Origin of the sequence: Pseudomonas sp. AP19 (assembly GCF_001728855.1) — a bacterium.
GTDB lineage: Bacteria > Pseudomonadota > Gammaproteobacteria > Pseudomonadales > Pseudomonadaceae > Aquipseudomonas > Aquipseudomonas fluorescens.
On sequence record NZ_LXJP01000008.1, the window covers coordinates 57672 to 115342 of the forward strand.

The following is a 57671-nucleotide window of genomic DNA, read 5'->3' on the forward strand; positions in this document are numbered from 1 at the left end:
TAACGGGCGGCACTTTAGCAGTTTAAGGCGGCAATTGCCCGACTCTCTGGGACAGGCGGCTATACAACGGTTAAAAAAACGCCGATTACCCGCTATGGTTGCGCTACAAGCGGCTCCAGGTTGGGGCATAATGCCGACAATTTCGTGACCAATGAGGGATTTTCTTCCATACCCCTCGCCTTTTTCACCCTTCTCTGCCGTAGGGTTGTATTCCTTATGATCAAATCTTTTCGTTGCCATTCTTTACGCTCAATGCTGTTTGCCGGTTTTTTGCTGCCACTGGCCTTTTCCGTTACCGCCGCACCGATCAACAACACCCTGCCGCCAAATGTTCAACAGGCGCTGCAAAAAGCCAAAATACCGAATACTTCGCTGTCCCTGGTCATGCTGCCGCTGACCGGCCCCGGCACGCCGACCGTGTTCAACGCCGATGTTTCGGTAAACCCGGCGTCCACCATGAAGCTGGTCACCACTTACGCGGCCCTGGAAATGCTCGGCCCCAACCACCAGTGGAAGACCGAGTTCTACACTGACGGCACCCTCAGCGGTGGCGTGTTGCGCGGCAACCTCTACCTCAAGGGCGGTGGCGACCCCAAGCTGAACATGGAAAAACTCTGGTTGCTGATGCGCGACCTGCGCGCCAACGGCGTGCAACAAGTGACCGGCGACCTGGTGCTGGACCGCAGCTTTTTCAACCAACCGCAATTGCCCGAATTCAATGACGACGGTAACGACGAGAACAAGCCGTTCCTGGTCAAGCCCGATGCCTTGTTGGTCAACCTCAAGGCCCTGCGCTTCGTGACCCGCAATGATTCGGGCCGGGTGATCGTGTCGGTCGAACCACCGATTGCCAGCATTCGTATCGACAATCAGGTCAAGGTGTCCAACGCCAAGCAATGCACCGGCGACGTGCGCTACAGCCCCGTAACCGCCGCCGATGGCAGCGTAACCGTGACCGTCAGTGGTCAATTGGGCGACGGTTGCAGCTCGCAGACTTACCTGTCGCTGCTCGACCATGCCACTTACACCGCCGGCGCCGTGCGCGCGATCTGGCAGGAGTTGGGCGGCACCATCCAGGGCCGTGATATCCAGGCGCCGGTGCCCAAGGACGCCAAGGTGCTGGCCCGCGCATTTTCGCCGGACCTGGCGGAAATCATTCGCGACATCAATAAATACAGCAACAACACCATGGCCCAGCAGTTATTCCTGAGCCTCGGTGCGCAGTTCCGAAACGATGCCGATGGCGACGACGCCAAGGCCGCACAACGTGTCGTGCGTCAGTGGCTGGCGAAGAAAGGCATCACCGCGCCGCACCTGGTGATGGAGAACGGTTCGGGTCTGTCCCGCGCCGAACGGGTCAGCGCCCGCGAGATGGCAGCCATGCTGCAAGCCGCCTGGAAAGGCCCGTATTCAGCGGAATACATCAGCTCGCTGCCGATTGCCGGCACCGACGGCACCATGCGTAAACGCCTGAAAACCACCGCCCTGCGCGGCGAAGCCCACGTCAAGACCGGCACCCTGAACACGGTGCGCGCCATCGCTGGCTTCAGCCGCGACAACAACGGCAATAGCTGGGTGGTGGTGGCGATCCTCAACGACTCGAAGCCGTGGGGCGCTTCGTCGGTGCTGGATCAGGTGCTACTGGATCTGTATCGCCAGCCTAAGCTGACGGCATCGGCACCGGTACTCTAAACGGCAACACAAAACCCTGTGGGGGCGGGCTTGCCCGCGAAAGCGGTGGATCAGTCGATATCGTTGTTGACTGGCACACCGCTTCGCGAGCAATCCGGCGCGCCCACTCAAGCCCGTAATCGTTCCGCCTCCACCCTGTCCCTGCCCGCCTGCTTGGCCACATACACCGCCGAATCCGCGCGCAGCAACAGCTCATCTACGCCTTCATCGACCCGCCAACTGGCCACCCCGAAACTGGCGGTCACAACCCCCACGGGTTCCATCGACGTATTGCGCAGCGACTGCCACAACTCCATCGCTAGGCTGTAAGCCTGATCACCATTGGTGTGCGGGCACAGCACCACGAACTCTTCGCCACCCAGGCGACAGAACACGTCCGTGCGACGCAGACGCTGGCTGATGCGCTTGCACACTTCCTGCAGGGCACCATCCCCCACCGCATGCCCGTACTGGTCGTTGATGCGCTTGAAGTGATCAATGTCGAACATGATCAACGACAGCGCCCCAGCCGTGCGGTTGAGCCGGTGCATCTCGGCCTTCAGGCGATCCTGAAAATAGCGTCGGTTATGAATACCCGTCAGCGAGTCGGTGATGGATAACGCGCGCAGCTCCTCCTCGACCCGCTTGAGATCGGAAATATCCGAAACGTAGCCGTGCCACAACGTGCCGCCGCCGGGTAACTCCTCCGGCGTCGCTTCGCCGCGAATCCAGCGCAGCCCGCGTTGCGGCAATACCACGCGATACTCTTCGCGCCAATGGCTCAACTGCAGCGCCGACAGCCGTATCGACAGCCGTACCCGCTCGACGTCCAGAGGGTGGATACGCTCAAAAACCTTGTTCGCGTCGTGCTGCAAGACCCCGGTTTCGATTTCATAAATATCGCGCATGCCATCGCTGGCGTAGATGAAACGCCCGGTTCCCTGAGGGTCCAGGGTGAACTGGAAGATTCCCCCGGGCACGTGGGCACTGAGTTTTTTCAGCAAGCGGTCACGCGCAGCCAGCGCTTCGTAGGCGCGTTTCTGCTCGGTGACATCCAGGTAGATCGCCAAGTGCCCGATCCACAGGCCATAGTCATCCAGTAACACCGTGGTCAGCATATTCACCGTCAAATGGCTGCCATCCTCACGCAACAGTGTCCATTCCTGCGCCTCGTGCAGGTTGTCCGGACTTTCCACCAGCATCGCCTGACTCGGCGCAATACGCTTGCCCAACGCCACACTCAAACTGGCAGCGCGTGATTCGAGTTCCAGGGCCAGGTGCAGGCTCTCCAGCGTCAGCCGCCCCACTACCGCCTCGGACTTGAACCCAAGCATCTGCTCGGCACCGGCATTGAACGTGTTAATCACGCCCCTGAGGTCAGTGGCAATGATTGCAACCTGGGTGGCCGCATTCAGCACGCTGCGCAATTGCCCATGGGCCCCACGCAGCTCCAGCTCACGCAGACGCAACAGCTCTGTGCGTTGCTCCACCAGCGCAAGCGCGCGCTGGCGCTGGCTGACCAACACATACAACAAAGCGCTGAGCAGCAGGCTGAGGAGCATGCCCATGGTCAGGATCGTGCTCATCGAAGAATGGTTGGCCTGGTCGAAGATCTGGCTGGCACGCATACTCAGGGCATACACATGGTCGCCAAGGGTCAGACGGCGCGCGGCAATGAGGTCACTGCTGCCGACCGAATTGCTGGACGCGTACAGCACGCGCTGCTGAGCGTCGGAGGTGTCGACGATCTGCATCACCAAGTTGTCCCGCTTCGGCTTGGGCAACCCATCGGCGACCAGCTGGCGCATGCTGATCACCGCCATCACGAAACCGATAGGCTCTTCGCCAACCGGCTTGCTGACGGGCGCCACCAGCAACACACCGGCAGCATACGCCGGCTCCACGCCCACCAGTTGCATGGGTTGAGACACCGCCAGCTTGCCGCTTTTCAGCGCGCGCTCAAGCACCGAGCGACGCAACGGCTGGGCCAACAGGTCAAACCCCAAGGGTGAACCCAGCAGGCTTTGAGTCTGGCTGTACAGCACCGGCACGTATTCATCGCGCTCCGCGGCAGGCGCCAACTCACCCGACGCATTCAATTCACGGATCGCGAAGGGTACGCCTCGCTGGCGGGAAATTTCCTGCTCAAATGAGCTGCGTTGATCGCGCCATATGCGTGGCGCCCAGGCATAGGCGCGGGCGCGCAACAGCAAGGGTTGGGCGAAACCATCAAATTCGGCGCGGGAGACATCACTGGAATTGGTGAAAAAACGTTGCAGGCTTGCCAGGCGTTGCTCCTGGTCTTCAAAACGTTCTTGAAGGCGGGCGTAGCGCTCGTTGACCAGCAACTGGAAACGCTGGTGAACCTGTTGCTGATAAACGTCGGCGGCGGCCCAGGCCACGATGATCGTCAGCGTGCAACCTGCCAGTAATACCACCAATGCCACCAGCCAAGCCGACGCCTGTTCACTGATAAAGCCTAGGATTTTCGGGCGAACAGCTTGCAACGTCATAGGCAACACTCACAACGCCAGCGTGCGGGGGTGTCACTTTGGCTAGGCGTTAAGTTATAGCCATGAGGCCGGTATTTGACCAGCGTAAAAAAGCCGCAAGCCCGGAATAATCCGGGCTTGCGGCTTTTTGGTGCAGCGTGATGCGCGGTGCTGCTGCGATCAGCGCGCGGTGATTTTCCATGCACGGTGGATCTTCGCGTTACGCGCGAAATCCGGGTCGAGGGTTTTGTCGCTGATTTCCTCTACGGCATAGCGTTCACTGAGGTTGTCCTCAAGCACAAACTTGCGGAAGTTGTTCGAGAAGTACAACACGCCACCCGGTGCCAGGCGCGCCATCGCCAGGTCGAGCAACTGCACGTGGTCGCGCTGCACGTCGAAGATGCCTTCCATGCGCTTGGAGTTGGAGAAGGTCGGCGGGTCGATGAAGATCAGGTCGAACTCATCGCGGCTGGCTTCCAGCCACGCCATCACATCACCCTGCTCCAGACGGTTCTTGTCGGAAAAACCGTTGAGCGAGAAGTTGCGACGCGCCCAGTCCAAGTAGGTTTTGGACAAGTCCACACTGGTAGTGCTGCGCGCGCCGCCCTTGGCTGCGTGCACACTCGCGGTCGCGGTGTAGCAATACAGGTTGAGGAAACGCTTGCCGGCCGCTTCTTTCTGGATGCGCATGCGCATCGGGCGGTGGTCGAGGAACAGACCGGTGTCCAGGTAATCGGTGAGGTTGACCAGCAGCTTCACGCCACCCTCGCTGACCTCGGTGAACTTACCCTGGGCGCTCTGGCGCTCGTACTGCTTGGTGCCGCTTTGACGCTCACGCCGTTTGACCACGACGCGGCTCTTGTCGACGTTCAACGCCTGAGGAATCGCCGCCAGTGCATCGAACATGCGTGCCGAGGCTTTCTCCGGGTCGATGGACTTCGGTGCCGCGTACTCCTGGACGTGAACCCAGTCGTGGTACAGGTCGATGGCCATCGAGTATTCGGGCATGTCGGCATCGTACACACGGTAGCAATCCACCCCTTCACGCTTGGCCCACTTGCCCAGCAGTTTGAGGTTCTTCTGCAAGCGGTTGGCGAACATCTGCCCGCCTTCGCTCAGACGCGCTTGCTCGACCACTGGAGCCGGTGCTGGCTTGATCGGGTTACCGTTCTTGTTGTACTGGCGCTCTTGCGGCTCGGTCGGGGCTTGATCGTAAGCGGCTTGCTCGCGTTCAGCCTGACGCTGCTCCGGGGTACGACGCTCGCCAGTGACGAACTGGTCCGGGTTGACCTTGATCAACAGCAATTTGCACGGCAACGCGCCGTTCCAGAACGAATACTGTTTGTGGCTGCGAATGCCCATGCGCTTGCCCAGGTCCGGCGCGCCGGTAAACACCGCCGCTTCCCAGCCCATGCACGCCTGGCGCAGACGCTCGCCGAGGTTCTGGTAGAGGTATAACAGGCTGGCCTCGTCACCCAGGCGCTCGCCGTAGGGTGGGTTGCAGATCACCAGGCCTTTCTGGTTCTGGTCGGGGCGCGGCTCGAAAGTGCCGACTTCGCCCTGATACACCTTGATCCAGTGGCTCAAGCCTGCGCGTTCGATGTTGTTGCGGGCGGGCTGGATCAGGCGCGGGTCAGCTTCGTAACCACGCACCCACAGCGGCGGCTTGTTCATGCCGATGGCGGCACGCTCACTGGCTTCGGCGTGCAGCTTCTTCCACAACGCCGGGACGTGACCCAGCCAGGTGGTGAAACCCCACAGTTCGCGGTTGAGGTTGGGCGCCATGTCGGCGGCGATCATTGCGCCTTCCACCAGGAAGGTACCCACGCCGCACATCGGGTCCGTCAGCGCGCCGCCTTCGGCAGCGATGCGCGGCCAGCCGGCGCGAATCAAAATCGCAGCGGCCAGGTTTTCCTTCAACGGCGCCGCGCCCTGCTGCAGGCGGTAACCGCGCTGGTGCAGGCTGTGGCCGGAGAGGTCGAGGGAGAGAATCGCTTCGCCACGGTCCAGGCGCAGGTGGATACGCAGGTCCGGGTTGATCTTGTCGATAGACGGGCGTTCGCCGGTCGGGGTGCGCAGCTTGTCGACAATCGCATCCTTGACCTTCAGCGCGCCGAAGTGGGTGTTGTCGATGCCCGAGCCATGACCGCTGAATTCCACGGCCAAGGTGCCGTCCGGGACCATGTGGTCAGCCCATTCGATATCCAGCACGCCGTGGTACAGGTCTTCGGCGTCCTTCATCGGGAAGCGCTTGAGCACCAGCAGCACGCGGTTGGCCAAGCGCGACCAGAGGCACAGGCGGTAAGCCGTTTCCATGTCGGCCATGCCGCGCACGGCCGAGGTGTGCTCGCGGGCTTCCTCAAGGCCAAGCCCGACGGCTTCCTCGATCAGCAGGCCTTCGAGGCCCTTGGGGCAAGTGAGGAAGAGTTCAAAACGGTCCGACATGGGCATTCCAGGCTTTTCAGCAATAAATGAACGGGCGACGCATCGCCGGCTCGGTTTTCAATCAAGCACTTTTCTTGAAGAGTGCTCGCGTGACACGAATGTGCCGTTCCACCCCGGCTGCCGGGCCTTTCGACCGAAATTTCCGGGGCAGATAAACAATTGTTTGCAACAAGAGGAAATATTCCGACCCTTCGTCGAATAATAACCGACTGCAACGGGCGGACATTCTCACTAAAGGATTAAACCCATCCTCTTTGCAAGGCACATCATAGCTGGCTTTGCCCAATAAATGGGGCGAAAAGCCATCCCAGCTTATGGCTATAGCATCGTTATCGTTACGTGCTTATGACAAAACGATCATTGAATCCATGTGACCTATTGGTTAGAACTCAACACAGGTTGGCGCCGTAACGACGCCGACACATTGGCTCGCCACGCCGGCAGCGAGCCCACCAACGGCAGAAAAACTCTGCCCGGCCTCACACGAGGCCGAAGGATATCTACACAGTCAACAAGTGAGGGAAACACCCTATGAGAAGACTTAAGCGTGATCCGTTGGAAAGAGCATTTTTACGCGGATATCAGTATGGCGTTCATGGCAAATCCCGTGAGCTTTGCCCATTTACTCTACCGTCGGTACGCCAAGCCTGGATTAACGGCTGGCGAGAAGGACGCGGCGACAATTGGGACGGTATGACCGGCACTGCGGGGATCCACAGACTCAACGAACTTCACGCCGTCGGCTAACACAGGGCACTTAATCCGACAAACCACTTAGTAGATTATGTAACGACTTAACCACGCACGTCCTATCCGGGCGGCGGGCTTCGGCCCAGGGGGCTCCTAATGGAGCCCTTTTTAATGGCCGATAGGTTCAGGCCTTCGGCAACGCGGCAATCGCATCCACCGACTCGCGAATCAACGCCGGGCCCTTATAGATAAAGCCGGAGTACAACTGCACCAGGCTCGCGCCCGCCGCAATCTTCTCGGCGGCGTGCTTGCCTTCGGTGATGCCGCCCACGGCGATGATCGGCAAACGCCCCGCCAGTTCAGCGGCCAGCACCTTAACGATATGGGTGCTCTTGTCACGCACCGGCGCACCCGACAGGCCGCCCGCTTCATCACCATGCGCCAACCCTTCAACGCCGACACGGCTGAGGGTGGTGTTGGTAGCAATCACCGCGTCCATACCCGAATCGACCAAGGCCTGGGCAACCAGAGCAGTTTCTTCATCACTCATGTCTGGAGCAATCTTGATGGCCAACGGCACGCGCTTGCCATGGCGCACCGTCAGGTCTTCCTGACGCTGACGCAAGGCTTCAAGCAATTGCTTGAGGGAATCACCAAACTGCAGGCTGCGCAGGCCGGGGGTGTTGGGTGAACTGACGTTGACCGTGACATAGCTGGCGTGGGCGTAAACCTTGTCCAGGCAGATCAGGTAATCATCGACGGCGCGCTCTACCGGGGTATCGAAGTTCTTGCCGATATTGATACCGAGAATGCCCTTGTACTTCGCTGCCTGAACCCGCGACAGCAGGTGATCAACGCCCAGGTTGTTGAAGCCCATGCGGTTGATGATCGCCTCGGCTTCCGGCAAACGAAAGATGCGCGGCTTAGGGTTGCCCGGTTGCGGCCGTGGCGTCACGGTGCCGATTTCGACAAAACCGAAACCCAGTTGCGCGAAGCCGTCGATGGCCGCGCCATTCTTGTCCAGGCCGGCAGCCAGCCCGACCGGGTTGGGGAAATCGAGCCCCATCACCGTCACCGGCATTTTTGCCGGTGCCTTGCATACCAGGCCATTGAGCCCCAGGCGACCACCGGCACCGATCAAGTCCAGGGACAGATCGTGAGAGGTTTCCGGGGAGAGTTTGAACAACAACTGGCGGGCCAGGGTATACATGGGCGGGCTAGACTCGGATGGCGGCGAAAGGTGGCGCCGATTATAGCCGGGGTGGCACGCCAGGTGCGAGGCGTGCCGTCCAATCGTCAATGGCGTTGCGCGACCAGCACTTCATAACGAGCCCAGATCTTTCGTGCATAACGTAAGCGCAGTGCCTCACGCTCAGGTGCAGCGCCCGCGTTGTATGAGCCAATCGCTGTCCAGTTGTATCCGAAGCGCTGGATAAACTCGGCGAGGATCGAGGCGCCCACTTCAATCGACAAACAAGGCTCACTCAGCAGCCGCTCCTGGGTAATCCCCTGCTTGAGCAGGCGAGGCAAGTGCATGCTGTTGATTTGCATCAAACCGATATCTCGCGAGCCATCGCTGTTGCCGGTGTTCAAGGCTTGCGCCTGGTACCCCGACTCTACAGCAGCAATAGCCTGCAACAGCTCCGGTTCGATGTCGTAGCGACGGGCTACGTCATCCCAGCAACTTGCCCAGGCGGGAAGACTGCCTATCAACAGGCTCAACAGTAAGCTTTTGCACAGGCGCTTAATCATGGTTCACCTGGCCACAGGCCGAACAGATGCGCTGCGTACGTCCCAGCCCTGCCTGTCGAGGTTCGTGTTGCTGGACGTTCACGGCACAGGTAAAGCGGTAGCCCCTGCCATAAATCGTCTTGATAAACCTTTTGTCCATCTTCAAGTGTTTGCGCAACGCATAGATGCAGCGGGTGAGCGACTCTTCTGCAACCTCTCCACGCGGCCAGACCCACTCAAGCAAACGATCCTTAGTGATCAGCGCCCCCTCGGACGCCAGCAGCAGCCGCAGCACATGCCACTCCTTGGGTGGCAGCTGAATGTCCACACCTTCGCCGGTCAACCGTCCATCGCCATGCAAGGTCCACCCGGCAAACACCGACGAGGCCGTCGGCCCTTCATTCGTGAGGGTCATACACACCTCTGCATCCACCTACTGACATTGAATTCCTTGTTTCCAGAAACGGCGAAACGCCAACCCCGCGACTATAAAAACCTGAACCTGGGACAGCGTTAGGAAAAGACCCATGCATTCGAGGCTTTCGGCGGGTAACGCGTAGGACTTTTCGCCGGCACGCTCAACAAGCGCGCTTAAACGGCTTTTTCATTCAGAGACTTCATGGTTTTGGCGTACAAACGCACGTTGCACGCGCTGATATTGGGCCTGCGTGAGCGGCGGCGGCCCCACAGCGCCGGCCAACATCCTGGGCTCACTGCCAACCGCACGCGCCTGGATTACGAATAACCGTACCTCGGCGCGGCGCCCGCGCCCCGCCCCCTCCTCATCGCGTCGAAAACCGCCGACCCACAGGCGTTTACCCTGGGTCACACGCACCACAGTGCTGACGCCCACTCGCCCTGCGGCCCCTGCGGCGCCAGGCGCGGGTTTACCTGCCACCTGGCGGCCATCTTCGAGGTTCAGCAGCATCTCGATCTGATTCGCTTGGGCAAAGCGCGGCAGCACACTGGCTTCAGTGCCATAGCGTACGGGCTGCCATTCGCCTTTATTGTCCCCGGGGTTGGGCAGGTAGAACGTGTGCTGATCCTGGAACACCGCCGGCACATTTTCCTGGGTGAGTATCACCGGATACGCCGTGATCCTGGCTTTGCGGCGACGCTCCAGCGCACCGAGCTGCACCATCAAGCGGTTATCGTCCAAGGGCTCCATGACACGCGTCACGGAAGCCACGCCGTCGGTTTCCCGGGCCCAGGCCGCGTCGAGCTTCTCGAGTTCGTCACGGTCCACGTCGACCTGCCACAGAGATACTTCAATCGCACGTTTGGGCTTGTCCAGCTCCGCCACCAGGTCCTCAATCACCTTCACCTGGGCAGGCTTGCCCTTGATCAACAAACTGTTGGAGTCCGGATAGGCAATCACTAACACGCTCTTGTCGGCCAGCGCGCTCGGGGGGCGCTGCGTGGCAGCCTGCTGCTCGATAGCCAGCAGGTTTTCGATGATCGAGGCCATGCCCGGCACATTGACCTTGTCGTTGCCCATGGCGTACTGCCGATCCGCCACATGGGTATTGAATACCTGCACCACGCCGAAGATCTGCTTACCCAGGCGCACCTCGGTGCGCTGCCTGTCCATCTGCTGGGCCAGGTTCAGCACCTGATCCACATAATTGGGTGGCCCAGCCACGTAGAACGTACGCCCGTCGGTCTCCCTGAGGGGATACCGTGATTCATCAAGCCCCGAGCGGCGCATGAACCCTCGCAACTTGTCGACAGAGATATGCCGCAGCGCCACCGCCGAGCTTTTTGCTTCACCCGCGTCATACAGATAGAGCACCTGCCCGTCGCTGTACCAGATCAGACCCTGTTGCGCGGCGACCGCCTCCAGGGTCTGCTGAGCCACTGCCAAATCGAATACCCCGGAAATACGCTTGCGCGCCACATCGCGGCTGACGACAACGGGCAAGCCCAGAGGCACCGATAAGGCGGTAAAGAAGGTGTGCAGGCTTTCATCCCGCGCCTGGTAGCTTTCCCCCCAGGCGGGCGCGTTTGCCAGCAACAACGTAAGGCACAACAGCCAGGGGCACAGCCGGTGGAAACTCATCATCGCCGAGGGTTGGATATACACGCAGGGGTTCCTGGCAGTCTGGCGCAAAGAAGCGGCCATACTGAAAGGCCATCGACTTTCAATCTTGATGGAAAGCTGACGGCGGGCCACTTCTGTCTGCCCGTGGCATGTGCCTTGCTATGGACTCTGCATCAGAGCGCGCGCCAACGTCGGAGCGTGCCTACAGACAAAGGCGTCGTTACCCCGCAATGGCCTGCGCTGGCCTCACCGCGCTGCCATCCAAGGAAACGACGCTTTTTTTTGAGAGAAAAGGTAGGTGTTGATGAACGATTCGGTCGGCAACAGCCCGGTGAACAAGGCGCTGGCCTGGGTAAACGGTAGCGACGCCCCGGAAAAGAGCAGCCTTGACCTGGGCTTCATGGCGCTGACCGATTGCGCCTCGCTGGTGGTCGCCGCCACCCAGGGCTTCGCCCAGCCCTACGGGCTGACGCTGAACCTCAAACGCCAATCGTCCTGGGCCAACCTGCGCGACAAACTGGTCAGCGGTGAGCTGGATGCCGCCCACAGCCTGTACGGACTGGTCTATGCCGTGCACCTGGGCATTGGCGGCGTAGCCTCTACCGATATGGCTGTGTTGATGGGGCTCAACCAAAACGGTCAGAGCATCAACCTCTCCCACGATTTGCAACAGCAGGCCGTGGTCACTCCTGATGCACTGGATCGTCACGTGCACCAAAGCCGAACAAAGCTGACCTTCGCACAGACCTTTCCCACAGGCACCCACGCCATGTGGTTGTATTACTGGCTGGCCAGCCAGGGCATTCATCCATTGCAAGATGTGAACAGCGTGGTGGTGCCACCGCTGCAGATGCTCGCGCACCTGCAAGCCGGGCGGATCGACGGCTTTTGCGTCGGCGAGCCTTGGTGCGCCAGCGCCGTCAAGCAAAACCAGGGGTTCACGCTGGCGACCACGCAAGCGATCTGGCCGAACCATCCGGAAAAAGTACTCGGCTGCACCCAGGCGTTCGTCGATCAATACCCGAACACTGCCCGCCTGCTGGTAATGGCGATCCTCGAAGCCAGCCGTTTTATCGAAGAAAGCCAGGAAAACCGCCGCTCTACAGCGCAATTACTCAGCGCCCGCGACTACCTCGATACGCCACTCGACTGCATCGAACCGCGCCTGCTGGGCGCTTATGACGATGGCCTCGGCAACCAGTGGCAAGACCCACATGCCCTGAGGTTTTTTGCCGATGGCGAGGTGAACCTGCCGTACCTGTGCGACGGCATGTGGTTCATGACCCAGTTCCGACGCTGGGGCCTGCTGCGCGAAGATCCGGACTACCTGGGCGTTGCTCGCCAAGTGCAGCAACTGGACCTGTATCGCCAAGCCGCCGCTGCCGTCGGCGTCGCGGCAAACGCTCAGGACATGCGGAGCAGTCAACTGATCGACGGCAAAATCTGGGACGGTTCCAACCCCGCCGCGTACGCCCGCAGCTTCCGCCTGCACGCCATGGCCGAGCCTTCCAACCGCCACGCCCAGCGCTGACAGGAGGAACCACGATGTTGCGCATCCTGTTGATCAACGATACCCCGCGCAAAGTCGGACGCCTGAAGGCTGCGCTGACCGAAGCAGGCTTCGAGGTGATCGATGAGTCCGGCCTGACCATTGACCTGCCTGCGCGCGTCGAAACGGTGCGCCCCGACGTGATCCTGATCGATACCGAGTCACCCGGCCGCGACGTGATGGAGCAAGTGGTGCTGGTCAGCCGCGACCAACCTCGGCCGATCGTGATGTTTACCGACGAGCACGATCCGAACGTGATGCGCCAGGCGATCAAATCCGGGGTCAGCGCTTACATCGTTGAAGGCATCCAGGTCCAACGCCTGCAGCCCATCCTGGACGTGGCCATGGCTCGTTTTGAAAGCGACCAGGCCCTGCGCGCGCAGCTCCAGGCCCGCGATCAGCAGTTGGCCGAGCGTAAACGCATCGAGCTGGCCAAAGGCATGCTGATGAAAATGAAGCACTGCAATGAGGAAGAGGCCTACACCCTGATGCGCCGCCAGGCCATGAGCCGCCAACAGAAACTGATCCAGGTGGCGGAGCAGATTATTGCGATGAGCGAGTTGCTCGGCTGAACTGGCGCAGCTCTTGCTAAAGAATCCTCACCGGTAACCAACGGCGGTTGCCCCTTCTACGACAAAGACGTCGCCCACTCGGTTTGCTCGCGCAAACCCGGTGGCGGCGTTTTTTCGTTTTGGTCCCAGCGTATGGGGCCGATGGGGCGGCCCTAAACGGCTGTTCCATCACCCGGCCTTCTTACAAGACTCCCAACCGTTGAGGTGCGTGATGAAATCAAGCTTCTGGAAATCCGGGCACACCCCGACCCTGTTTGCCGCGTTCCTGTATTTCGACCTGAGCTTCATGGTCTGGTACCTGTTGGGCCCGCTGGCGGTGCAAATCGCCGCCGACCTGCACCTGACCACCCAGCAACGTGGCCTGGTGGTGGCGACGCCCATCCTGGCCGGCGCGGTGCTGCGCTTTTTAATGGGCATGCTGGCCGACAAACTGTCGCCCAAGACCGCCGGCCTGATCGGTCAGGTGATTGTCATCGCGGCATTGTTCGGGGCCTGGAAACTCGGCATCCACAGCTACGAGCAAGCCCTGCTGCTCGGTGCGTTTCTGGGCATGGCCGGAGCGTCCTTTGCGGTTGCGCTGCCCCTGGCGTCCCAGTGGTACCCCGCTGAACACCAAGGCAAGGCCATGGGCATCGCTGGCGCGGGTAACTCCGGCACCGTGTTTGCCGCACTGCTGGCACCGGTGCTGGCCGCTGCGTACGGCTGGAGCAATGTGTTCGGCTTCGCGCTGATTCCGCTGGTACTTACCCTGGTGGTCTTCGCCTGGCTCGCGCGCAATGCGCCTGAACGTCCGAAAGCCAAATCCATGGCTGACTATTTCAAAGCCCTGGGCGACCGCGACAGCTGGTGGTTCATGTTCTTCTACAGCGTGACGTTCGGCGGCTTTATCGGCCTGGCCAGCGCCCTGCCCGGCTACTTCAACGACCAATACGGCCTGAGCCCGGTGACCGCAGGCTACTACACTGCCGCCTGCGTATTTGGTGGCAGCCTGATGCGTCCGTTGGGCGGCGCCCTGGCTGACCGTTTCGGCGGGATCCGTACCCTGCTCGGCATGTACAGCGTGGCGGCCATCTGCATCGCAGCGGTCGGGTTCAACCTGCCAAGTTCCTACGCTGCATTGGCGCTTTTCGTCTGCACCATGCTCGGCCTCGGTGCAGGTAATGGCGCGGTGTTCCAGCTGGTCCCCCAACGCTTTCGCCGTGAGATCGGCGTGATGACCGGCCTGATCGGCATGGCGGGCGGTATCGGCGGTTTCGCCCTCGCTGCGGGTATGGGTGCAATCAAACAAAGCACTGGCAGTTACCAGATGGCCCTGTGGTTGTTCGCCAGCCTCGGCGTGCTGGCCTGGTTTGGCCTGCACGGCGTCAAACGTCGCTGGAGAACCACCTGGGGCTCGGCCGCCGTGACCGCCGCACGCGTCTGATGAGCCTGCAACTGAGCATCGCCCACGCCAGCGCAATCGGCCCTCGAACCGAGAACCAGGATGCCCTGCGCGTGGTCACGCCTGTGGCGGAACTGGCCGCAAGCAAGGGTTACCTGTGCGCCATGGCCGACGGCGTCAGCCAATGTGCCGACGGTGGCCTGGCCGCGCGCTCGACCTTACAGGCGCTGGCCCTGGACTATTACGCCACGCCGCAAACCTGGGGCGTGGCTCAAGCGCTCGAACGTTTGTTGCTGGCGCAGAATCGCTGGCTTCAGGCCAACGGTGGCGGTCAGCCGCTGCTGACCACCCTCAGCGCCCTGGTGTTTCGTGGCCAACGCTTCACGCTCGCGCATGTCGGCGATTGCCGGGTCTATCGCTGGCTGGACGGCGAGTTGCAGCGCATCAGCGAAGATCACGTGTGGGAGCAACCGGGCATGCACCATGTGCTCAAGCGCGCCCTCGGCCTGGATCAACACCTGGTGCTGGATTTTCTCGACGGTGAATTGCGTGAGGGTGAATGTTTCCTGCTGCTCAGCGATGGCGTGTGGGCCACCTTGGGCGATCACAGCATCAGGGCGATTCTGCGTGAGCAAACCGACCTGGATCTGGCGGTCAACACCCTGGTCAACGCTGCACACCTGGCCGCCAGCCAGGACAATGCCAGCGCGCTGCTGGTGCGTATCGACAAACTGGGGGCCGCCACCCTTGGCGATGCGCTGGTGCAGTTGCAGCAATGGCCGTTGCCACAAGTCCTGAAAGCCGGGCAACACTTTGAGGGCTGGCAGGTTGAAAGCGTGCTGGCGCACAGCCGCCAATCCTTGCTGTACCGCGTACGCGATGCGCAGCAGCAGCCTTGGTTGCTGAAAACCTTGCCGCTTAACCGTGAGGATGACAACGGTGCGGGTCAAGCGCTGCTCTCGGAAGAATGGTTTCTGCGCCGCGTTGCCGGGCGCGCGTTTCCTGAAGTGCATGCGGCCAGTGGGCGTCAGCATTTGTACTACGTAATGCGTGAATATCCGGGGCACACCCTGGCAGCACTGTTCCAGCATCAGGGCCCACTGCCCCTGGCGCAGTGGCAGTCCATCGCCGAACGATTGTTGCGGGCGGTGGGCATGCTGCATCGACGGCAGATCCTGCACCGGGACATCAAGCCGGAAAACCTGTTATTGGGTGACGACGGCGAACTGCGCGTCTTGGATTTCGGCCTGGCCTATTGCCCGGGGCTCTCTGAAGACCGCGCCCACGAACTGCCCGGCACGCCGAGTTTTATCGCCCCGGAGGCGTTCAGTGGCGAACATCCTACGGCGCAACAGGATTTATACAGCGTCGGCGTCACGCTCTATTACCTGCTGACCGGGCATTACCCCTACGGCGAAATCGAAGCCTTCCAGCGGCCCCGTTTTGCCCAGCCCGTCAGCGCCAGCCGCTATCGCCCCGACCTGCCGGACTGGTTGCCCCTCAGCCTGGAACGCGCGGTGGCGCCTCACCCCGACCAACGTTATGAAACAGCCGAAGAATGGCTGCTTGTCCTGGAGCAGGCCGACCGCCGTGAGTTGAGCGTGCGCCCCAGACCGCTGCTGGAGCGCGAACCGCTCAAGGTCTGGCAAGCCGTGGCGCTGGCATCGTTGCTGGTCAATCTGGTGCTGGCGTACTGGCTGTTGCACCACTAGAGGGCGAATTAACCCAGGGATATCGACGCTGGCCCCAATAAAACCGAGCGCTAGGTAACTTGGCACAACCACTGCATTAACTTTTTCAACAACACACATACCGCCGCTCCTTCAACGTCGAAGGGCCGAGCTTCCCGAGAGAACGGGACCAGGACAAAGGCGTCCTCGCTAGCTAACTAGCGGGGACGCCTTTTTTGTTTGCGCGTGATTTGTCGAGCCATTGCGGAGAACGACATGAAAAAACTCAAATTGGTGATGATCGGCAACGGCATGGCCGGTGTACGCACCCTCGAAGAATTGCTCAAACTGAGCAGCGACCTGTACGACATCACCGTGTTCGGTGCCGAGCCTCACACCAACTACAACCGAATTCTGTTGTCGCCGGTGCTGGCGGGCGAGCAGACGTTTGAAGAGATCGTGCTCAACGATCTCAGTTGGTACCTGGATAACAACATCAAGCTGTTGCTCAACCGCAAAGTGGTGCAGATCGACCGCGTCAAACGCATCGTGATCGCCGAAGACGGCAGCGAAGCCGAATACGACCGCCTGCTGATCGCCACCGGCTCAACGCCGTTTATCCTGCCGATTCCCGGCAACGCTTTAAAAGGTGTCATCGGCTACCGCGACATCGCCGACACCCAGGCCATGATCGACACCGCCAGAACCCACAAGCACGCCGTGGTCATCGGCGGTGGCCTGCTCGGTCTGGAAGCCGCCAACGGCCTGATGCTGCGCGGCATGCACGTGACGGTGGTGCATATCGGCGAATGGTTGCTGGAGCGCCAGCTGGACAAAACCAGTGGCCAGTTACTGCAAACCGAACTGGAAAGCCGTGGCCTGGTGTTTCGGTTGTGCGAACAGACCCAGGCCCTGCACGACGCCGGCAATGGCCGCGTAGGCTCGGTGCAATTCAAGAATGGCGAGATTATCCCCGCCGACCTGGTGGTGATGGCTGCCGGTATCCGCCCCAACACTGAACTCGCGGAAAAATCCGGCATCCCCTGCAACCGTGGGATTCTGGTCAACGACACCCTGCAAACTTACGACCCGCGCATCTATGCCATCGGTGAATGTGCCAACCATCGCGGGATTGCCTACGGGCTGGTGGCGCCGCTGTTCGAGCAAGCCAAGGTCTGCGCCAATCACCTGGCCCAACTGGGCTTTGCGACCTATAAGGGTTCGGTCACTTCGACCAAATTAAAGGTGACCGGCATCGACCTGTTCTCCGCCGGCGACTTCATGGGCGGCGAAGGCACCGAGACCATCACCCTCTCCGACCCGATTGGCGGCGTCTACAAGAAGCTGGTGATCAAGGACGACATCCTGGTCGGCGCCTGCCTGTACGGCGATACCGCAGACGGCGGTTGGTATTTCCGCCAGATCCGTGAGAACCATGCGATTGGCGAGATCCGTGATCACTTGATGTTTGGCGAGAACACGCTCGGCGATGTCGGCCATCAAGGCCAGGACAAAGCCATGAGCATGGCCGACAACGCTGAAGTCTGCGGATGCAATGGCGTGTGCAAGGGCACCATCGTCAAGGCGATTCAGGAACACGGGCTGTTCAGCGTCGACGAGGTGAAAAAGCACACCAAGGCCGCCAGCTCCTGCGGTTCGTGTGCCGGGCTGGTGGAACAGATTTTGATCAACACTGTGGGTGGCGCTGCGGACGTCAAACCGAAAAGCGAAAAGGCTATTTGCGGTTGCAGCGACCTCAACCACGGGCAAATCCGCCAGGCGATCCGCGAACAGCATCTGCTGACCATTGCCGGCACCATGAGCTACCTGAACTGGCGCACACCCAACGGCTGCGCCACCTGCCGCCCGGCACTCAACTACTACCTGATCTCCACTTGGCCGGGTGAAGCCAAGGACGACCCGCAATCGCGCCTGATCAACGAACGCGCCCACGCCAATATCCAGAAAGACGGCACCTACTCTGTAGTCCCCCGGATGTGGGGCGGGGTGACCAATCCCGCGGAGCTACGGCGTATCGCCGATGTGGCTGACAAGTACAACGTGCCGATGGTCAAGGTCACCGGCGGCCAGCGTATCGACCTGCTGGGCATCAAGAAACAGGACCTGCCCGGCGTCTGGAAAGACCTCGACATGCCGTCCGGCCATGCGTACGGCAAATCCATCCGCACCGTGAAGACCTGCGTCGGCAGCGAGTTCTGCCGCTTCGGCACGCAGAACTCGACGCAGTTGGGCATCGAACTGGAGCATGACCTGTTCAATATGTGGTCACCGCACAAGGTCAAGCTCGCGGTGTCCGGTTGCCCACGCAATTGCTCGGAAGCGGGGATCAAGGACGTCGGGATTATCGGCGTCGACTCCGGCTGGGAGATGTATATCGGCGGCAACGGCGGGATCAAAACCGAAGTCGCAGCGTTCTTCGTCAAGCTGAAAACCGCCGAAGAAGTCCGCGAATACAACGGTGCTTTCCTGCAGTTGTACCGCGAAGAAGCCTTCTACCTCGAACGCACCGTGCATTACCTGCAACGGGTCGGCATGGAACATATCAAGAAGGCCGTACTGGAAGACCCGGCCAGGCGCCAGGCGCTCAATGAGCGTCTGCAGTTCTCATTGTCATTCGAACAGGACCCTTGGAAGGAACGCCTGGAGCAGCCGCTGCTGAAAAAGGAGTTCGAGGTTATTCCCGTCAAGCAACTGGAGGTGCCGGCATGAACTGGCTGGATATCTGCGCCCTCGACGAGATCAACGCGCTGGGCTCGCGCATCATCAATGGACCCAAAGGTGATATCGCGATTTTTCGTACCAGTGACGATGAAGTTTTCGCCCTCGATGACCGCTGCCCACACAAGGGCGGGCCACTGTCCCAAGGCCTGATCTATGGCAAGCGCGTGGCCTGCCCGCTGCATAACTGGCAGATCGACCTGGCATCCGGCGAAGCCCAGGCACCGGATATTGGCTGCGCCCATCATCACCCCGCCCGCGTGGAAAACGGCCGTGTGATGTTGGCCCTGCGGGACGCAGGTTGATGAACCGCCAGACCACTGCCTCCACCTGTTGTTATTGCGGGGTGGGGTGCGGCGTGCTGATCGAACATGACGGCACGCACATTCTGGGTGTGCAAGGCGACCCGGACCACCCGGCCAACTTCGGCAAGTTGTGCAGTAAAGGCGCCAGTCTGCACCTGACCGGCGACCTGGCTGCCCGCGCCTTGTACCCGGAGCTTCGCCTGGGCAAAGGCCTGGCCCGTGCCCGCAGCGACTGGGACACCGCCCTGGAACACGCGACCAACGTGTTCGCCGACACCATCGCCGAGCACGGGCCGGACAGCGTGGCGTTCTACATCTCCGGGCAATTGCTGACCGAGGACTACTACTGCTTCAACAAACTGGCGCGCGCGGTGGTCGGCACCCACAACATCGACAGCAACTCGCGGCTGTGCATGTCTTCGGCGGTGGTTGGTTACAAGCGCAGCCTGGGCGCCGATGCGCCGCCATGCAGTTATGAAGACCTGGAGTCCAGCGACTGCGTGATGATCGTCGGCAGCAACATGGCCTACGCCCACCCAGTATTATTCCGACGCCTGGAGGAGGCTAAATCCCGACGCCCGCAAATGAAGGTCGTGGTGATTGACCCACGGCGTACCGACACCTGCGAGTTAGCTGACCTGCACCTGGCGATTCTGCCGGGTACGGATGTCGCGCTGTTTCACGGAATCTTGCATCTGTTGCTGTGGGAAGACTGGATCGACCGCGACTTTATCCAGGCGCATACCGACGGGTTGGCCGAGTTGAAGCGACTGGTGCATGACTACACGCCGCAAATGGTCACGCAGTTGTGCGGGATCAGCGTCGAGCAACTGCGCCTGTGCGCGCAATGGGTCGGCACATCCCGCAGTTTTCTGTCGCTGTGGTGCATGGGGCTGAACCAATCCACCGCCGGCAGTGCGAAAAACAGCGCGCTGATCAACCTGCACCTGGCAACCGGCACGATTGGCCGACCGGGCTGTGGGCCATTTTCCCTGACCGGCCAGCCCAATGCGATGGGGGGGCGCGAAACCGGCAGCTTGTCGAATTTACTCCCCGGGCACCGCGAGGCGGCCAACCCCGAACACCGAGCGCAAGTCGCCGCCTACTGGGGGGTTGAATCGTTGCCCGCGACCACCGGGCTGACCGCAATCGAACTGTTCGAGCAAATCCAGGCCGGCAAGATCAAGGCATTGTGGATTGCCTGTACCAACCCTGCGCAATCCCTGCCGGATCAGAACAGCGTGCGCGCGGCCTTGGCTGCCTGCCCGTTCGTGGTCTTGCAAGAGGCCTTTCGCACAACCGAAACGGCTGCCTATGCCGACTTGCTGCTGCCTGCCGCCAGTTGGGGGGAGAAGGAAGGCACAGTGACCAACTCCGAACGGCGCGTTTCCCACGTGCGCCGCGCCATCACCCCACCCGGGGAAGCGCGTCCCGATTGGGCGATTACGGTGGATTTCGCACGGCGGCTGCAGCATCGCTTACGGCCCGGATCGGCCAGCCTGTTCGCGTTTGAACAACCTGCGCAGATTTTTGATGAATACAAAGGGCTGACCCGCGACCGCGATCTCGACCTGTCAGGCCTCAGCCATGCGCTGCTCGATCAGATCGGGCCGCAGCAATGGCCATTTCCCGTGGGCGCGCAAACGGGAACGCCGCGCCTGTACACCCAGGGTACCTTCCCAACCGAAACGGGCCGTGCACACTTTATCGCCGACCCTTACCGCGCCGCCAAGGAACAGCGGGACGCGCGCTTCCCGCTGACGCTGATCACCGGCCGCCTGCGCGATCAATGGCACGGCATGAGCCGCACCGGCACGGCGGCGCAGTTGTTCGGGCACGTCAGTGAGGCGTTGCTGAGCCTGCACCCGGATGAGTTGCGCCGTCATCGCTTCAAGGAAGGTGACTTGGTCAGCCTGAAAAGCCGTCGCGGCAGCGTGATCGTCGCCGTCGGCAGTGACGACAGCGTGCGTCCAGGCCAGGCGTTCTTGCCCATGCATTGGGGCGATCGCTTTCTCAAAGGCGGCGTCAACGTGTTGACCCCACCGGCGTTCGATGCCCTGTCAAAACAGCCCGAACTCAAGCACAGCGGCGTGCGCCTGGAACCCGTGCAACTGCCATGGCAGCTGTTCGCGCTGATCGAAGGGAATATACAGCAGCACTTTGAAGCCCTGCGCCCGCTGTGCGAGGGCTTTGCCTACGTCAGCCTCAGCCTGGCAGGCCGTGAACGGCCGGCGTTGCTGGTGCGCGCAGCCCACACCGAAGCGCCCGACCTGCAACTGTTGACCCGAATCGACGAACTGCTGGGCCTCAACGATGGCCCTGTCATGGCCTACGACGACCCGCGTCGCTCAATCGGCAAGCGCGTCAAAATTGAAAAAGGCCGCATCACTGCGCTGCGCCTGGCAGGCGAAACCCTGGCCAGGCACTGGCTGCAAAGCCTCTGGCAGGAAGGCCGGGCTGACGAACAACTGCGACGTTGGCTGTTGGCGCCGCTCAGTGCGCCACCGGGTGGCACGACAGCCAGCACCAAGACTTTGTGCAACTGCAAGAACGTCAGCGAAAGCGCGGTGTGCGCCGGTATCGGCCGTGGATTGGACCTGGACGGGCTCAAACTGGAGCTCGGCTGCGGCACTCAATGCGGCTCCTGTGTGCCGGAAATCAAACGTCTTTTGGCCAGCAACCCGCAGCCAATCGCAATAAGTGGGTGAGGGAAAAATATGAGCGCAAAAGTCTGGCTGGTGGGCGCAGGGCCTGGTGATCCGGAGTTGTTGACCCTAAAGGCGGTGCGGGCCCTGCACGCAGCCGATGTGGTGCTGATCGATGATTTGGTCAACCCGGCAGTGCTGGACCACTGCGTCAACGCGCGGGTAATCACCGTAGGCAAGCGTGGGGGTTGCCGTTCAACCCCGCAGGATTTTATTCATCGCCTGATGCGGCGCTATGCGCGCCAGGGCAAATGCGTGGTACGGCTTAAAGGCGGTGACCCGTGCATTTTTGGTCGAGGCGGCGAAGAGGCGACGTGGTTGCGTGAACGCGGGGTGGAGGTGGAATTGGTCAATGGGATTACAGCGGGGCTGGCGGGGGCAACGAATTGCGATATCCCGCTGACGTTGCGTGGTGTCAGCCGAGGCGTAACGCTGGTCACGGCGCATACCCAGGACGACAGCAGCCTGAACTGGCGCGCATTGGTCGAGGGTGGCACGACGTTGGTGGTGTATATGGGCGTGGCGAAACTTGAAGAGATTCGTCAGCAACTGCTGGAGGGCGGAATGGCCGCGGATATGCCGGTGGCGATGATCGAAAACGCATCGCTGCCCCAGCAGCGGGAATGTCGCAGTCATCTGGCGTCTATGCATGCGGATGCGCAGGCATTTGCCCTGAAGAGCCCGGCGATCCTGGTGATCGGGAGCGTTGCCGCCGCTGCGCAGGCGGTCCAGGTTGCAGTGTCAGCTGCCGGTTGAGGCAAATCGCAGGCGAAAAAAAGCCCGGCCTAAGCCGGGCTTTTTTCTACCACTCAGTAATTACTGAGCAGCTTGAGCTTCTACCGAGGCTTCTACGCGACGGTTGATAGCGCGGCCAGCTTCAGTTGCGTTGTCAGCAACTGGGCGGGATTTGCCATAACCAACCGAGCTTACACGGTTAGGAGCGATACCGTCTTTGACCAGAACTTGCTTGACCGCGTCAGCACGACGCTGGGACAGCTTCTGGTTGTAAGCGTCAGGACCGACGGAGTCAGTGTGACCTTCAACAACGGTGGTGGTCTGTGGGTACTGTTTCATGAAGTCAGCGAGGTTTTTCACGTCGCCGTAGCTGTTAGGCTTAACAACCGACTTGTCGAAGTCGAACTTCACGTCCAGCTCAACACGAACAACCTGAGCAACTGGAGCTTCTGGCTCTGGAGTTGGCTCTGGAGCTGGTGCTGGGGTAGGAGCTGGAGCTACTGCGCCAGCGTTACCGCCGAAGTTCACACCCAGGCCGACCAGTGCGGAGTAGTCCCACTTGCCGTTGTCCAGTGCGTAGTCAGCTTCAACGCCAGCACGTGCGAACAGGTTGTTGGTGAAGTAGTACTTCACGCCAGCGCCAGCGATAGCCAGAGTCGACTGGTCACGACCAGTGTGGCCGTCAGCAGCAACGTTGGTACGGCTCTGGTGACCGAAACCACCTTCAACGTATGGACGCAGGGAGTCAACACCGGCCTGACCGAAGTGGTACTGAGCAGTCACGCTGCCAGTGTCACCTTTGATCTTCTGGTTACCAGTACCGTCGTTCGAACGGGTGTGGTTGGTGGTGTCGTAGTTCAGGTTAACCGACACGTCGTCGGTAATGAAGTAACCGATGCTGGCGCCAGGGTTGTAGCCGTCTTCGATGTGCTTGACGCTATCGTTGAACTGCTTTTTGTAGAACAGCTGGCCTTCAACTGCGCCTTGGCCTTGTGCCAGTGCGCCGAAAGAAGTAGCGGCAATAAGAGTACCAATGGCCAAGCCCAAGGTGTTTTTCAGTTTCATCCGTTAAATCCCCATCTGGTGATTGTAAAGCAGTCCCACAAACCGGGGGACAACTCGGCGACAAGTCTAACAGAACTTGCCTACACGTAAGAGATATTTGCCACGCACTAAGTTTCAGTCTCGCCCGCAAATTTCTCACGTAATTTATCAAGAGCACGCTTGTAACGCATTTTTGTAGCACTCAAACCCATGTGCATGATGTCAGCAATTTCCTGAAACTCGAGCTCTGCGACAAATCGTAGCACCAGAATTTCACGGTCAATTGGATTCACATACACCAACCAGCGATCAAGTCCGCCCTTTTCCTCGGGTGTCGGCGCCTTTTCTTCAGACGCTTCCTCAAGGGGGTCCAGACTCAAAGCGTCCATCAAGCGACGCTTTCGCCGTTCCTTACGATACTGCGTGATGCACTCGTTGTACGTGATGCTGTAAAGCCACGTCTTGAACTTCGATTTTCCCTCGAAGTTCTTCAGCCCGTACAGCACCTTGAGCATCACTTCCTGACAGACATCGTCCGCGTCTCTATCGTTCCCTAAATACCTTGAACAAACGTTGAACAGAGTGCGTTGATACCTGCGCATCAATTCTTCATACGCGCGTGTTACGTGAAACAGCTCCGTGTGCGAGCGCGCGACCAACTCCTCATCAGAGAGCTCACGGGGGTCATAGCGCGTAGACAGCGTTTGGGCTTTATTCAAAACAAGTCGTGCCGACAGTCAGGTCAATGTCCGCTACAGCCCGGTCACCCGGGTTTGCGGCGGCGTACATTAGCAGGGTTTTCCGGGTTAGCGGCTACTGACCTGCTGCTCCAGAAGAATTCGATTGGACAGTGACACCAGGTCACCGTCATCGGTCAGCACCGTAGTCTTGACTGTACCGATCTCTTCGATTTGCCCTTCGACTTCGCCCACACGGACCTGCTGCCCTACCTGATACAGCTCGCGCACATAGATTCCCGCAAGAATCTGACCGGCAATTTCCCGGCTACCCAACCCCATGGCCAGCGCAACGGCCAGACCAACGGTAATCAAAACAATCACAATCACGTGGTTAAGAAGGTCAGTTTTGACCTCCAGCTGGCTGATCGCGACGGAAATACTGATGATGATCACCAGCCCCTGGGCGATTCGCCCCAGGCCCGCAGCGTAGTCCAAGCCCACGCCTTCAGCTGCCCCACGCACCAGCCCATTGGCCAATTGTGCCAGCAAAACGCCTACCAGCAACACCAGCGCGCCGCCGAAAACTTTCGGCAAATACAGTGCCAGCATGTCGAGCGTAGCTGAAACTCGCTCAAGTCCAAGGGATTGAGCCGCAGAAACCAGAAAAATAAGTAAAACGAACCAGTAGACGATCTTCCCGATCAGGGTAGAGATCGGTACCTGCAGCCCGGCACGGCCCAATAGTTTGGTCAAACCGGTGCCCGCCATCAAGCGATCCAGCCCAAGCTTGGCCAGTAATTTGGACAGCAAGGTGTCGAGCAACTTGGCCACGACAAACCCCAGCAATACCAGGACCAGAGCACCAAACAGGTTGGGAATGAAATTCGCCACCTTGGTCCACAATGCGGTCATCGCGGTGACCAGGCTCTGGGTCCAGAGATCAAGTTCCATATTCAATCAGCCTTATCAGCAGTGCGAGCAAGAGGTTTACGACGGGAAACCGGCGATACATGGGCCGAACCATTGTTCAGGGCCATCATCAACGCCGGCAGCCAACGACCGAGCAAACCGAACAGGTCACCCGCCCCTACCTGACGGTTGGCGGTTTTCAACACGCGGCCCAGGCACGCGTCGTCGTCACGGTTGGACGGCGACGCATTGAGCATGTCACGCAAAGACTGTTCGAACGGATCGTGCATAAAGACCTCTCGCTAGTATTTTAAAAGACGAGGGTTAAATTCTTGGGGTCACATGCGACCCTTGCTGTGTTCAGGTCATATTCAGGTCAAACCCAGCGTAATCGTCGAAATAGCCACCATTGCCCGAGCGCGACAGACACCATCATCAGGCAGGCAATCGCGAATCCATAGGGGTCACCGGCGAAGGGTATTCCACCCACATTTATACCCAGCAGACCGGTCAGAAAACTCATCGGCAGAAAGATTCCGGTGATGATCCCGAAGCGGTACATGGTGCGATTCATACGCACGCTCAAGCGCCGGTCTTCGGTCTCAAGCACAAGCCCCACGCGCTCCCGAGTCAATTCGAGCTCTTCCAGGTAACGGGTCAGGCTGTTGTTCAATTCGTTCCAATAGTCAGCATCATCATTACAGAACCACGGCAATTTGATCCGCGTCAGCTGGGCAAAAATATCCCGCTGCGGCGCCAGGAAGCGTTTCAGCCCAGCCGCCCGGCGACGGATCTGCAAAACATTGCCATGTTCCGGAGTATACCGTTCGTCGGCATCAAGTTTTTCTTCCTCGAAATCGACGATTTCGGAAAGGTCAGTCACCAAATCCTGCACTTTATGGGTCAGGTACTGCGCCATATAAAGGATGAGTTCCGACGAGGTTTTGGGGCCTTTACCTTCCGCCAATTGCACCAGCAGCTCATCGGTGGCGCGCAGCGGGCGCAGGCGCAAGGAAATCACGCGACTGGCCGCAGCAAAGATACGCACCGAGACCATGTCTTCCGGTTCAGCCCCCGGGTTGAGGTTGACCCCTCGCAGAAACAGCAGCAGTTCGTCGTCCGGCAACGGCAGCAGGCGCGGACGGGTGTTTTCTTCCAGCAACAAATCGCACGCGAACTCGCTCAAGCCGCTGGATTTACGCAGCCAGGTCTGGGTCTGGGGATGGCTACGATCCCAATGCAACCACAGGCTTTCCTGGGGCTGCAGTTGCAAATCGTCGAGCTCAGTCCGGGCAATCGAACGCGCACCGCCTTTACCGTCCAGTACCAGGGCATGCACCAACCCCCACTGCGCGTTTTCTTCCTCGAACATCCTCACCCCTATGGCTACAGCAGTTTATTCAGGCATTTTCAGCGGGCTAGGCGAGACGATCACGCCATTGTTGTCCGCATAGATGTACTCGCCGGGGCGGAACGTCACGCCCGCGAAGGTCACCACCACGTTCAGGTCGCCAATGCCGCGCTTGTCGGTTTTCATCGGGTGGGAGGCCAGTGCCTGCACGCCCAGGTCAGTTTGGGCGATGACATCGACATCGCGGATGCAACCGTAGATGACCAACCCTTCCCAGCCATTTCTTGCGGCTTTCTCGGCGATCAGGTCGCCCAGCAAGGCGCGACGCAGGGAACCACCACCGTCAACCACCAGCACTTTGCCGGTCCCCGGCTGGTCGGCCTGTTCCTTGACCAATGAGTTGTCTTCGAAGCATTTGATGGTGACGATTTCGCCACCAAAGGAGTCTCGGCCACCGAAATTGCTGAACATCGGCTCAACCACCTGCACCAAGTCCGGGTAGGCGTCGCACAAGTCGGGCGTCACGTAATGGTTCATCGAGAAACTCCTGTCGTGAAAGAAAGAGGTCGAACATCCCACGGTGTACATCAGAAAAACGCGTCGCAACAGGCAATCTTTACATGCTCCCCGTCGACGGCGGCCATGATCAAACCGATCTTGTCGCAACGCAATAGCCACTGCGCGACTGAATATGACCAGAAGCGCCTGGCGCGTCATATCTTAGCCGCAACCACACACAAGTGAAACGCCCTTGGTAGAGCGCTTGCGTCACACCGTTACGGCGACCTGCGCTTGAGCCCCGAACAAAGGTGTCAGCGGATCTTTCAACCACTGCGCCACCAACGGCCACACTTCGGCCTGGGCGGCTTTGCTGACCAGCATTTCAACATGCCCGAAATCCCCGCTAAAACCTTGCCCGCGCCCCAGGCACAGGTATTGGCGATGCTCAGAGCCCACTTGTTCGAACAGCTTGCGACACGCCCAATCCGGGTCTTGTCGATCGCCCGCAGCGCTTACCGCCAACAGCGGCACGTCGACGTCGGCCAAGCCTTTCCACCAGTCTTGCTTACCCTCGCCAAAGCGCCCGAACAGGCCATTCCAGCGCATGGCTTCGATCATCACGCCCGCCGGCTCATCCTCTGGACCGCGCTTGAGCCGGGAGCCGGAGACCTGACCAAAGCGCTTCAAGAGCAAACGTCCCGTCCACTCCAGCGGTGGAATTTTCAACGGCCAGTGGGTGCGACTGACCTGGCAGCCAAACAGCGCGACTGAGGCCACTGCCGGGGCGCCAAGGTGCTGACCACCCAGGGCTGCCGCCAGCGCGGTGCCGCCCAGGGAATGCCCGATCCAGTGCGGGATTTGCGCACTTTGCTCACGCACAAACGCCCCGATGGCCGGCAAATCGTAACGCGCATAATCGGCGACGCGGTTGCTCGCGTAGTGCTGATTGCGCTTGGAGAGGCCATGCCCGCGCATTTCCGGGATCCATACATCAAATCCCTGGCGTGCCAGGTACGCGCCCAGGCCGATGCCTTTAGGCGAGTACCAGAAGCGCCGATTGGAAAAACTGCCGTGCACTAAAATGACCGGCGTGCCCCGGTTTTCCGGGACATCCGCCAGGCCCAAACGGGTCACGGCCAACTCCACGGTGCCGTCCGGGCTGTTGCCGGGTTTGAGGCGGTACACATCTTCACTCAGGTCGCCACGACGTTCAGCACTGATCAGGGCGACGGGAAACAGGTTGCTACTGCTTTGCATAATGCTCTTGCACAAAAAAGGGCGGCGTCCGGAAGGAGTTCCGCCCTGCACAGATAAGAATGCCGGTCACCCTTGATGAGTGACCGGCACTTTTGACGTAACGACCTTATGCGGGCGCTTGGCCTTCCGCCAGGAAGAACCAGGTTTCCAGCACGGAATCGGGGTTCAGCGAGACGCTTTCGATGCCCTGCTCCATCAGCCATTTGGCCAGGTCCGGGTGGTCGGAAGGGCCTTGGCCGCAGATGCCGATGTACTTGCCGGCCTTGTTACAGGCCTGGATGGCGTTGGCCAGCAGCTTCTTGACCGCCGGGTTACGCTCGTCGAACAAGTGAGCGATGATCCCCGAATCGCGGTCCAGGCCCAGGGTCAACTGGGTCAGGTCGTTGGAGCCGATGGAGAAGCCGTCGAAGAATTCCAGGAACTCTTCGGCCAGGATGGCGTTGGACGGCAGTTCGCACATCATGATCACGCGCAAGCCGTTTTCACCGCGGCTCAGGCCGTTTTCCGCCAACAGATCAACGACTTGGCTCGCCTCACCGAGGGTACGCACGAACGGCACCATGATCTCGACGTTGGTCAGGCCCATCTCGTTGCGCACGCGCTTGAGCGCACGGCACTCAAGCTCGAAGCAATCGCGGAACGCTTCGCTGATGTAACGCGAGGCGCCGCGGAAGCCCAGCATCGGGTTTTCTTCTTCCGGCTCATAGAGCTTGCCGCCGATCAGGTTGGCGTATTCGTTGGACTTGAAGTCCGACAGGCGCACGATGACCTTTTTCGGGTAGAAGGCCGCCGCCAGGGTGCTGATGCCTTCCACCAGCTTCTCGACGTAGAAACCTACCGGGTCGTTGTAGCCGGCAATGCGCTTGTCGACGCTTTCCTTGATATCCAACGGCAGACCGTCGTAGTTCAGCAACGCCTTGGGGTGCACGCCGATCATGCGGTTGATGATGAACTCCAGGCGGGCCAGGCCCACACCGGCGTTCGGCAACTGTGCGAAATCGAAGGCACGGTCCGGGTTACCGACGTTCATCATGATCTTGAACGGCAGCTCTGGCATGGCGTCGATGGAGTTTTGCTTGATGTCGAAGCCCAACTCGCCTTCAAAAATGAAGCCGGTATCGCCTTCGGCGCAGGACACCGTCACACCTTGGCCGTCTTTCAACAGTTGCGTGGCATTGCCGCAACCCACCACGGCAGGGATGCCCAGCTCACGCGCGATGATCGCCGCGTGGCAGGTACGCCCGCCGCGGTTGGTGACGATGGCGCTCGCGCGCTTCATCACCGGTTCCCAGTCCGGGTCGGTCATGTCGGAGACCAGTACGTCGCCTGGCTGGACTTTGTCCATCTCGGACACGTCTTTGATGATCCGCACTTTGCCGGCGCCAATGCGCTGGCCGATGGCGCGACCTTCTACCAGCACGGTGCCGGTTTCTTTGAGCAGGTAACGCTCCATGACGTTGGCCGAGGTACGGCTCTTCACGGTTTCGGGGCGAGCCTGCACGATGTACAGCTTACCGTCGTCACCGTCTTTGGCCCACTCGATGTCCATCGGGCACTTGTAGTGCTTTTCGATGATCATTGCTTGCTTGGCCAATTCGCTGACTTCGGCGTCGGTCAGGCAGAAACGCGCACGTTCAGCCTTGTCGACATCAACGGTTTTCACCGAGCGACCGGCCTTGGCCTCGTCGCCGTAGATCATCTTGATGGCTTTACTGCCCAGGTTACGGCGCAGGATGGCCGGACGGCCTGCCTCAAGGGTGTGTTTGTGGACGTAGAATTCGTCCGGGTTGACCGCGCCTTGTACGACGGTTTCGCCCAGGCCGTAGGCGCCAGTGATAAACACCACGTCACGGAAACCGGATTCGGTGTCCAGTGTGAACATCACGCCAGCGGTGCCGGTTTCCGAACGTACCATGCGCTGCACGCCGGCAGACAAGGCCACCAGCTTGTGGTCGAAACCCTGGTGCACACGGTAGGAAATAGCGCGGTCGTTGAACAGCGAGGCGAACACTTCCTTGGCTGCGCGGATAACGTTTTCCACGCCGCGGATATTAAGGAAGGTTTCTTGCTGGCCGGCAAAGGAGGCATCCGGCAAGTCTTCAGCGGTGGCGGAAGAGCGCACGGCAACGGCCATGTCCGGGTTACCGGCCGACAACGTAGCGAAAGCAGTGCGGATTTCTTCGTTGAGCTTCTCGGGGAACTCGGCTTCCATGATCCATTTACGGATCTGGGCGCCGGTCTTGGCCAAAGCGTTGACGTCATCGACATCCAGGGCGTCCAGCGCGGCGTGGATCTGAGCATTCAACCCGCTCAGTTCGAGGAAATCGCGGTAAGCCTGGGCCGTGGTGGCGAAACCACCGGGCACCGAAACACCAGCGCCTGCAAGATTACTGATCATCTCGCCGAGGGATGCGTTCTTGCCCCCCACATGCTCTACATCATGGACGCCGAGCTTATCGAGGGAAACTACGTACTCTACCAAGGTGATCTCTCCACTTTCTGTGTTGGAAAAGCTCAGGACGCCGGCTGCTCAGTAGGAGCAAACGCTGACGCTTGTGGCCTGGACCTGGAAAATAAGTGAGAATGCGGCCCACTGCGGGACGGCAAAATCGCGCCTATCATATCCAAGATTCGCCATCAGCTTAAGGCCCAGGGCTCAAATGAAACGATCTGCTTTCTTTATCTCCGACGGCACCGGCATTACAGCCGAAACATTGGGTCAGAGCCTGCTCGCGCAGTTTGAAAACATTACCTTCGCCAAATTCACGCGGCCCTATATCGACAGCGTGGATAAAGCGCGGGCCATGGTACAACAAATCAATCTGGCGGCCGAAAAAGACGGTTGTCGCCCGATCATTTTCGACACCATCGTCAATCAGGATATTCGTGAGATCCTCGCGACTTCCAATGGTTTCATGATCGACATCTTCTCCACGTTCCTGGCGCCGCTGGAGCAAGAGCTGAGTGAACACTCCTCCTATTCCGTAGGAAAGTCCCATTCCATTGGGCACAACTCCAATTATATGGAGCGTATCGAGGCGGTAAACTTCGCCCTCGACAACGATGACGGCGCCCGCACTCACTACTATGACAAGGCCGACCTGATCCTGGTGGGCGTCTCCCGCTGCGGCAAGACCCCGACGTGCCTGTACATGGCCATGCAGTTCGGCATCCGCGCGGCCAACTATCCGCTGACCGAAGACGATATGGAACACCTGACGCTGCCGACCGCCCTGCGCGCGCACCAGCACAAGCTGTTCGGCCTGACCATTGACCCGGACCGCCTCACGGCCATCCGCAACGAGCGCAAGCCCAACAGCCGCTACTCCAGCTATGCCCAGTGTGAGTTCGAAGTGCGCGAAGTGGAAAATCTGTTCCGTCGCGAGAATATTGCACACATCAATTCCACGCATTTCTCGGTGGAAGAGATATCGGCGAAGATTCTCGTGGAGAAAGGCGTAGAGCGCAGATTCAAATAACCCTGAATGCCCGACAACCCCGCAATTCAAAACTGTGGGAGCGGGCTTGTTCGCGAATGCGCTGGATCAGTCAGTCAATCTGTAGAATGACACCGTGTTTTCGCGAGCAATCCCGCGCCCACATTCAGGTCGGCGTACACCCAAGCCTACAAATGAAACCTGTCCCCGCCCTGCCCCAACGCCGTCGCCAGCACATCGAACCCCGCCCGCAACAACTGATCATCGCCCGACGTATTACAAATGCTCGCCCGAATGAACTGCGGCACTGCGGTTTGCCCCACCGCAAACGCCTCGGCAGTGGCGATCAGGTAATTATTCTGCTTTAGCTCGGCCTCGATTTCCGACGCTCGCCATGGCTCCGGCACTTCAATCCAGAAATGCGGACTGTTGAGGTGGGTGCGATATTCCAGGCCGGCCAGCAGGTCGCGCACCAGGGCTTTGCGTCGGGTGATCTCATTGATTTGTTGGCGTAACAGGTATTCAGCCGTGCCGTTTTCGATCCACTGGGTCGCCAGTTCCAGGGTCACCGGTGTGGCCATCCAGCAGGTCGAGCGCAACGCTGCCGAAATACGGCTGACCAATGCCGGTGGCGCATGCACATAGCCGACACGTAGCCCGGCAGACACCGCCTTGCTCAGGCTACTGATCAAAATCGTACGCTCAGGTGCGAAAAAGCTCAGCGGTGGTGGGCGATCCTCCACCAGGACGCCGTGGGCTTCGTCTTCAAGAATCAGCAGATTGTGCTCACGGCACACCTTAACCAGAGCCTCCCGGCGTGCGACAGACAGTACCGCCGTGGTCGGATTCTGGATGGTCGGCGTGCAGTACAGCGCCGAAACCCGATGATTACGGCAGACCTCATCCAGCGCAGCGGGCAGCACGCCTTCCTCATCCATTTCCAGACCGATCAGACGTACGCCAAGCATCCGCGCAGCGGTGATCAGCCCTGGATAGGTCAGTTGTTCAGTGACCACCGTATCGCCCGCCCGCAGCAGCGCCATCATGGCGCAAAGCAAACCATGCTGGCCGCCATTGACACAGATGACCTGCTCGGGGATCGGGTGAAACTCGCGCTGCACCAGCCATTGCGCACCGGCCTCACGGTAGCGCGGCAAACCGGCGTCCGGTGTGTAGGCACTGATGTCCTGAAGGAACTTGGCGTTGGTCGACAGGGTTTGGAAGCTCTGCGCGAGAAACACCGTCTCCTGCCCAGGAATGTGCATGTTACGGCTCATATCGAAATACTGACGCGGCTCCTCGCTGACGTTGCGAAAGCCTTCATCACGCTGGCGCTCCATCCCACGCTTGCGCACGAACGTGCCGTCCCCCACCCGTGCGACGACTAACCCAAGGCGTTCCAGTTCGCCATAGGCGCGGCTGATGGTGCCGATGGTCACGCCCAGATTGTCGGAAAGAACCCGATGGGGCGGCAGTTTTCGCCCCGGCTCAATCAAGCCTTCAAGGATGCCCCGTTCCATCACATCAGACAGGCGCTTGTACTTCACGCCCTGACCGCTGGACAACCCCTCACGCATAATTGACACCATGTCAATATTTGTTTTGACAGCCATCATTCGCCCTAATAGTGTGCTTTTGCGGGTTCAATCACTGATTGAAACAACTTAATACACAGTCAATATAGAGTTCAATGCCGGCTCAGGGAAGCAATAAACGATGCCAATGTCCGCCGTTCTTGAAAACACTCCAAAAACAAAAACTCAGAAACAGTGGTTGGCTGGCCTGGTCACCAGTGTGATGTTTCTTATCGTGTGCCTGAGTTGGGGCACCACTTGGCTGGGGATCAAGATTGCCGTCGAAAGCGTGCCACCGCTGACGTCCGCGGGCTTGCGCTTCCTGATCGCGTTTCCGTTGTTTCTGTGCTTTGCCCTGGTGCGCCGCGAACCCATCCTGTTCCCGCGAGAAAGCCGCTGGTTCTTCGTATTCGTGACCCTGTCCTATTTCAGCGTTCCCTATTACTTGCTCAACTATGGCGAGATGCACGTCTCGTCCGGTCTCACCGCCCTGCTGTTCAGCTGCATGCCCGTCTTCATTCTGATTTTCTCCGCGCTGTTCCTGCGCGAGCGCATCTATTTTTCCCAAGTGGTCGGCATTGGCATTGGTTTCGGCAGCCTCTACATGATCATCAAGAGCCAGGGCCTGCACCTGGACCACGCCGAGTTCTTCGGGGTACTGGCGATCCTGACCGCCGCGATCATGCATGCCTTGTGCTATGTCATTACCAAGCAAAAAGGCAGCGCCATCAGCGTAATTACCTACAACACCCTGCCCATCGGCATTGCCGGGCTGATGCTGTTCGTGGCCGGCCTGTGGTTTGAAACACCCACGTTCGAAAACATTACCCTGCGTTCCTGGAGCGCACTGTTCTACCTGGGACTGGTGGCGTCTGTAGGCGGTTTTATCGTGTACTTCATGCTGCTCAAACGCTTGAGCCCGATCATTTTGTCGTTCGTATTCATCATCTTCCCGGTATTCGCAGTAATCATCGGCGCCTGGTACGAAGGCGTGGAGATTTCCCGCGACCTGATGCTGTACTCAGCGATCCTGCTGGCCGGCTTTGCGATTACCAAGTTGCCGGTTGAAAAACTGCTGGCCAAGAAAAATTGACTGTCCTGACCCATCAACACCAGCAACGCGAGAGAAACATGGATGTCCTCCGCCCGACCGCCCTGGAACAGATCTACGCCCACGCCAGCCGCAGCTACCCCGAAGAGTGCTGTGGTTTTGTCTTCGCCGACGGCAGTGTGTACCTGGGCAGCAATATCCAGAATGAGCTGCACCGCAAGAACCCCGAGATGTACTCGCGCAGCGCGGCCAATGGCTACACCTTTTCCGTGGCCGACACGCTGCTGCTGAACAAGGCGTTTCGCAGCGATAACCCGGTGGTGGTGATCTACCACTCCCACCCGGACGTCGGTGCCTATTTCAGTGACGAAGACCAGGACAAGGCGCTGTTCCTGGGTGAGCCGATCTACCCCGTCAGCTACCTGGTGGTGGACGTTTGCCAGGGCCAGGCCCTGGGCTCAAAGCTGTTTGCCTGGGATGGCAAGCATTTCGCACTTCAACCTTTCAACGACCTGCACACGGAGTTGTCCATGAACGCTGTCTCTTTCCCCGATATTCTGGTTCGCGTGGCCAAGCTGCCGGAAGCGACCCTTGAGGGCACTGGATCGACATTGCGCGAAGTCATTGAAAACCTCTGCAGCAGCCACCCACAGCTGCGCCCGCACCTGTTTCATGAAAAAAACAACCAGCTCAAGGAACACTTTCTGTTCACCGCCGAAGAAGAACTGATCGGCGCAGATGACCCCTTGCCGGAAAAAGCCAGGATCGAAGTGCTGCTCGCGACCTCCGGCGGCATGGATGTCGACGCGCTGAGCAATGAAGAAGTGCAGCGTTACGTGCGCCACATCACGCTGCCAGGCGTCGGTCGCGAAGGTCAGTTGAACCTCAAAAAAGCCAAGGTGTTGATCATCGGCACCGGTGGCCTGGGCTCACCCATCAGCCTTTACCTGGCGGCAGCCGGCATCGGCACACTGGGCCTGGTGGATTTCGATGTGGTGGAAAGCAGCAACCTGCAACGCCAGATCGTCCACGGCAACAGCACACTGGGTATGCCCAAGGTCGAGTCCGCCAAGCAACGCCTGCAGGACCTCAACCGGCATATTCAGATCAACGCCCACAACACGGCCCTGAATGCCGACAACGCGCTGGATCTGGTGGGCGCCTACGACCTGGTGATCGACGGCACCGACAATTTCGACACGCGCTACCTGGTCAACGACGCTTGCGTGCAGTTGGGCAAACCCTTGGTGTATGGCGCTATCTATCGTTTCGATGGGCAGATCAGCGTGCTCAACTACAAAGGCGGGCCGTGCTACCGCTGCCTGTTCCCCACAGCCCCGCCCGCAGAACTGGCCCCCAACTGCAGCGCCGGCGGCGTCATCGGTGTACTGCCGGGCGTGGTCGGGATGATTCAGGCCACCGAAGCCATCAAGTTGCTGATCGGCATCGGCGAACCGCTGTCCGGCCGCTTGATGCGCTTTGATGCACTGGCAATGAAATTCAGCGAAATCCGCTTCAAGCGTCGCGCCGATTGCCCATGCTGCTCGGAACTGCGCCACAGCGAAGCGGTGGCACCGGCGGTTTGCGCGGACGCCCTGCCCAGCCAACCGTCCCTGGCCGAAGAGCGCTACATCAAGCCGCGCGTACTCAAGCAACTGCTCGAACACCCGCGCAGCGCGGATGTGCTGCTGGATGTGCGCGACGCCAGCGAACTGGAAGTGTGCAAATTGCCGGGCGTTGTACACATCCCCCTCGCTGAACTGGATGGGCAACTCGACAGCCTCAGCCGGGACAACACCCATTACCTGATCTGCTACGCAGGGACCCGCGCCGAGCAAGCGGCCAGCACCTTGCTGGCGGCCGGTTTCGCCAATACCAAAGTCCTGCAGGGCGGCATGAAGCACTGGGTTCGCGACGTCGAACCCGATATGCCTTTGTACTGATTCGGGGACAGCCTGATGTTGCATAACTCAATACTCGACGTGATCGGCCAAACGCCCATCGTGCGCCTGGAGCAGTTTTCCGAGGACCTCGGCATCGAGGTCTACGCCAAGCTGGAATCACTCAACCCCGGCGGCAGTCACAAGGCGCGCATCGCCTTGGGCATGATCCTCGACGCCGAACGGCGCGGCGTGCTGATCCGCGATTCCGGGCAAACCATTATCGAACCCAGCGGCGGCAACACCGGCATCGGCCTGGTGATGGCAGGCAATGTACTGGGCTACAAAGTGGTACTGGTGATCCCCGACAACTACAGCCCGGAAAAACAGAAACTGCTGCGCCTCTACGGCGCCAAGGTCGTGCTGTCGGACAGCCGTTTGGGCAATAACTCCCATGGCGAAAAGTGCATGGCGCTGCAGCTGGAAAACCCCAGCTTCGTGATGCTCAACCAGCAACGCAACGGTGCCAACCCACAAACCCATCGGGATACCACCGCGCCGGAAATCATCCGCGCCTTCGGTGAGCAGCGCGTTGACTATTTCGTCAGCGGTATCGGCACCGGTGGCCACATCACTGGCATCGGCGAAACCCTCAAAGCCGCATGGCCGGCGATCCGGGTGATGGGCGTTGAGCCGGAGGAATGCGACCTGCTGAAAAACCGGCACGCGCCACACCATATTCAGGGCCTGTCGATTGGCCTGATCCCAAGCATCCTCAATGTCGAGGTGCTGGACGGCATGCTCAAGGTATCGCACCAGGCGTGCATCGACATGATGAAACGCATCATGCGCACCGACGCCATCAGCCTTGGGTTGTCCTCAGCTGCCAACATGGTTGCCATCGCTCAGCTTGCCCCCGAACTTCCGCCCGAAACGGTGGTGTTGACCATGGTCTACGACAATGCTGACAGCTACCTGCCCAATTTCGAGTAACCCGTTTGCCAACCATCCAGACTGTGGGGGTGCCTCCATGGGGGGCTTTATCGACATGCAACAGCTGCACGATGAGTTGCTTACCCACCTCATCAAGACCCTGACGCCTACGCAGATGAAGCAGTTGGAACCGCACCTGGCGCCGCTGATCCAGAACGCCGCGCAGGCCGTGGCCGAAGACTTGATCGCCTATGCCTATCGCGACCCGGCTTCCCGAGGGCGCGGCGAGTTGATCCTGGAGTCCTACGCCTCGTTCAAGGCCGTGCTGTTCTACCGGCTTGCGCACCTGGTGTGGAATTTTCCCGACCAGACTAACGGTCTGTTTTCGCGCATCGCCCTCAAGCTCAGCAACCAGGGCAAAGTGCTCTCCGGCGCCGAGATTCACCCCGCCGCACGCATCGGCCGGCGCTTCGTACTTGACCATGGCTACGGCACGGTGATCGGCGAAACCTGCGAGATCGGCAACGACTGCTACATCCTCTGCGGCGTGACATTGGGCGCACGGGGTATCGCCAATAACCCGGACGGCAAGCGTCACCCGCGCCTGGGCAACAATGTCGAGGTGGGCGCTGGCGCACGCGTGCTCGGCTATGTGCTGATCGGCGACAACGTGTTTATCAGCCCTTCATGCGTGATTACCCAGGATGTGCCGGCGGGCACCAAGGTCAAGGTGGTCAATCAGATTCAGCTGCAGAAAAACGCTGAATCGGACCACAGCAACTACCTCGGTGCGTTCGCCCTGGATGAGCGTTTACACGTGGTCGGTGAGGTCAGTGCCAGCCACAAGGTCACGGTACTGGATGCCGACTTTCACCCCCTTCAAGGGTTGATGCTGGAGGCCACGGTGAAAGAGCGTCATCACCTGCAATTTCGCCTGCGTCGCCTCGATGTCGGCGACCACCTGCCGCGACTGCCACTGAACCTGAAAGTCTGCGGGCCCGAATTTGAAATCACCCTGCTCTCCCCTCCTGGCTTGAGCGCAATGGTGCGCCACCTGCTGCAAGCCAGCCCATTGATCGTCGGAGGTTGAACATGTCCGTGCACACCATGGAAACCCTGGCGCTGTTTGACAGTGCCCCCTATCAGAACGCCTTCAGCGCGCGGGTAATTGCCGTCAGCGAACACGGTATCGCGCTGGAGCACACGCTGTTCTACCCCACCGGTGGCGGGCAACCGGGCGATACCGGGCACCTGACCCTGGCCGATGGCACGCGGGTCGAGGTGATCGGCACCGTGCGCGACCCGGTGCTGCGCTCGATCATCTGGCACCAGGTCGAACACTGCCCCGAGCAATTGACAGCCGGGGTGCAAGTGGACGCAGGCCTGGACTGGCAGCGGCGTTACCAGCACATGAAAATGCACACCTGCCTGCACTTGCTGTGCTCGATCATCGATGCACCGGTCACTGGTTGCAGCATCAGCGCAGACAAAGGTCGCCTGGATTTCGACCTGCCGGAAATGACCCTCGACAAAGACAGCATCACCCGCGACCTCAATGCCTTGATCGAACAGGCCCATGAGGTGAAAACCCTGTCGATGCCCGCCTCCGAATATTCGACCCTGCTCCAAATCACCCGCACCCAGGCGGTGGCACCACCGGTCATCCAGGGTTCGGTCCGCGTGATCGAGATCGCCGGTATCGACATCCAGCCGTGCGGTGGCACGCACGTGATCAACACTGAAGAAATCGGCCGGGTGTTCTGCGAAAAAATCGAGAAAAAGAGCAAGCACAATCGCCGGGTGATCCTGCGCTTTGAGTGATACAGCGTGGCTGACGCGGTCAAGTATGGGGGCTCCCCCCCACACCGACGCAGTTTTGCGCTCTATTTCTTTTGCCCGTCGGCTTTCTTAACCAGATCATCAATCTGCTGTTGAAGCTGTGAAATCAACTTTTCGTAGTGATCGGTGGCCTCGTCAAGTCCGCCTTCAAGCTCTTGGTTTTCTTTCTTGAGTGCTTCAATGGTCTGGGAAACCGACGCGGTTGGCTCATTGTCAGGGACCGACACTTCGCTTGGCGTGGAAGCGGGTGTTTCAGGCTGCACGCCACCTGCCGGAACAGATTTGGCAGGGTCAGTCTTCTCTGCCGGTATCGGTGGGAGATTCATCGTGTCGATTCGGTGGGCCAGGCTCCCAATCAGCTGTAACAACCGTGCAAGCATCAACTGGAACTGCTCGAATGCCTGCTTGACCATATGACGAAACTCGTCGTTTTCACGGGTCAACACATCAACACTGCGCGACGGGTCGGGCTCGCTCACCTGCGTATCCAGCGGGGAAGACGTTTCAGGCGGCGCCACCTGCCGTTCATCGTCGAGGCGGGTGTCCGGCTGACTGGCGGGTGTAACGGAAGCATCGGGGGCGGCTTTATCTGAAGCATTGAGCTGTTGCGTCAGGTTGAGTGCCTGCTGGAGAAGCCGCTGGATTTGCGGCTCAAACTTTTCAATCAGCGCTTTGAGCTTGGCGAGAAGCTGATTATTTTTTTGAGTCAATTCTGCCAGCTGGCGCGTTTCAGCGGCTTCTGGCGGCTTCGGGTTGACGATTGCACGGTGGCTCGAAAACGGGCCGCGCTGCTCGGGCGTCACAGGCTGACGGGCAGGTGTCGGATCAGGCTGGGTGTCAGATACCCCAGTCGCTTCGGTGCTGCCTTCAGGGCCGGTGGACGCTGGCGCTGGGAACATTTCATAGCCAACCGGGTAAGGCGCTTGTTGCTGAGTATTTACGCTAGTCATGGAGTGCCGTCTCAGATTCAGGTCTTTAATACGTAACTGACGCGTGCCAGCGAAGCGGCAGTAGCCAGTCGTCTCGCTACCTGATTGGCACTTTTCTGAAAGCGGTTCCGAGCTTGAAGGACAGGTGGGTAGCTGATTGTGTCCGCGTGAAAGAGCAGCAACACCCTGCAATTTGAACGATTGTTGAGCCGTGCCAGAGCTGACGGCAGCCTGAGTGCATTTTTTACCGAAAACTGACAGTAATTTTATACGTTTGTAACATTTTGAAACGTACAATCCCGCCAGCGACGAATCTCCCCCAGATTTGAAGCGCACCAGACTCACGGAGAAAGAGCGCCCGCCCCTTCTCGGTGGGTGATTTGTATAGACGCTAAGCTCATTCCCACCGCACCTCTTTGCACCTGAACGCTGCCGGACTGACTGCCTATGAACTACGGCCTATGAAAAAAGTATTCCGTCACTACCTACCAGCCTCAACGCTGCGTTTGCTGCCCAACCGTTGGGATTTGGTCGCACTGCCTCTGGTGGTCGGCTTTTTGCTGTTCCTGTCCATCGGCGCCCGGGAAACCTGGGCCCCCATCGCCACGTTACAGAGTGAGGTCATCTCCCTCGACCCGGCCAACCTGCCGGAATACGCGATGCGCACCACCTTGCGCATGCTCGCGGCGATGGTGGCATCGCTGATTTTCACGCTGTTGTACGGCACCCTGGCCGCCAAAAGCCGACGCGCCGAAAAACTGCTGGTGCCAGTGCTCGACATTCTGCAATCGGTGCCGGTACTCGGTTACATCTCGTTTACCGTGACGTTCTTCCTGCTGATGTTTCCAGGGCGCGTGCTGGGGGCCGAGTTCGCGGCGATCTTTGCGATCTTTACCAGCCAGGCCTGGAACATGACGTTCAGCTTTTACCAGTCGCTGCGCATGCTGCCCCATGACCTGGTGGAAGTGTCCACCAACCTGCGGCTCTCCGGCTGGCAGAAGTTCTGGAAACTCGACGTGCCCTTCGCCATGCCCGGGCTGGTGTGGAACATGATGATGAGCATGTCCGGCGGTTGGTTTTTCGTGGTTGCTTCTGAAGCCATCACCGTCGGCGACAAAACCATCACGCTGCCGGGCGTGGGCTCATACCTGGCCTTGGCCATTGCCCAGAAAGACCTGCATGCAGTGGGGTATGTGATCCTGGCGATGATTGTGGTGATCCTGATCTACGACCAGTTCCTGTTCCGCCCACTGGTGGCCTGGGCCGACAAATTCCGCATGGAAACCACCGCCTCCCAGGGCGCCGCCCCCCAATCCTGGCTGCTGAACCTGATCCAGCGCACCCGCATTGTCCAGCGCATCCTGCGCCCTATCACCCGCACAGTCAGTCGCATCGGCAACAAGCGCTTCAGCCTCGCGGGCGGTGCGCTCAAGGCCTTGCCGGCAGAGACACCGGCGGCGTCAAAGGTGATCGATTGGGTGTGGGGCTCACTGATAGCGCTGATGGCGGCGTATGCGCTGTACCACATCGTGCAGTACGTCGGCACCGAGGTGACGCTCGCCGAAGTCGGCCATGTGTTTGTACTGGGCCTTATCACCCTGCTGCGAGTGGCCGGGCTGATTCTGATCGCCTCGCTGATCTGGGTGCCGTTGGGCGTGATGATCGGCTTGCGTCCCAGCCTTGCGGAAAAAATCCAGCCCCTCGCGCAGTTCCTCGCGGCGTTCCCGGCGAACCTGCTGTTCCCGGTGTTCGTCATTGTGATCCTGCACTACAAGCTCAACCCGGACATCTGGCTGAGCCCGCTGATCGTGCTGGGCACCCAGTGGTACATCCTGTTCAACGTGATCGCCGGTGCCACCGCGTTCCCCAACGATTTCAAGGAAGTCGCCGCCAACTTCCGCATTCGCGGCTGGCTGTGGTGGCGCAAGGTGATGTTGCCGGGGATCTTTCCGTACTACGTCACCGGCGCGATTACCGCGTCCGGCGGTGCATGGAACGCCAGCATCGTGTCCGAGTATGTGTCCTGGGGCCAGGACAACGTGGTGGCTCACGGGCTGGGGTCCTACATTGCGCAGACCACCGCCGCCGGCGACTTCCCGAAGATCGCCCTGGGCGTCGTGGTGATGTCGATTTTTGTGGTGGCCTTCAACCGCGCGGTCTGGCGACCGATGTACGCCATGGCTGAAAACAAACTTCGCTTGAATTGACGGGATTCGCTGTGATGAATACCAACACTGAACACACTGCTGATACCCCCGAAATCTTCTCGCTGAAAAACGTGAATCGGGTGTTCGGCAAAGGTAAAGACGAACTGCAGGTGCTCAGCGGCGTGGACCTGAGCCTGCACGAGGGTGAAATCGTCGGCATGCTCGGCCGCTCGGGCTCGGGCAAGTCCACACTGCTGCGGATTATCGCCGGGTTGATTCAACCGTCATCGGGCGACGTCCGCTACAACGGCGCGCCGCTGAACGGTCCGGCCGAAGGCGTGGCCATGGTATTCCAGACGTTTGCGCTGTTCCCCTGGCTGACCGTACTGGAAAACGTGGAAGCCGGCCTGCAAGCCCTGCAGGTCGAGCGCAAGGAAACCCGCAAACGCGCACTGGCGGCCATCGACTTGATCGGCCTGGACGGTTTTGAAAACGCCTACCCGCGTGAGTTGTCCGGCGGCATGCGCCAGCGAGTGGGGTTTGCCCGTGGCCTGGTGGTCAACCCGACCCTGTTGCTGATGGACGAACCGTTCTCCGCCCTGGACGTGCTGACCGCCGAAACCCTGCGCACTGACTTGCTGGACCTGTGGAGCGGCAAACAACTGCCGATCAAGTCGATCCTGATCGTGACCCACAACATCGAAGAAGCCGTGTTGATGTGCGACCGCATCCTGGTGCTGTCGTCCAACCCGGGTCGCGTGGTCGCAGCCATCAACGTACCGTTCCCGCACCCGCGCAACCGGCTGGACCCGACCTTTCGGCAAATGGTCGACGACATCTATGCGCTGATGACTGACCGGCGCAGCGCCGACGCCAGCCGAGGCCTGCCGGAACTGAAAATGGGCAGCCTGTTGCCGGAAGTGTCGACCAACCTGATGGCCGGCCTGATCGAAACCCTCGCCGCCGAGCCTTACAACGGGCATGCCGGCTTACCGACCGTAGCCGAGCGGCGCTTGCTGGAAGTCGACGATCTGTTCCCGGTAGCGGAGATGCTTGAGCATTTGGGCTTTGCCGAGCTCAAGGGCGCCGACATTACCCTGACCGATGCCGGCAAATTGTTCGCCGACTATGGCACCCAGGAACGCAAAACCCTGTTCGCCGAGCATTTGATCCGGCACGTGCCATTGGCCGCACGCATTCATCAGGTGTTGCTTGAGCGCAGCGGGCACCGGGCGCCACGGGTGCGCTTCGAGCAGGAATTGGAAGACTCAATGACCGAAGCGTTTGTCGAGAAAACCCTGGAAAGCGTGGTGGCGTGGGGGCGCTATGCGGAGATCTTCTCCTATGACGACCACACCGAGACGTTCAGCCTGGATGATGTGGAAGGCAGTATGTAGCGCCTGAGCAAACGCTAATGTGAACGTGGGAGCGGGCTTGCTCGCGAATGCGGTGAGTCAGCGACAGATGAATTGCCTGACACTGCGCTTTCGCGAGCAAGCCCGCTCCCACATTAGTTTCGTGGTGTTGTTTAGATTACAAAAAAATCAACGAAACGGTTCACAGGCGTGGCCTCCAGCCGTGCCTGATCCTTGCACAACGCAAAAATCTGCGCACTGCGCTGCGCGGTAAACCGCGTGGCCAAATTGGCTTTGAACTTGTCTTCCAGCAACGGAATGCCATCCACCCGACGCCGACGATGGCCAATCGGGTATTCCACCGCCACCTGCGCGGTGCTGGAGCCGTCGTTGAAAAACACCTGCACCGCGTTGGCGATGGAGCGCTTGTCCGCCTCCAGGTATTCGCGGCTGTAGCGCGGGTCTTCGACAATGACCATCTTCTGGCGCAGCTCATCAATGATCGGATGAGCCGCATGAAACTCATCCTCGTACTGCTCGGCCACCAGATTGCCGAAGGCCAGGGGCACCGCGGTCATGTATTGCAGGCAGTGGTCGCGGTCGGCGGCGTTGGCCAATGGGCCGACCTTGGAGATGATGCGAATCGCCGACTCGTGGGTGGTGATCTCGATGCGTTCGATTTCATGCAGGCGATGCTTGACCAACGGGTGCAACGTCACCGCCGCCTCGCAGGCCGTTTGCGCGTGAAACTCGGCGGGGAAGCTGATCTTGAACAGCACGTTTTCCATCACATAGGTGCCGTAAGGCTGTGACAGGCTGAATGCCCGTTTGTCCTCCGGCTTGAGCGCCAGGTCGTTGTTGGTGTGGCTGAACAGCACGTCGTAAAAGCCCCACTGCGGCGCGCTCAACACCCCGGGGATGCCCATCTCGCCACGCAGCGCGATATCCGCCAGGCGCACGCCACGGCTTGAGGCATCCCCCGCTGCCCAGGATTTGCGCGAACCGGCATTGGGCGCGTGGCGGTAGGTGCGCAGCGCCTGCCCATCGACAAAGGCGTGGGACAAGGCGGCGAGCAGTTGCTCACGGTCAGCGCCCATCAACTTGGCGGTGACAGCAGTAGAGGCGACTTTCACCAGCAGCACATGATCGAGGCCGACGCGGTTGAAAGAGTTTTCCAGGGCAATCACGCCCTGGATCTCGTGGGCCATGATCATCGCTTCCAGCACCGCGCGCACGGTCAGCGGCGCGTCGCCATTGGCCACGCGCTGTTGTGAAAGGTGGTCGGCCACGGCAAGAATGCCCCCGAGGTTATCCGAAGGGTGGCCCCACTCGGCGGCGAGCCAGGTGTCGTTGTAGTCGAGCCAACGCACGATGCAGCCAATGTCCCAGGCGGCTTTGACCGGGTCCAGCCGAAACGACGTGCCCGGCACGCGCGCGCCGAACGGCACCACCGTGCCCTCCACGATCGGCCCCAGGTGCTTGGTGCACTCGGGGAAGCGCAGGGCCAAAAGGCCGCAACCGAGGGTGTCCATCAGGCAGTTGCGGGCAGTGTCCAAGGCGTCCCGGGAATCAATCCGGTAATTGAGGACATAATCGGCGATGTCCTGCAGGACCTGGTCGTAGTCGGGACGGTGGTTCTGGTCGACGTTGGCGCTCATGGCCGTTCTCCAAAGTGGGTTGGGGTTGCTCCATCCTCAGGTTCAGGGTTGATCATGTGTGGCAGGTCTGATTGCCTGCTAATTGAATGCGGATTGCGTTGAACCCCAATTAAGCCCGCCCCACAAGGGGACGGTGCAGGGTTTTAAAAGGCGTCGCCGGGCACGCGCACGAAACCTTCCATCAGGACTCGCGCACTGCGGCTCATGATGGCTTTTTTCACCACCCATTCACCGTTCACCTGGCTGGCTTCAGCGCCGACGCGCAAGGTGCCGGACGGGTGCCCGAAGCGCACGGCGTTACGCTCAACACCGCCGGCGGCCAGGTTGACCAGCGTGCCGGAAATTGCCGCCGCCGTGCCGATCGCCACGGCTGCCGTGCCCATCATCGCGTGGTGCAACTTACCCATCGACAGCGCACGCACCAGCAAGTCGACATCACCGGCGTTGATTGCCTTGCCACTGGACGCCACGTAATCCGCAGGCTTGGCCACAAACGCGACCTTCGGCGTGTGCTGGCGCTGGGCGGCTTCGTCGAGGTGTTTGATCAGGCCCATGCGCAAGGCGCCATAGGCGCGCACGGTTTCGAACATCGCCAGGGCTTTGGGGTCGCTGTTGATCGCGCCCTGCAGCTCGGTGCCGGTGTAGCCGAGGTCTTCGGCGTTGATGAAAATCGTCGGGATGCCCGCGTTGATCAGCGTCGCTTTGAAGGTGCCGACCCCCGGTACTTCCAAGTCATCGACCAGGTTGCCGGTGGGGAACATCGAGCCGCCGCCGCCCTCTTCTTCGGCCGCCGGGTCCATGAATTCGAGCTGCACTTCGGCGGCCGGAAAGGTCACGCCGTCAAGTTCGAAGTCGCCGGTTTCCTGCACCGCGCCGTCGGTGATCGGCACATGGGCGATGATGGTCTTGCCAATATTGGCCTGCCACACCCGCACCACCGCTACACCGTTGTGCGGCACGCGGGCGGGGTCGACCAACCCGGCGCTGATGGCGAAAGAGCCCACCGCCGCCGAGAGGTTGCCGCAGTTGCCGCTCCAGTCGACAAAGGGCTTATCGATGGAGACCTGGCCAAACAGGTAGTCCACGTCGTGCTCGGCGCGGGTGCTTTTGGCCAGGATCACGGTTTTGCTGGTGCTGGAGGTAGCACCGCCCATGCCGTCAATCTGCTTGTCGTAGGGATCGGGGCTGCCAATCACCCGCAACAGCAGGGCATCGCGAGCAGCACCCGGCACCTGCGCCGCTTCAGGCAGGTCGTTGAGGCTGAAAAACACGCCCTTGCTGGTGCCGCCACGCATATAGGTGGCGGGGATCTTGATTTGCGCTGCGTGTGCCATGGTTATCCTCTTCAGGCGGTCGCCGCCGATTCCAGGAAGTCTTGGGCAAACCGCTGCAACACGCCGCCCGCCTCGTAGATCGACACTTCTTCAGCCGTGTCCAGACGGCACGTCACCGGCACTTCGACACGTTCGCCATGCTTGCGGTTGATCACCAGGGTCAACTGCGCACGCGGGGTGCGCTGGCCGATCACGTCATAGGTCTCGCTGCCGTCAATGTTCAAGGTGTGACGGTCGGTGCCCGGCAGGAATTCCAGCGGCAACACGCCCATGCCCACCAGGTTGGTGCGGTGAATGCGTTCAAAGCCTTCGGCGACAATCGCTTCCACACCGGCCAGGCGCACGCCCTTGGCCGCCCAGTCGCGGGACGAGCCCTGGCCGTAGTCGGCACCCGCAATAATGATCAGCGGCTGCTTGCGTTCCATGTAGGTTTCAATGGCTTCCCACATCCGCGTGACCTGGCCTTCGGGCTCGATACGCGCCAGGGAACCCTGCTTGACCTTGCCGTTTTCAACCACCATTTCATTGAACAGTTTCGGGTTGGCGAAGGTTGCGCGCTGCGCGGTCAAGTGGTCGCCGCGGTGGGTGGCGTAAGAGTTGAAGTCAACTTCCGGCAGGCCCATTTTCGCCAGGTATTCACCGGCGGCGCTGTCGAGCATGATCGCGTTGGACGGCGACAGGTGATCGGTGGTGATGTTGTCCGGCAGCACCGCCAACGGGCGCATGCCCTTGAGCGGGCGAGCACCGGCCAGCGCGCCTTCCCAGTACGGCGGGCGGCGAATGTAAGTGCTTTGCGGGCGCCAATCGTACAGCGGCGCGACTTTCGGGCCGGTGTCTTCGTGAATCGCGAACATCGGGATGTACACCGCGCGGAACTGCTCCGGTTTGACCGACGCCTTGACCACCGCGTCGATTTCTTCATCGCTCGGCCAGATGTCTTTGAGGCGGATTTCCTTACCGTCGGCATCCAGGCCCAGCACGTCCTTTTCGATGTCGAAACGGATGGTGCCGGCAATCGCATAAGCCACGACCAGCGGCGGCGAAGCGAGGAACGCTTGCTTGGCGTACGGGTGAATGCGCCCGTCAAAGTTGCGGTTACCGGAAAGCACCGCGGTGGCGTAGAGGTCACGGTCGATGATTTCTTGCTGGATCACCGGGTCGAGCGCACCGGACATGCCGTTGCAGGTGGTGCAAGCGAACGCCACCACACCAAAACCCAACTGCTCCAACTCGTGGGTCAAGCCGGCCTCATCGAGGTACATCGCCACGGTTTTCGAGCCGGGCGCCAGCGAAGATTTGACCCACGGTTTGCGGGCCAGCCCGAGCCTGTTGGCATTGCGTGCCAACAGGCCGGCGGCGATCACGTTGCGCGGGTTGCTGGTGTTGGTGCAACTGGTAATGGCGGCGATGATCACCGCGCCATCCGGCATTTGCCCCGGCACTTCGTCCCACTGCCCGGAGATGCCCTTGGAGGCCAGATCACTGGTGGCGACGCGGGCGTGCGGGTTGCTCGGGCCGGCCATATTGCGCACGACACTGGACAGGTCGAAGGTCAGGCCGCGCTCGTACTGCGCGCCTTTGAGGTCATCCGCCCACAGGCCGGTGTGGCGCGCGTACTGCTCAACCAACGTGACTTGTTCGTCTTCGCGGCCGGTGAGTTTCAGGTAGGCGATGGTCTGCGAGTCGATGTAGAACATGGCCGCGGTGGCGCCATATTCCGGGGCCATGTTGGAGATGGTCGCACGGTCGCCCAGAGTCAGGGCCGAGGCACCTTCGCCGAAGAATTCCAGCCATGCCCCCACCACTTTCTGCTTGCGCAGGAACTCGGTCAGCGCCAGCACCATGTCGGTCGCGGTAATGCCCGGTTGCAGCTTGCCCGTCAGCTCCACGCCGACACTTTCCGGCAGGCGCATCCACGAGGCGCGGCCGAGCATCACACTCTCGGCTTCAAGGCCGCCGACGCCGATGGCGATCACGCCCAGGGCATCCACGTGTGGGGTGTGACTGTCGGTGCCGACGCAGGTATCCGGGAACGCCACACCGTCACGTACCTGAATCACCGGGGACATTTTCTCCAGGTTGATCTGGTGCATGATGCCGTTGCCCGGCGGGATCACGTCGACGTTCTTGAAGGCCTTTTTGGTCCACTCGATAAAGTGGAAACGGTCTTCGTTGCGACGGTCCTCGATGGCGCGGTTTTTCTCGAACGCATCGGGGTCAGCACCACCGGCTTCAACGGCCAGGGAGTGGTCGACGATCAGTTGGGTCGGCACCACCGGGTTGACCTGGGCCGGGTCGCCGCCTTGCAGGGCGATGGCATCGCGCAGGCCGGCGAGGTCGACCAGGGCGGTCTGGCCGAGGATATCGTGGCACACCACGCGCGCCGGGAACCACGGGAAGTCGAGGTCACGCTTGCGCTCGATCAGTTGGCTCAGGGATGCATTGAGCGTGGCCGGGTCGCAACGGCGCACCAGGTTCTCCGCGAGGACGCGGGAGGTGTACGGCAAGGTGGCATAGGCACCGGGGCGGATTGCATCGACTGCCGCGCGGGCGTCGTAAAAATCCAAGCGGCTGCCAGGCAGCGGTTTACGAAATTCAGTGTTCATCGTCAGGACTCGGTCACGGTTGGTTCACAAGGTGCCGACTGACTCCGAGGTGGAATGCGATCAAAATGTGGGAGCGGGCTTGCTCGCGAAAGCGGTGGAACAGTCGCCGGATGTGTTGAATGACACACCGTATTCGCGAGCAAGCCCGCTCCCACATTTTTGATTCGGTTACCACGTCAGGATCGCCGGTCACTTCACTCAGCGACGTTCGATTGGCACGAACTTGCGCTGCTCAACGCCGATATATTCGGCGCTTGGACGGATGATGCGGTTGTTGTCGCGCTGCTCGAACACGTGCGCGGCCCAGCCGGTGAGGCGCGAGCACACAAAGATCGGCGTGAACAGCTTGGTCGGGATGCCCATGAAGTGGTACGCCGAGGCATGGTAGAAGTCGGCATTGGGGAACAACTTCTTCTGCTCCCACATGGTCTTGTCGATGGCTTCGGAAACCGGGAACAGCACGGTATCCCCCACTTCGTCGGCGAGTTTTTTCGACCAGCCCTTGATCACTTCATTGCGCGGGTCGCTGTCTTTGTAGATCGCGTGGCCGAAGCCCATGATCTTGTCTTTGCGCGCCAGCATGCCAAGGGTGCCTTCAACGGCCTCTTCGGCCGAGCCGAAACGCTCGATCATTTCCATCGCCGCTTCGTTGGCGCCACCATGCAGCGGGCCGCGCAGGGAGCCGATGGCAGCAGTGACGCACGAATACAGGTCGGACAAGGTCGAGGCACACACGCGGGCGGTGAAGGTCGACGCGTTGAATTCGTGCTCGGCGTAGAGGATCAGCGACACGTTCATGACTTTCTCATGCAGTGCGCTCGGCTTTTTGCCATGCAGCAGGTGCAGGAAGTGGCCGCCGATGCTGGGCTCGTCGGTCACGCAGTCGATGCGCTTGCCGTCGTGGCTGAAGCGATACCAGTAACACATGATCGCCGGGAAGGCGGCAAGCAGGCGGTCGGTGACATCGCGTTGCACGCTGAAGTCTTTCTCGGGCTCGATATTGCCCAGGAACGAGCAACCCGTGCGCATCACGTCCATCGGGTGGGCGTCGGCAGGAATGCGTTCGAGCACTTCTTTCAGGGCCTGGGGCAGATCGCGCAGGGTGCTCAGCTTTTTGCTGTAGGCCGCCAGCTCGGCGTTGGTCGGCAACTCGCCGTAGAGCAGCAGGTAGGCGACTTCTTCAAATTGCGCGTCGGCGGCGAGTTCACGCACGTCATAACCGCGATAGGTGAGGCCGGCACCGGCCTGGCCTACGGTGGACAGTGCCGTTTGCCCGGCCACCTGGCCACGCAGGCCAGCGCCACTCAGTACTTTTGCTTCAGCCATGGTTCTCTCCAATTTTGTCGTTATTCAGGGAGGCGCGTATAGGAGCAGGCTGGCCCGCTCCCACAGGCTTTACTTCTTCGCGGCGAACAGCGCGTCGAGCTTCTGCTCGAAGGTGTGGTAGTCGATGCGATCGTAAAGCTCCATGCGGGTTTGCATGGTGTCGATCACGTTCTGTTGGGTGCCGTCGCGACGGATCGCGGTGTAGACGTTCTCGGCGGCCTTGTTCATGGCACGGAACGCCGAGAGCGGGTACAGCACGATGGAAACATCGGCAGATTTCAACTGTTCGGTGGTGTACAGCGGGGTTGCGCCAAATTCGGTGATGTTGGCCAGGATCGGCGCCTTCACGCGGGCGGCGAACAGTTTGTACATCTCCAGTTCAGTGATGGCTTCCGGGAACACCATGTCGGCGCCGGCTTCGATGCAGGCGGCGGCACGCTCCAGGGCGGATTCCAGCCCTTCGACGGCAAGGGCGTCGGTGCGCGCCATGATCACGAAGCTGTCATCGGTGCGCGCATCCACGGCGGCCTTGATGCGGTCGACCATTTCCTGCTGGGACACGATTTCCTTATTCGGGCGATGACCGCAGCGCTTGGCGCCAACCTGGTCTTCGATGTGGATGGCAGCGGCGCCGAACTTGATCATCGATTTGACCGTGCGCGCCACGTTGAAGGCTGACGAACCGAACCCGGTGTCCACGTCCACCAGCAGCGGCAAGTCGCACACGTCAGTGATACGGCGCACGTCGGTCAGCACATCATCCAGGCCGGTGATGCCCAGGTCCGGCACACCGAGCGAGCCGGCAGCGACGCCGCCGCCCGAGAGGTAAATGGCCTTGAAACCGGCGCGCTTGGCCAGCAGCGCGTGGTTGGCGTTGATTGCGCCCACCACTTGCAATGGCTGTTCGCTGGCGACGGCATCACGGAAACGCTGGCCTGGAGTAGTTTTATTGTTGGAACTCATGACTCACCTCGCTGAGTGGCTGTCTGGGGCGCGCCGTCCGGGAAGTGACGGGCGATATTGCGTTTGGAGGCGCCGATATGCCGGCGCATCAACAATTCGGCCAGTTCACCGTCGCGATCGGCAATCGCATCAAGAATGCGGTGATGCTCGGCAAAGGCCTGGCGTGGACGATTGGGGGTGGCAGAGAACTGGATGCGGTACATGCGCACCAACTGGTACAGCTCGCCGCAGAGCATCTGGGTCAGCGTGCGATTACCGGCACCTTGAATTATCCGGTAATGAAAATCGAAGTCGCCTTCCTGCTGGTAGTACCCGACACCCGCCTGGAACGCGTCGTCGCGCTCATGGGTGTGCAGCACTTGGCGCAGCTCTTCGATTTCCGCATCGGTCATGCGCTCGGCAGCCAAACGGCAGGCCATGCCTTCCAGGGATTCGCGGATTTCATAGAGCTCGATCAGCTCGGCATGGCTCAAGGACACCACTCGCGCGCCTACGTGGGGCACGCGCACCAGCAGACGCTGACCTTCCAGGCGGTGGATCGCTTCACGCAATGGGCCACGGCTGATGCCGTAGGTGCGCGCCAGCTCTGGCTCGGAGATCTTGCTGCCGGGGGCGATTTCGCCTTTGACGATGGCGGCCTGGATACGCCGGAAGACGTTCTCGGACATGGTCTGGGAATCGTCTTGCGCTACCACTGGGGTTTCCAGTTGATCCAGCATATTGTCGACACCTTTAAAAGCAATGCCGCAAAAACTAGCCAATCACACCTTGATAGTCAAAGAATAAATCAACATTGTCGACAATCGTCTAATAACCCCTTCTGCACGCTCCCGGGCATGGCCGCCTGCCAGCGCTGGCGCCAAAAAAGCATCATGTTAGAATGCACGCCGCTTTTGCCTGACATCACTTGATGAAACGGCGCACTAGAGATTGCGCAGCAATGCCAGTCGCCTTGATGAATTGAACATCGCACTGCACCGCGTCAGGATCTATGAGACTCAAGCCCTTCCTTCTGATTTGCCTACTGTTCCTGCCAGGGCTTATGCCGGGGCTATGCGCTGCCGCCGAGAAAACCGTGTATGGCCTGAATGAATACGCCAAATTGGCCGGCATTGACCTGGAAGTCGCGGCCAAACTCGACACCGGCGCCAAGACCGCCTCGTTGAGCGCACGCGATATCAAGCGCTTCAAGCGTAACGGCGAATCCTGGGTGCGCTTCTACCTGGCTATCGACACCGCCCATTCCCACCCCATCGAACGCCCGTTGGCCCGCGTCAGCAAGATCAAGCGCCGCGCCGGTGACTACGACCCCGATGAGGACAAGAACTACACCGCCCGCCCAGTGATTGCCCTGGATATCTGCATGGGCAACGCTTTACGCAGCATCGAAGTGAACTTGACTGACCGCAGCGCCTTCCAATACCCGCTGCTGATCGGCTCCGAAGCGTTGAAACGCTTTGATGCGCTGGTCGACCCCAGTCTTAAATACGCAGCGGGCAAACCTGCCTGCGCCGCCGACGCTCATACCGCCGAGTAAACTGAATGCGCTCTCTGACCCTGCACCTGAAAATCCTTATCACCATCCTGGTGGTGTTGGGTATTTCGGTCACCGCCTACCAGATTTTCGTGCTGGGCATCCCCGTCACCGAGGACGCCACCGACGACCTGTGGAACATCGACGCCAAGGTCGAGTTCGTCGCCAACCCCAAAGACCCGGTGAAGATCTCGATGTTCGTGCCGCCCCTGAGCCGCGACTTCGTCAGCCTCAATGAGAGTTTCATCTCCAATAATTACGGCGTCAGCGTCAACCGCACCGACGGCAACCGCAAGGTGACGTGGTCGGCACGCCGAGCTAAAGGCAAGCAGACCCTGTATTACCGACTGGTGCTGACCAAGCGTTACAGCGGTGAAAAGGTCAAGGTCAAGGGCCCGACCTTCCGCGACAGCATCGCAGTCGAAGGCCCGGAGAAAATCGCCGCCGAAGCCTTGCTGGCGCCGATCCGCCAGCACTCGGCGGACGTCGAGACCTTTATCGGCGAGGCTATCAAGCGTACCAACAACCTCAACGACGACAATGTGAAGCTGCTGCTGGCCGGCGATCCGTCGACGCCGCACAAGGCCAAGATCGTCGAGCTGCTGCTGTCGATCGCCCACGTGCCGATCGAAAAGGTCCACACCATCCGCCTGGTGGCCGACCAACCGCAAACCCCGGAGCTGTGGCTGCGCAGTTTCAACGGCAATGACTGGCTGTACTTCAACCCGGAAACCGGCGAGCAAGGCCTGCCGTCCGACCGCCTGTTGTGGTGGACCGGCGATGAAAACCTGATCACGGTCGATGGCGGCAAGAAAGCCATGGTGACCTTCAGCCTGAACAACAGCGAAATGAACGCCATTCGCCTGGCCAAGCTGACTGACGAAAATACCGACGCCAACTTCCTCGAATATTCGCTGTACGGCCTGCCGCTGCAAACCCAGCAGACCTTCATGATCATGGTGATGATCCCGATTGGCGTGCTGGTGATTCTGATCCTGCGCAACCTGATCGGCCTGCAGACCCTGGGCACCTTTACCCCGGTGCTGATCGCCCTGGCGTTTCGCGAGACGCAGTTGGGCTTCGGCATCGTCCTGTTTACGATTATCACGGCGCTGGGCCTGTCCCTGCGCTCGTACCTGGAGCACTTGAAGTTGCAGATGCTGCCGAGGCTATCGGTGGTGCTGACCTTCGTGGTGGTACTGATTGCGGCCATCAGCCTGTTCAGCCACAAACTCGGCCTGGAACGCGGGCTGTCGGTGGCATTGTTCCCGATGGTGATCCTGACCATGACCATCGAACGCCTGTCGATCACCTGGGAAGAGCGCGGCGCCAACCATGCGCTGAAAGTGGCGATCGGTACGCTGTTCGCCGCCTCCCTGGCGCACATCATCATGAGCGTGCCGGAGCTGATCTACTTTGTGTTTACCTTCCCGGCGATCCTGTTGATCCTGGTGGGCTTCATGCTGGCCATGGGTCGTTACCGCGGCTACCGCCTGACCGAGCTGGTGCGCTTCAAGGCCTTCCTCAAGGCTGACTCGTAATGTTCGGCTTCTGGAAGACCTGGAAGGCCCTGGAAGCGCGGGGGATCATGGGCATCAACCGGCGTAATGCCGATTACGTGCTCAAGTACAACAAGCGCAGCCTGTACCCGATTGTGGATGACAAGATCATCACCAAGGAACGGGCGATTGCCGCCGGCATCCATGTGCCGGAAATGTACGGGGTCATTTCCACCGAGAAGGAAATCGACAAGCTCGACGCGATCATCGGCGGGCGCAACGACTTCGTGATCAAACCGGCCCAGGGCGCTGGCGGTGATGGCATCCTGGTGGTGGCCGACCGTTTTGAAGGGCGCTATCGCACCGTGTCCGGCAAGATCATCAGTCATGAAGAAATCGAGCACCAGATTTCCAGCATCCTCACCGGCTTGTATTCCCTGGGCGGCCATCGGGACCGTGCGCTGATCGAATACCGCGTGGTGCCGGACCAGATCTTCAAGAGCATCAGCTATGAAGGCGTGCCGGATATCCGCATCATCGTGCTGATGGGCTACCCGGTGATGGCGATGCTGCGCCTGCCGACCCGGCAATCCGGCGGCAAGGCCAACCTGCACCAGGGCGCCATTGGCGTGGGTGTGGACCTGGCCACCGGCCTGACCCTGCGCGGCACCTGGCTGAACAACATCATCACCAAACACCCCGACACCACCAACGCAGTGGACGGTGTGCAACTGCCCAACTGGGATGGTTTCATGCAGCTGGCGGCCGGTTGCTACGAACTGTGCGGGCTGGGCTATATCGGGGTAGACATGGTGCTGGACCAGGAAAAAGGCCCGCTGATCCTCGAACTGAATGCGCGGCCGGGGCTGAATATCCAGATCGCCAACGACTGCGGCCTGACCCTGCGCACCCACGCCGTGGAAGCGCGCCTGGAAGCACTGAAAGCCGCCGGCGTGACGGAAACCCCGCAAGAGCGCGTGACGTTTGTGCAGGAAATGTTTGGGCACATACCCCACGTCGAAGGCTGATCCGGGCTTCAACCTGTCTATCGCCGACATCCCCTCTAGGACCAAATCCTACGGGGGACTACAATCGCCTCCCCCACGCCAATCGCTGATCCGCCCCGCAATGTCGACCTGCTCCGTACACTCGCTGCCCTACCGCGCCAACCCCGCCGACTATTTCGCGGCGATTCGCCATGCCCCCGGTGCGGTGCTACTCGACAGCGGGCGCCCGGCCGCAGAACGCGGGCGTTATGACGTGCTCAGCGCCTGGCCACAAGCAACCCTGACCGTAAGGCCGGACGAAAGCGGCCGTGATTTCCTGCAACGCTTGCGCGATAACCTGACGCAGCTGGGTGAAGCGGCAATACCGGCGGATTTGCAATTGCCATTTGCCGGCGGCTTGATCGGCTACCTGAGCTACGACTTCGGTCGGCACCTGGAACAGATGCCACACCTGGCGGTGGATGACCTGCACCTGCCGGATGCACGCTTCGGGCTGTATGCCTGGGCGCTGATCAGCGATCACCAGGCACAGACCAGCCAGTTGATCTTCCACCCGGCGCAGGCCGACAGCGAGCGACAACGGTTGATCGACCTGTTCAGCCAGCCTGCCCCGCACACATCGGCCACCTTCAGGCTGCATGGCCCGATGGCGCCCGATCTCACCGCCGAGGCTTATCGCCAGGCCATCGTGCGCATTCAGGACTATATCCAGGCGGGCGACTGCTATCAGGTCAACTTCGCACAGCGCTTCCGGGCGCCGTGCAGCGGCGACCCATGGGTGGCTTACTGCGCGCTGCGTGAAGCCTGCCCTACGCCCTTTTCAGGTTTCCAGAGCCTGCCGGATCACGGCGCGGTAGTGAGCCTGTCGCCGGAGCGCTTCGTCAGGATCAGCGAACGCCACGTCGAAACTCGCCCGATCAAAGGCACCCGCCCACGGGGTTTGACGCCCGCAGAGGATGCAGCTCAGGCTGCCGAACTCCTGGCCAGCCCCAAGGATCGCGCCGAAAACCTGATGATCGTCGACCTGCTGCGCAACGACCTCGGTCGCACCTGCCGCACGGGCTCGGTGAACGTGCCGGAGTTGTTCAGCCTGGAAAGCTACCCCAACGTGCACCACCTGGTGAGCAGCGTCACCGGCATCCTGGCCGACGACAAGGACGCCCTCGACCTGATCGCCGGCAGCTTCCCCGGCGGCTCCATCACTGGCGCGCCGAAGATCCGCGCGATGCAGATCATCGACGAGCTGGAGCCGACGCGCCGCGGTTTGTATTGCGGCTCGCTGGTGTACCTGGATGTACGCGGCGAGATGGACAGCTCCATCGCGATTCGCAGTCTGCTGGTCAAGGATGGGCAGGTGTGCTGCTGGGGCGGCGGCGGGATCGTCGCGGACTCGCAGTGGGAGGCGGAGTATCAGGAGTCGCTGACCAAGGTGCGAGTGTTGTTACACACGTTGGAAAACCTCTAGCGGCGCCCATCTGCCTGGCGTTCAGACGCAGAGCCCAGTCGCCGAAAAAACCTGAATCAGAATGGTCGTCGACGGCGTCGTGAGCGGGAGGTTAGCGTCCAGCCCCTACCGCCCACCCGCCGTTTGTGAAGGATCACATGAAGCGAATGCCTACTCGTCAGAAATTATTTCCGCGATTGCGTACCCACTCAACCACGCCTATTATCTCCCATATTGGGAGGCTGCAGCGATGCGGATAATCGCTCTTTCTACCTTACGAATATTCTGGGAAAGCCATCCCGCGTACAGCGAGGCCAAAACGCCGCTGGTCGAGCTGTATCGCCACTTGGAGAAAACTACTTACACCACGCCGCAGGCACTCAAAGAAGCGCTCAGGACGGCGAGCATTCTCAAGGCCGGCAGGGTCGTGTTTAACGTGGGCGGCAACAAATATCGAGTGATCATGGCGATCGACTATCAACGACAGCTGGGTTTCGTCCGTTTCGTGGGAACCCATGCGCAATACAACCAGATCAACGCGGAGACCGTGTGATGAACATCAAACCTATTCACTCCCAGGAAGACCTCACGGCGGCGCTCGCACGCGTCGAGCAGCTATGGGGAGCGCACGTCAACTCGCCAGAGGGTGACGAACTGGAAATCCTCGCCGTACTCATTGAGAAGTAC

At 60.2% G+C, this 57671-nt stretch carries 47 protein-coding genes (1 of these 47 only partly in view); 24 read left to right on the top strand and 23 right to left on the bottom strand.

What is annotated here, in order from left to right; genetic code table 11:
• The first annotated feature begins 216 nt into the window (after positions 1-216).
• The gene (gene dacB / locus A7D21_RS08630; protein WP_069551483.1) at positions 217-1692 is read left to right on the top strand and encodes a D-alanyl-D-alanine carboxypeptidase/D-alanyl-D-alanine-endopeptidase; all 1476 of its coding nucleotides are present in this window, start codon (positions 217-219) and stop codon (positions 1690-1692) included.
• Positions 1693-1799: 107 nt separating this feature from the next.
• Here the strand turns inward: dacB and A7D21_RS08635 are convergent, their stop codons facing one another.
• From A7D21_RS08635 to rlmKL, 3 genes are read right to left on the bottom strand one after another with little or no spacing between them, the layout of a single operon-like run.
• Positions 1800-4184, bottom strand: a complete 2385-nt coding sequence (locus A7D21_RS08635; protein WP_069551484.1) for a diguanylate cyclase — start codon at positions 4182-4184, stop codon at positions 1800-1802.
• A gap of 49 nt (positions 4185-4233) precedes the next feature.
• Entirely contained in the window at positions 4234-4365 is a 132-nt protein-coding gene (locus tag A7D21_RS36175; RefSeq protein WP_256556039.1) for a hypothetical protein, read from the bottom strand.
• Positions 4344-6608, bottom strand: a complete 2265-nt coding sequence (gene rlmKL, locus A7D21_RS08640; RefSeq protein ID WP_053257461.1) for a bifunctional 23S rRNA (guanine(2069)-N(7))-methyltransferase RlmK/23S rRNA (guanine(2445)-N(2))-methyltransferase RlmL — start codon at positions 6606-6608, stop codon at positions 4344-4346. The genes A7D21_RS36175 and rlmKL overlap by 22 nt, the downstream gene beginning before the upstream one ends.
• A gap of 531 nt (positions 6609-7139) precedes the next feature.
• Between rlmKL and rmf the strand changes: the two genes are divergently transcribed.
• On the top strand, positions 7140-7355 hold the full coding sequence (gene rmf / locus A7D21_RS34265; RefSeq protein ID WP_002553055.1) for a ribosome modulation factor: 216 nt from the start codon (positions 7140-7142) through the stop codon (positions 7353-7355).
• Between the two features lie 127 nt (positions 7356-7482).
• On the opposite strand, the gene A7D21_RS08645 is transcribed toward rmf, so the two are convergent.
• From A7D21_RS08645 to sctC, 4 genes are all read right to left on the bottom strand, one after another.
• Positions 7483-8508, bottom strand: coding sequence for a quinone-dependent dihydroorotate dehydrogenase (locus tag A7D21_RS08645; protein WP_053257462.1), 1026 nt, complete (start codon positions 8506-8508; stop codon positions 7483-7485).
• Positions 8509-8594: 86 nt separating this feature from the next.
• Complete coding sequence (locus A7D21_RS08650) at positions 8595-9050, bottom strand: transglycosylase SLT domain-containing protein (RefSeq protein WP_053257463.1); 456 nt, start codon at positions 9048-9050, stop codon at positions 8595-8597.
• The gene (locus A7D21_RS08655) at positions 9043-9444 is read right to left on the bottom strand and encodes a winged helix-turn-helix domain-containing protein (RefSeq protein ID WP_053257464.1); all 402 of its coding nucleotides are present in this window, start codon (positions 9442-9444) and stop codon (positions 9043-9045) included. The genes A7D21_RS08650 and A7D21_RS08655 overlap by 8 nt, the downstream gene beginning before the upstream one ends.
• Before the next feature lie 189 nt (positions 9445-9633).
• A complete protein-coding gene (gene sctC / locus A7D21_RS08660; protein ID WP_069551485.1) occupies positions 9634-11088 on the bottom strand; it encodes a type III secretion system outer membrane ring subunit SctC in 1455 nt (484 codons plus the stop codon).
• A 286-nt stretch (positions 11089-11374) separates the two neighbouring features.
• Here sctC and A7D21_RS08665 point away from each other — a divergent pair, with 286 nt between their 5' ends.
• From A7D21_RS08665 to cobA, 8 genes are all read left to right on the top strand, one after another.
• Positions 11375-12601, top strand: coding sequence for a CmpA/NrtA family ABC transporter substrate-binding protein (locus A7D21_RS08665; protein WP_069551486.1), 1227 nt, complete (start codon positions 11375-11377; stop codon positions 12599-12601).
• Positions 12602-12615: 14 nt separating this feature from the next.
• A complete protein-coding gene (locus A7D21_RS08670; protein WP_069551487.1) occupies positions 12616-13191 on the top strand; it encodes an ANTAR domain-containing response regulator in 576 nt (191 codons plus the stop codon).
• Positions 13192-13402: 211 nt separating this feature from the next.
• Positions 13403-14614, top strand: coding sequence for a NarK/NasA family nitrate transporter (locus tag A7D21_RS08675; RefSeq protein ID WP_053257468.1), 1212 nt, complete (start codon positions 13403-13405; stop codon positions 14612-14614).
• Positions 14614-16284, top strand: a complete 1671-nt coding sequence (locus A7D21_RS08680) for a bifunctional protein-serine/threonine kinase/phosphatase (RefSeq protein ID WP_069551488.1) — start codon at positions 14614-14616, stop codon at positions 16282-16284. The genes A7D21_RS08675 and A7D21_RS08680 overlap by 1 nt, the downstream gene beginning before the upstream one ends.
• A 234-nt stretch (positions 16285-16518) precedes the next feature.
• Positions 16519-18972: a nitrite reductase large subunit NirB gene (gene nirB, locus A7D21_RS08685; protein ID WP_069551489.1), complete on the top strand. Its 2454-nt coding sequence runs from the start codon at positions 16519-16521 to the stop codon at positions 18970-18972.
• On the top strand, positions 18969-19286 hold the full coding sequence (gene nirD, locus A7D21_RS08690; protein ID WP_017134764.1) for a nitrite reductase small subunit NirD: 318 nt from the start codon (positions 18969-18971) through the stop codon (positions 19284-19286). The genes nirB and nirD overlap by 4 nt, the downstream gene beginning before the upstream one ends.
• Complete coding sequence (locus A7D21_RS08695) at positions 19286-21994, top strand: nitrate reductase (protein ID WP_069551490.1); 2709 nt, start codon at positions 19286-19288, stop codon at positions 21992-21994. Before nirD ends, A7D21_RS08695 begins: the two co-directional genes overlap by 1 nt.
• A gap of 9 nt (positions 21995-22003) precedes the next feature.
• Positions 22004-22747: a uroporphyrinogen-III C-methyltransferase gene (gene cobA, locus A7D21_RS08700; RefSeq protein ID WP_069551491.1), complete on the top strand. Its 744-nt coding sequence runs from the start codon at positions 22004-22006 to the stop codon at positions 22745-22747.
• Between the two features lie 60 nt (positions 22748-22807).
• Here cobA and A7D21_RS08705 read toward each other — a convergent pair whose 3' ends face one another.
• The 8 genes from A7D21_RS08705 to ppsA form a co-directional block, all read right to left on the bottom strand.
• Positions 22808-23791 (bottom strand): OmpA family protein, encoded by a 984-nt coding sequence (locus A7D21_RS08705; protein ID WP_053257473.1) that lies wholly within the window; start codon positions 23789-23791, stop codon positions 22808-22810.
• 107 nt (positions 23792-23898) lie between these two features.
• Positions 23899-24489, bottom strand: a complete 591-nt coding sequence (sigX, locus tag A7D21_RS08710; RefSeq protein ID WP_053257474.1) for an RNA polymerase sigma factor SigX — start codon at positions 24487-24489, stop codon at positions 23899-23901.
• Positions 24490-24576: 87 nt separating this feature from the next.
• Positions 24577-25401: a mechanosensitive ion channel domain-containing protein gene (locus A7D21_RS08715; RefSeq protein ID WP_003175519.1), complete on the bottom strand. Its 825-nt coding sequence runs from the start codon at positions 25399-25401 to the stop codon at positions 24577-24579.
• A gap of 2 nt (positions 25402-25403) precedes the next feature.
• The gene (locus A7D21_RS08720) at positions 25404-25649 is read right to left on the bottom strand and encodes a hypothetical protein (RefSeq protein WP_005790375.1); all 246 of its coding nucleotides are present in this window, start codon (positions 25647-25649) and stop codon (positions 25404-25406) included.
• A gap of 86 nt (positions 25650-25735) precedes the next feature.
• Positions 25736-26731 (bottom strand): zinc transporter ZntB, encoded by a 996-nt coding sequence (locus A7D21_RS08725; RefSeq protein WP_053257475.1) that lies wholly within the window; start codon positions 26729-26731, stop codon positions 25736-25738.
• A 24-nt stretch (positions 26732-26755) separates the two neighbouring features.
• Positions 26756-27247 (bottom strand): ribonuclease E activity regulator RraA, encoded by a 492-nt coding sequence (gene rraA, locus A7D21_RS08730; protein ID WP_069551492.1) that lies wholly within the window; start codon positions 27245-27247, stop codon positions 26756-26758.
• Between the two features lie 231 nt (positions 27248-27478).
• Complete coding sequence (locus tag A7D21_RS08735; RefSeq protein WP_053257477.1) at positions 27479-28468, bottom strand: alpha/beta fold hydrolase; 990 nt, start codon at positions 28466-28468, stop codon at positions 27479-27481.
• A gap of 106 nt (positions 28469-28574) precedes the next feature.
• Positions 28575-30950, bottom strand: coding sequence for a phosphoenolpyruvate synthase (ppsA, locus tag A7D21_RS08740; RefSeq protein ID WP_069551493.1), 2376 nt, complete (start codon positions 30948-30950; stop codon positions 28575-28577).
• Between the two features lie 178 nt (positions 30951-31128).
• Here ppsA and A7D21_RS08745 point away from each other — a divergent pair, with 178 nt between their 5' ends.
• Complete coding sequence (locus tag A7D21_RS08745) at positions 31129-31947, top strand: pyruvate, water dikinase regulatory protein (RefSeq protein ID WP_053257479.1); 819 nt, start codon at positions 31129-31131, stop codon at positions 31945-31947.
• Positions 31948-32093: 146 nt separating this feature from the next.
• On the opposite strand, the gene A7D21_RS08750 is transcribed toward A7D21_RS08745, so the two are convergent.
• Positions 32094-33518 carry a PLP-dependent aminotransferase family protein gene (locus A7D21_RS08750; protein WP_069551539.1) on the bottom strand — a complete coding sequence of 475 codons (1425 nt, stop codon included), beginning with the start codon at positions 33516-33518 and terminating at the stop codon, positions 32094-32096.
• Positions 33519-33678: 160 nt separating this feature from the next.
• On the opposite strand from A7D21_RS08750, the gene A7D21_RS08755 reads away from it, so the two are divergent.
• Genes A7D21_RS08755 through A7D21_RS08775 form a run of 5 tightly spaced genes read left to right on the top strand, consistent with a single transcriptional unit; the run spans position 33679 to position 39164 of the window.
• On the top strand, positions 33679-34572 hold the full coding sequence (locus A7D21_RS08755; protein WP_017134754.1) for a DMT family transporter: 894 nt from the start codon (positions 33679-33681) through the stop codon (positions 34570-34572).
• 38 nt (positions 34573-34610) lie between these two features.
• Positions 34611-36473, top strand: coding sequence for a molybdopterin-synthase adenylyltransferase MoeB (moeB, locus tag A7D21_RS08760; protein ID WP_069551494.1), 1863 nt, complete (start codon positions 34611-34613; stop codon positions 36471-36473).
• A 15-nt stretch (positions 36474-36488) separates the two neighbouring features.
• Entirely contained in the window at positions 36489-37403 is a 915-nt protein-coding gene (locus A7D21_RS08765; protein WP_069551495.1) for a PLP-dependent cysteine synthase family protein, read from the top strand.
• Between the two features lie 37 nt (positions 37404-37440).
• A complete protein-coding gene (locus tag A7D21_RS08770) occupies positions 37441-38433 on the top strand; it encodes a serine O-acetyltransferase (protein ID WP_053257483.1) in 993 nt (330 codons plus the stop codon).
• Between the two features lie 2 nt (positions 38434-38435).
• Entirely contained in the window at positions 38436-39164 is a 729-nt protein-coding gene (locus A7D21_RS08775; RefSeq protein WP_053257484.1) for an alanyl-tRNA editing protein, read from the top strand.
• Positions 39165-39226: 62 nt separating this feature from the next.
• Here the strand turns inward: A7D21_RS08775 and A7D21_RS08780 are convergent, their stop codons facing one another.
• Positions 39227-40456, bottom strand: coding sequence for a hypothetical protein (locus A7D21_RS08780; RefSeq protein ID WP_141718208.1), 1230 nt, complete (start codon positions 40454-40456; stop codon positions 39227-39229).
• Between the two features lie 116 nt (positions 40457-40572).
• Here A7D21_RS08780 and A7D21_RS08785 point away from each other — a divergent pair, with 116 nt between their 5' ends.
• Positions 40573-42318, top strand: a complete 1746-nt coding sequence (locus A7D21_RS08785; protein WP_053257486.1) for an ABC transporter permease subunit — start codon at positions 40573-40575, stop codon at positions 42316-42318.
• Positions 42319-42332: 14 nt separating this feature from the next.
• Positions 42333-43655 (top strand): AAA-associated domain-containing protein, encoded by a 1323-nt coding sequence (locus A7D21_RS08790; RefSeq protein ID WP_053257487.1) that lies wholly within the window; start codon positions 42333-42335, stop codon positions 43653-43655.
• Between the two features lie 131 nt (positions 43656-43786).
• Here the strand turns inward: A7D21_RS08790 and prpD are convergent, their stop codons facing one another.
• The 6 genes from prpD to A7D21_RS08820 all read right to left on the bottom strand — a co-directional run bounded on the left by prpD (position 43787) and on the right by A7D21_RS08820 (position 52219).
• On the bottom strand, positions 43787-45271 hold the full coding sequence (prpD, locus tag A7D21_RS08795) for a 2-methylcitrate dehydratase (protein ID WP_069551497.1): 1485 nt from the start codon (positions 45269-45271) through the stop codon (positions 43787-43789).
• 143 nt (positions 45272-45414) lie between these two features.
• The gene (prpF, locus tag A7D21_RS08800; RefSeq protein ID WP_053257489.1) at positions 45415-46605 is read right to left on the bottom strand and encodes a 2-methylaconitate cis-trans isomerase PrpF; all 1191 of its coding nucleotides are present in this window, start codon (positions 46603-46605) and stop codon (positions 45415-45417) included.
• Between the two features lie 11 nt (positions 46606-46616).
• Positions 46617-49211 (bottom strand): Fe/S-dependent 2-methylisocitrate dehydratase AcnD, encoded by a 2595-nt coding sequence (gene acnD, locus A7D21_RS08805; RefSeq protein WP_053257490.1) that lies wholly within the window; start codon positions 49209-49211, stop codon positions 46617-46619.
• Positions 49212-49409: 198 nt separating this feature from the next.
• The gene (gene prpC, locus A7D21_RS08810; RefSeq protein WP_069551498.1) at positions 49410-50537 is read right to left on the bottom strand and encodes a 2-methylcitrate synthase; all 1128 of its coding nucleotides are present in this window, start codon (positions 50535-50537) and stop codon (positions 49410-49412) included.
• 69 nt (positions 50538-50606) lie between these two features.
• A complete protein-coding gene (gene prpB / locus A7D21_RS08815; RefSeq protein ID WP_053257492.1) occupies positions 50607-51500 on the bottom strand; it encodes a methylisocitrate lyase in 894 nt (297 codons plus the stop codon).
• Positions 51497-52219 (bottom strand): GntR family transcriptional regulator, encoded by a 723-nt coding sequence (locus tag A7D21_RS08820; RefSeq protein ID WP_069551499.1) that lies wholly within the window; start codon positions 52217-52219, stop codon positions 51497-51499. Before A7D21_RS08820 ends, prpB begins: the two co-directional genes overlap by 4 nt.
• A gap of 272 nt (positions 52220-52491) precedes the next feature.
• On the opposite strand from A7D21_RS08820, the gene A7D21_RS08825 reads away from it, so the two are divergent.
• From A7D21_RS08825 to A7D21_RS08850, 6 genes are all read left to right on the top strand, one after another.
• Positions 52492-53037, top strand: coding sequence for an ATP-dependent zinc protease (locus tag A7D21_RS08825; RefSeq protein WP_053257494.1), 546 nt, complete (start codon positions 52492-52494; stop codon positions 53035-53037).
• 5 nt (positions 53038-53042) lie between these two features.
• Positions 53043-54575 (top strand): inactive transglutaminase family protein, encoded by a 1533-nt coding sequence (locus tag A7D21_RS08830; protein WP_053257495.1) that lies wholly within the window; start codon positions 53043-53045, stop codon positions 54573-54575.
• Positions 54575-55561 (top strand): alpha-L-glutamate ligase-like protein, encoded by a 987-nt coding sequence (locus A7D21_RS08835; protein WP_053257496.1) that lies wholly within the window; start codon positions 54575-54577, stop codon positions 55559-55561. The genes A7D21_RS08830 and A7D21_RS08835 overlap by 1 nt, the downstream gene beginning before the upstream one ends.
• 100 nt (positions 55562-55661) lie before the next feature.
• Positions 55662-57005, top strand: a complete 1344-nt coding sequence (pabB, locus tag A7D21_RS08840; RefSeq protein ID WP_069551500.1) for an aminodeoxychorismate synthase component I — start codon at positions 55662-55664, stop codon at positions 57003-57005.
• A 229-nt stretch (positions 57006-57234) separates the two neighbouring features.
• A complete protein-coding gene (locus A7D21_RS08845) occupies positions 57235-57537 on the top strand; it encodes a type II toxin-antitoxin system HigB family toxin (RefSeq protein ID WP_053257498.1) in 303 nt (100 codons plus the stop codon).
• Positions 57537-57671: the 5' end (the start) of a type II toxin-antitoxin system HigA family antitoxin gene (locus A7D21_RS08850; RefSeq protein ID WP_053257499.1), read on the top strand. Its footprint extends 222 nt past the window's final position; only the first 135 of its 357 coding nucleotides appear in the window; it begins with the start codon at positions 57537-57539; its stop codon lies off the right edge, out of view. Before A7D21_RS08845 ends, A7D21_RS08850 begins: the two co-directional genes overlap by 1 nt.

Coding starts and splice junctions, on each gene's coding strand:
- A7D21_RS08725 (WP_053257475.1), bottom strand. CDS start 26,731: ATGTTCGAGGAAGAAAACGCGCAGTGGGGGTTGGTGCATGCCCTGGTA.
- nirB (WP_069551489.1), top strand. CDS start 16,519: ATGAAAAAACTCAAATTGGTGATGATCGGCAACGGCATGGCCGGTGTA.
- A7D21_RS08775 (WP_053257484.1), top strand. CDS start 38,436: ATGTCCGTGCACACCATGGAAACCCTGGCGCTGTTTGACAGTGCCCCC.
- A7D21_RS08675 (WP_053257468.1), top strand. CDS start 13,403: ATGAAATCAAGCTTCTGGAAATCCGGGCACACCCCGACCCTGTTTGCC.
- rraA (WP_069551492.1), bottom strand. CDS start 27,247: ATGAACCATTACGTGACGCCCGACTTGTGCGACGCCTACCCGGACTTG.
- A7D21_RS08650 (WP_053257463.1), bottom strand. CDS start 9,050: ATGATTAAGCGCCTGTGCAAAAGCTTACTGTTGAGCCTGTTGATAGGC.
- acnD (WP_053257490.1), bottom strand. CDS start 49,211: ATGAACACTGAATTTCGTAAACCGCTGCCTGGCAGCCGCTTGGATTTT.
- A7D21_RS08765 (WP_069551495.1), top strand. CDS start 36,489: ATGTTGCATAACTCAATACTCGACGTGATCGGCCAAACGCCCATCGTG.
- prpD (WP_069551497.1), bottom strand. CDS start 45,271: ATGAGCGCCAACGTCGACCAGAACCACCGTCCCGACTACGACCAGGTC.
- A7D21_RS08635 (WP_069551484.1), bottom strand. CDS start 4,184: ATGACGTTGCAAGCTGTTCGCCCGAAAATCCTAGGCTTTATCAGTGAA.
- prpC (WP_069551498.1), bottom strand. CDS start 50,537: ATGGCTGAAGCAAAAGTACTGAGTGGCGCTGGCCTGCGTGGCCAGGTG.
- A7D21_RS08655 (WP_053257464.1), bottom strand. CDS start 9,444: ATGACCCTCACGAATGAAGGGCCGACGGCCTCGTCGGTGTTTGCCGGG.
- A7D21_RS08745 (WP_053257479.1), top strand. CDS start 31,129: ATGAAACGATCTGCTTTCTTTATCTCCGACGGCACCGGCATTACAGCC.
- A7D21_RS08720 (WP_005790375.1), bottom strand. CDS start 25,649: ATGCACGATCCGTTCGAACAGTCTTTGCGTGACATGCTCAATGCGTCG.
- A7D21_RS08825 (WP_053257494.1), top strand. CDS start 52,492: ATGAGACTCAAGCCCTTCCTTCTGATTTGCCTACTGTTCCTGCCAGGG.
- A7D21_RS08705 (WP_053257473.1), bottom strand. CDS start 23,791: ATGAAACTGAAAAACACCTTGGGCTTGGCCATTGGTACTCTTATTGCC.
- sctC (WP_069551485.1), bottom strand. CDS start 11,088: ATGAGTTTCCACCGGCTGTGCCCCTGGCTGTTGTGCCTTACGTTGTTG.
- A7D21_RS08695 (WP_069551490.1), top strand. CDS start 19,286: ATGAACCGCCAGACCACTGCCTCCACCTGTTGTTATTGCGGGGTGGGG.
- cobA (WP_069551491.1), top strand. CDS start 22,004: ATGAGCGCAAAAGTCTGGCTGGTGGGCGCAGGGCCTGGTGATCCGGAG.
- A7D21_RS08715 (WP_003175519.1), bottom strand. CDS start 25,401: ATGGAACTTGATCTCTGGACCCAGAGCCTGGTCACCGCGATGACCGCA.
- pabB (WP_069551500.1), top strand. CDS start 55,662: ATGTCGACCTGCTCCGTACACTCGCTGCCCTACCGCGCCAACCCCGCC.
- nirD (WP_017134764.1), top strand. CDS start 18,969: ATGAACTGGCTGGATATCTGCGCCCTCGACGAGATCAACGCGCTGGGC.
- A7D21_RS08820 (WP_069551499.1), bottom strand. CDS start 52,219: ATGCTGGATCAACTGGAAACCCCAGTGGTAGCGCAAGACGATTCCCAG.
- A7D21_RS36175 (WP_256556039.1), bottom strand. CDS start 4,365: ATGGAAAATCACCGCGCGCTGATCGCAGCAGCACCGCGCATCACGCTG.
- A7D21_RS08835 (WP_053257496.1), top strand. CDS start 54,575: ATGTTCGGCTTCTGGAAGACCTGGAAGGCCCTGGAAGCGCGGGGGATC.
- prpF (WP_053257489.1), bottom strand. CDS start 46,605: ATGGCACACGCAGCGCAAATCAAGATCCCCGCCACCTATATGCGTGGC.
- rmf (WP_002553055.1), top strand. CDS start 7,140: ATGAGAAGACTTAAGCGTGATCCGTTGGAAAGAGCATTTTTACGCGGA.
- A7D21_RS08665 (WP_069551486.1), top strand. CDS start 11,375: ATGAACGATTCGGTCGGCAACAGCCCGGTGAACAAGGCGCTGGCCTGG.
- A7D21_RS08735 (WP_053257477.1), bottom strand. CDS start 28,468: ATGCAAAGCAGTAGCAACCTGTTTCCCGTCGCCCTGATCAGTGCTGAA.
- A7D21_RS08790 (WP_053257487.1), top strand. CDS start 42,333: ATGAATACCAACACTGAACACACTGCTGATACCCCCGAAATCTTCTCG.
- A7D21_RS08670 (WP_069551487.1), top strand. CDS start 12,616: ATGTTGCGCATCCTGTTGATCAACGATACCCCGCGCAAAGTCGGACGC.
- dacB (WP_069551483.1), top strand. CDS start 217: ATGATCAAATCTTTTCGTTGCCATTCTTTACGCTCAATGCTGTTTGCC.
- A7D21_RS08645 (WP_053257462.1), bottom strand. CDS start 8,508: ATGTATACCCTGGCCCGCCAGTTGTTGTTCAAACTCTCCCCGGAAACC.
- A7D21_RS08785 (WP_053257486.1), top strand. CDS start 40,573: ATGAAAAAAGTATTCCGTCACTACCTACCAGCCTCAACGCTGCGTTTG.
- A7D21_RS08845 (WP_053257498.1), top strand. CDS start 57,235: ATGCGGATAATCGCTCTTTCTACCTTACGAATATTCTGGGAAAGCCAT.
- A7D21_RS08680 (WP_069551488.1), top strand. CDS start 14,614: ATGAGCCTGCAACTGAGCATCGCCCACGCCAGCGCAATCGGCCCTCGA.
- rlmKL (WP_053257461.1), bottom strand. CDS start 6,608: ATGTCGGACCGTTTTGAACTCTTCCTCACTTGCCCCAAGGGCCTCGAA.
- moeB (WP_069551494.1), top strand. CDS start 34,611: ATGGATGTCCTCCGCCCGACCGCCCTGGAACAGATCTACGCCCACGCC.
- prpB (WP_053257492.1), bottom strand. CDS start 51,500: ATGAGTTCCAACAATAAAACTACTCCAGGCCAGCGTTTCCGTGATGCC.
- A7D21_RS08770 (WP_053257483.1), top strand. CDS start 37,441: ATGGGGGGCTTTATCGACATGCAACAGCTGCACGATGAGTTGCTTACC.
- A7D21_RS08830 (WP_053257495.1), top strand. CDS start 53,043: ATGCGCTCTCTGACCCTGCACCTGAAAATCCTTATCACCATCCTGGTG.
- A7D21_RS08750 (WP_069551539.1), bottom strand. CDS start 33,518: ATGGCTGTCAAAACAAATATTGACATGGTGTCAATTATGCGTGAGGGG.